Annotated in this window: 40 protein-coding genes, 2 tRNA genes and 1 pseudogene; 25 read left to right on the forward strand and 18 right to left on the reverse strand. The window is 62.9% G+C overall.

The annotated features are described in order from the left end of the window. Positions 1-179: 179 nt before the first annotated feature. Positions 180-1202 carry a tRNA (adenosine(37)-N6)-threonylcarbamoyltransferase complex transferase subunit TsaD gene (gene tsaD, locus ACLIIZ_RS18945; RefSeq protein WP_416694784.1) on the reverse strand — a complete coding sequence of 341 codons (1023 nt, stop codon included), beginning with the start codon at positions 1200-1202 and terminating at the stop codon, positions 180-182. 138 nt (positions 1203-1340) lie between these two features. Here tsaD and rpsU point away from each other — a divergent pair, with 138 nt between their 5' ends. The 10 genes from rpsU to ACLIIZ_RS18995 all read left to right on the forward strand — a co-directional run bounded on the left by rpsU (position 1341) and on the right by ACLIIZ_RS18995 (position 11113). Further along, on the forward strand, positions 1341-1553 hold the full coding sequence (gene rpsU / locus ACLIIZ_RS18950; protein ID WP_374324075.1) for a 30S ribosomal protein S21: 213 nt from the start codon (positions 1341-1343) through the stop codon (positions 1551-1553). Between the two features lie 83 nt (positions 1554-1636). Next, complete coding sequence (locus ACLIIZ_RS18955) at positions 1637-2083, forward strand: GatB/YqeY domain-containing protein (protein WP_416694786.1); 447 nt, start codon at positions 1637-1639, stop codon at positions 2081-2083. 10 nt (positions 2084-2093) lie between these two features. Next, complete coding sequence (gene dnaG, locus ACLIIZ_RS18960) at positions 2094-3827, forward strand: DNA primase (RefSeq protein WP_416694788.1); 1734 nt, start codon at positions 2094-2096, stop codon at positions 3825-3827. A 46-nt stretch (positions 3828-3873) separates the two neighbouring features. After that, positions 3874-5850, forward strand: a complete 1977-nt coding sequence (gene rpoD / locus ACLIIZ_RS18965) for an RNA polymerase sigma factor RpoD (RefSeq protein ID WP_416694790.1) — start codon at positions 3874-3876, stop codon at positions 5848-5850. A gap of 7 nt (positions 5851-5857) precedes the next feature. Beyond that, positions 5858-5934: transfer RNA gene (locus ACLIIZ_RS18970), tRNA-Ile, on the forward strand. A 58-nt stretch (positions 5935-5992) separates the two neighbouring features. Beyond that, positions 5993-6880, forward strand: coding sequence for a lysophospholipid acyltransferase family protein (locus ACLIIZ_RS18975; RefSeq protein ID WP_416694792.1), 888 nt, complete (start codon positions 5993-5995; stop codon positions 6878-6880). Positions 6881-6897: 17 nt separating this feature from the next. Then, positions 6898-7560: a lipopolysaccharide kinase InaA family protein gene (locus ACLIIZ_RS18980; RefSeq protein ID WP_416694794.1), complete on the forward strand. Its 663-nt coding sequence runs from the start codon at positions 6898-6900 to the stop codon at positions 7558-7560. A gap of 81 nt (positions 7561-7641) precedes the next feature. After that, on the forward strand, positions 7642-9402 hold the full coding sequence (locus ACLIIZ_RS18985; RefSeq protein ID WP_416694796.1) for a carbamoyltransferase family protein: 1761 nt from the start codon (positions 7642-7644) through the stop codon (positions 9400-9402). Beyond that, positions 9399-10316, forward strand: a complete 918-nt coding sequence (locus ACLIIZ_RS18990) for a glycosyltransferase family 2 protein (RefSeq protein ID WP_416694798.1) — start codon at positions 9399-9401, stop codon at positions 10314-10316. Before ACLIIZ_RS18985 ends, ACLIIZ_RS18990 begins: the two co-directional genes overlap by 4 nt. Beyond that, entirely contained in the window at positions 10313-11113 is an 801-nt protein-coding gene (locus ACLIIZ_RS18995) for a polysaccharide pyruvyl transferase family protein (RefSeq protein ID WP_416694801.1), read from the forward strand. Before ACLIIZ_RS18990 ends, ACLIIZ_RS18995 begins: the two co-directional genes overlap by 4 nt. Here ACLIIZ_RS18995 and ACLIIZ_RS19000 read toward each other — a convergent pair. The 3 genes from ACLIIZ_RS19000 to ACLIIZ_RS19010 are packed head-to-tail and all read right to left on the reverse strand — an operon-like array spanning position 11091 to position 15874. Beyond that, the gene (locus ACLIIZ_RS19000) at positions 11091-13088 is read right to left on the reverse strand and encodes an acyltransferase family protein (protein WP_416694803.1); all 1998 of its coding nucleotides are present in this window, start codon (positions 13086-13088) and stop codon (positions 11091-11093) included. The two genes, ACLIIZ_RS18995 and ACLIIZ_RS19000, sit on opposite strands and share 23 nt — an antisense overlap. Before the next feature lie 3 nt (positions 13089-13091). Beyond that, positions 13092-15272: a lipopolysaccharide kinase InaA family protein gene (locus tag ACLIIZ_RS19005; protein ID WP_416694806.1), complete on the reverse strand. Its 2181-nt coding sequence runs from the start codon at positions 15270-15272 to the stop codon at positions 13092-13094. Between the two features lie 8 nt (positions 15273-15280). Then, entirely contained in the window at positions 15281-15874 is a 594-nt protein-coding gene (locus tag ACLIIZ_RS19010; RefSeq protein ID WP_416694808.1) for a BUD32 family EKC/KEOPS complex subunit, read from the reverse strand. A gap of 122 nt (positions 15875-15996) precedes the next feature. On the opposite strand from ACLIIZ_RS19010, the gene msbA reads away from it, so the two are divergent. Next, entirely contained in the window at positions 15997-17784 is a 1788-nt protein-coding gene (msbA, locus tag ACLIIZ_RS19015; protein WP_416694810.1) for a lipid A export permease/ATP-binding protein MsbA, read from the forward strand. On the opposite strand, the gene ACLIIZ_RS19020 is transcribed toward msbA, so the two are convergent. From ACLIIZ_RS19020 to ACLIIZ_RS19030, 3 genes are read right to left on the reverse strand one after another with little or no spacing between them, the layout of a single operon-like run. Continuing rightward, positions 17781-19193 carry a lipopolysaccharide kinase InaA family protein gene (locus ACLIIZ_RS19020; RefSeq protein ID WP_416694812.1) on the reverse strand — a complete coding sequence of 471 codons (1413 nt, stop codon included), beginning with the start codon at positions 19191-19193 and terminating at the stop codon, positions 17781-17783. The two genes, msbA and ACLIIZ_RS19020, sit on opposite strands and share 4 nt — an antisense overlap. Then, positions 19193-20017 carry a glycosyltransferase family 2 protein gene (locus tag ACLIIZ_RS19025; RefSeq protein ID WP_416694814.1) on the reverse strand — a complete coding sequence of 275 codons (825 nt, stop codon included), beginning with the start codon at positions 20015-20017 and terminating at the stop codon, positions 19193-19195. Before ACLIIZ_RS19025 ends, ACLIIZ_RS19020 begins: the two co-directional genes overlap by 1 nt. Beyond that, positions 20014-21123 (reverse strand): SGNH/GDSL hydrolase family protein, encoded by a 1110-nt coding sequence (locus ACLIIZ_RS19030; RefSeq protein ID WP_416694817.1) that lies wholly within the window; start codon positions 21121-21123, stop codon positions 20014-20016. Before ACLIIZ_RS19030 ends, ACLIIZ_RS19025 begins: the two co-directional genes overlap by 4 nt. Before the next feature lie 104 nt (positions 21124-21227). On the opposite strand from ACLIIZ_RS19030, the gene ACLIIZ_RS19035 reads away from it, so the two are divergent. Genes ACLIIZ_RS19035 through ACLIIZ_RS19045 form a run of 3 tightly spaced genes read left to right on the forward strand, consistent with a single transcriptional unit; the run spans position 21228 to position 23657 of the window. Further along, complete coding sequence (locus tag ACLIIZ_RS19035) at positions 21228-23066, forward strand: carbamoyltransferase family protein (protein WP_416694820.1); 1839 nt, start codon at positions 21228-21230, stop codon at positions 23064-23066. Positions 23067-23088: 22 nt separating this feature from the next. Further along, on the forward strand, positions 23089-23496 hold the full coding sequence (locus ACLIIZ_RS19040; RefSeq protein ID WP_416694823.1) for an SxtJ family membrane protein: 408 nt from the start codon (positions 23089-23091) through the stop codon (positions 23494-23496). An 8-nt stretch (positions 23497-23504) separates the two neighbouring features. Continuing rightward, complete coding sequence (locus tag ACLIIZ_RS19045) at positions 23505-23657, forward strand: DUF5989 family protein (protein ID WP_416694825.1); 153 nt, start codon at positions 23505-23507, stop codon at positions 23655-23657. Position 23658: 1 nt separating this feature from the next. Here ACLIIZ_RS19045 and ACLIIZ_RS19050 read toward each other — a convergent pair whose 3' ends face one another. The 8 genes from ACLIIZ_RS19050 to ACLIIZ_RS19085 all read right to left on the reverse strand — a co-directional run bounded on the left by ACLIIZ_RS19050 (position 23659) and on the right by ACLIIZ_RS19085 (position 31536). After that, positions 23659-24426, reverse strand: a complete 768-nt coding sequence (locus tag ACLIIZ_RS19050; RefSeq protein ID WP_416694828.1) for a lipopolysaccharide kinase InaA family protein — start codon at positions 24424-24426, stop codon at positions 23659-23661. Continuing rightward, entirely contained in the window at positions 24423-25247 is an 825-nt protein-coding gene (rfaP, locus tag ACLIIZ_RS19055; RefSeq protein ID WP_416694830.1) for a lipopolysaccharide core heptose(I) kinase RfaP, read from the reverse strand. The genes ACLIIZ_RS19050 and rfaP overlap by 4 nt, the downstream gene beginning before the upstream one ends. After that, positions 25232-26365 (reverse strand): glycosyltransferase family 4 protein, encoded by a 1134-nt coding sequence (locus tag ACLIIZ_RS19060; protein WP_416694833.1) that lies wholly within the window; start codon positions 26363-26365, stop codon positions 25232-25234. Before ACLIIZ_RS19060 ends, rfaP begins: the two co-directional genes overlap by 16 nt. A gap of 69 nt (positions 26366-26434) precedes the next feature. Next, a complete protein-coding gene (locus tag ACLIIZ_RS19065) occupies positions 26435-27631 on the reverse strand; it encodes a cyclic nucleotide-binding domain-containing protein (protein WP_416694835.1) in 1197 nt (398 codons plus the stop codon). Positions 27632-27733: 102 nt separating this feature from the next. Then, the gene (locus tag ACLIIZ_RS19070; protein ID WP_416694837.1) at positions 27734-28981 is read right to left on the reverse strand and encodes a nucleotidyltransferase domain-containing protein; all 1248 of its coding nucleotides are present in this window, start codon (positions 28979-28981) and stop codon (positions 27734-27736) included. A 161-nt stretch (positions 28982-29142) separates the two neighbouring features. Further along, positions 29143-30891 carry an ABC transporter ATP-binding protein gene (locus ACLIIZ_RS19075; protein WP_416694840.1) on the reverse strand — a complete coding sequence of 583 codons (1749 nt, stop codon included), beginning with the start codon at positions 30889-30891 and terminating at the stop codon, positions 29143-29145. Position 30892: 1 nt separating this feature from the next. Continuing rightward, a complete protein-coding gene (locus tag ACLIIZ_RS19080; RefSeq protein WP_416694871.1) occupies positions 30893-31381 on the reverse strand; it encodes a lasso peptide biosynthesis B2 protein in 489 nt (162 codons plus the stop codon). Beyond that, positions 31378-31536 carry a hypothetical protein gene (locus ACLIIZ_RS19085; RefSeq protein ID WP_416694842.1) on the reverse strand — a complete coding sequence of 53 codons (159 nt, stop codon included), beginning with the start codon at positions 31534-31536 and terminating at the stop codon, positions 31378-31380. Before ACLIIZ_RS19085 ends, ACLIIZ_RS19080 begins: the two co-directional genes overlap by 4 nt. Before the next feature lie 294 nt (positions 31537-31830). Between ACLIIZ_RS19085 and ACLIIZ_RS19090 the strand changes: the two genes are divergently transcribed. Next, entirely contained in the window at positions 31831-32109 is a 279-nt protein-coding gene (locus ACLIIZ_RS19090; RefSeq protein WP_416694844.1) for a hypothetical protein, read from the forward strand. On the opposite strand, the gene ACLIIZ_RS19095 is transcribed toward ACLIIZ_RS19090, so the two are convergent. Continuing rightward, positions 32093-32168 (reverse strand) — tRNA-Thr (locus ACLIIZ_RS19095). The genes ACLIIZ_RS19090 and ACLIIZ_RS19095 overlap by 17 nt on opposite strands. 77 nt (positions 32169-32245) lie before the next feature. Between ACLIIZ_RS19095 and murJ the strand changes: the two genes are divergently transcribed. Genes murJ through ACLIIZ_RS19140 form a run of 9 tightly spaced genes read left to right on the forward strand, consistent with a single transcriptional unit; the run spans position 32246 to position 42471 of the window. After that, positions 32246-33796 (forward strand): murein biosynthesis integral membrane protein MurJ, encoded by a 1551-nt coding sequence (gene murJ / locus ACLIIZ_RS19100; RefSeq protein WP_416694846.1) that lies wholly within the window; start codon positions 32246-32248, stop codon positions 33794-33796. A 15-nt stretch (positions 33797-33811) separates the two neighbouring features. Beyond that, positions 33812-34441: a YbhB/YbcL family Raf kinase inhibitor-like protein gene (locus ACLIIZ_RS19105; protein WP_416694848.1), complete on the forward strand. Its 630-nt coding sequence runs from the start codon at positions 33812-33814 to the stop codon at positions 34439-34441. 12 nt (positions 34442-34453) lie between these two features. Next, entirely contained in the window at positions 34454-35116 is a 663-nt protein-coding gene (locus ACLIIZ_RS19110) for a transglutaminase-like cysteine peptidase (RefSeq protein ID WP_416694850.1), read from the forward strand. Positions 35117-35124: 8 nt separating this feature from the next. Then, on the forward strand, positions 35125-37047 hold the full coding sequence (locus tag ACLIIZ_RS19115; protein WP_416694852.1) for a bifunctional diguanylate cyclase/phosphodiesterase: 1923 nt from the start codon (positions 35125-35127) through the stop codon (positions 37045-37047). Positions 37048-37058: 11 nt separating this feature from the next. After that, a complete protein-coding gene (locus ACLIIZ_RS19120; RefSeq protein ID WP_416694854.1) occupies positions 37059-37733 on the forward strand; it encodes an ABC transporter ATP-binding protein in 675 nt (224 codons plus the stop codon). Then, positions 37730-38947 carry an ABC transporter permease gene (locus tag ACLIIZ_RS19125; RefSeq protein WP_416694857.1) on the forward strand — a complete coding sequence of 406 codons (1218 nt, stop codon included), beginning with the start codon at positions 37730-37732 and terminating at the stop codon, positions 38945-38947. The genes ACLIIZ_RS19120 and ACLIIZ_RS19125 overlap by 4 nt, the downstream gene beginning before the upstream one ends. Next, positions 38940-39740: an outer membrane lipoprotein-sorting protein gene (locus tag ACLIIZ_RS19130; RefSeq protein ID WP_416694859.1), complete on the forward strand. Its 801-nt coding sequence runs from the start codon at positions 38940-38942 to the stop codon at positions 39738-39740. Before ACLIIZ_RS19125 ends, ACLIIZ_RS19130 begins: the two co-directional genes overlap by 8 nt. After that, positions 39734-40963 carry a hypothetical protein gene (locus tag ACLIIZ_RS19135; protein ID WP_416694861.1) on the forward strand — a complete coding sequence of 410 codons (1230 nt, stop codon included), beginning with the start codon at positions 39734-39736 and terminating at the stop codon, positions 40961-40963. Before ACLIIZ_RS19130 ends, ACLIIZ_RS19135 begins: the two co-directional genes overlap by 7 nt. Positions 40964-40992: 29 nt before the next feature. Then, positions 40993-42471 (forward strand): CYTH and CHAD domain-containing protein, encoded by a 1479-nt coding sequence (locus tag ACLIIZ_RS19140; protein ID WP_416694864.1) that lies wholly within the window; start codon positions 40993-40995, stop codon positions 42469-42471. A 112-nt stretch (positions 42472-42583) separates the two neighbouring features. On the opposite strand, the gene ACLIIZ_RS19145 is transcribed toward ACLIIZ_RS19140, so the two are convergent. Next, on the reverse strand, positions 42584-42919 hold the full coding sequence (locus ACLIIZ_RS19145) for a prepilin-type N-terminal cleavage/methylation domain-containing protein (RefSeq protein WP_416694867.1): 336 nt from the start codon (positions 42917-42919) through the stop codon (positions 42584-42586). A gap of 101 nt (positions 42920-43020) precedes the next feature. Continuing rightward, entirely contained in the window at positions 43021-43365 is a 345-nt protein-coding gene (locus tag ACLIIZ_RS19150; protein ID WP_416694869.1) for a pilin, read from the reverse strand. Between the two features lie 290 nt (positions 43366-43655). On the opposite strand from ACLIIZ_RS19150, the pseudogene ACLIIZ_RS19155 reads away from it, so the two are divergent. Then, positions 43656-44105, forward strand: a pseudogene (locus tag ACLIIZ_RS19155) (transposase); the annotation flags it as partial. Positions 44106-44232 lie beyond the last annotated feature (127 nt).

Consider the following 44232-nt stretch of genomic DNA (forward strand, 5'->3'; position numbering starts at 1 on the left):
AACGGAAAATGAACAAAATGCCACGAGAATCCCCGTACCGGACCACAAAAATCAGCCCACTTCCCGGTCAAATCACCTTCACCTGCTTCATTCTCCAGGGCTCGGTGAATTGTTCAGCGTTTCCCTAAGGCAGCGGCGCCCGCCGGAAGATCGGCGCGCTGCTGGCGCAGCGCTGAAACTCAGCGCTGCAAGTCGCTCAACGGCCAGCGCGGCTGCACCGCGAAGCTGCCGGCCGGCTTGGCAACGGCGCCGGCCTGCAGGCGCAGGCAGCCGGCGAGGGCGATCATGGCGCCGTTGTCGGTACAGAATTCGAGCTCCGGGTAATGGACCCGGAAACGCTTGCGCTTCGCCGCCGCGTCCAGACTCGCCCGCAACTGCCGGTTGGCGCCGACACCGCCGGCGACGACCAGGCGCTGCAGGCCGGTCTGCTTGAGGGCGAGCAGCGATTTCTTGAGCAGCACCTCAACGATCGCTTCCTGGAAGGCACAGGCGGCATCGGCACGGAAATTCTCATCGGCGCTGTCGCCGTGCTCGCGGACCAGCGTCAGGACCGCCGTCTTCAATCCGGAAAAGCTGAAATTGAGATCGCCCGAATGCAGCATCGGTCGCGGCAGCGAAAAGCGGCCAGGGGTGCCCGCTTCGGCCAGCTTCGAGAGCAGCGCGCCGCCCGGATAGGGCAGGCCGAGCAGCTTGGCGCTCTTGTCGAAGGCTTCGCCGGCGGCATCGTCGAGGGTTTCGCCCAGGAGTTCGTAGTCGCCGACGGCGCTCACCCGCATCAACTGGGTGTGGCCGCCGGAAACGAGCAGGGCGACGAAGGGAAAGGTCGGCGGATCGGCGGACAGCAGCGGCGACAGCAGATGGCCTTCGAGGTGATGCACCGGCAGCGTCGGCTTGTCGAGCGCCAGCGCCAGCGCTTCGGCGAAGGCGCAGCCGACGAGCAGCGCGCCGGAGAGGCCGGGGCCGCGGGTGTAGGCGACGGCATCGACATCGGCCAGCGCCTTGCCCGACTGCGCCAGCACCGAGCGCAACAACGGCACGACGCGCCGGATGTGGTCGCGCGAAGCCAGCTCGGGAACGACGCCACCGTATTCGGCATGCATCGCCACCTGCGAGTGGAGGGCGTGGGCGACGAGGCCGGCCGCGCTGTCGTAGAGCGCGATGCCGGTTTCGTCGCAGGAGGATTCAACACCGAGGATCAGCATGGGAGGCGCATTTTAACACTTGATCAGGCTGGGATATCTGGCATAGAATCTCGAGCTTTCCGCAATCCGCGGATACAAATTTGCGCGCACCGCCGATTACTTGACCTGGCGGGCGCCTGACGGAAGGGGGTGATTTTTATGCCGAGCATTCGTGTCAAGGAAAACGAGCCGTTCGAGGTGGCGATTCGCCGCTTCAAGCGCACGGTCGAAAAGACGGGTCTCCTGACCGAGCTGCGCGCCCGTGAGTTCTACGAGAAGCCCACGGCCGAACGCAAGCGCAAGGCCGCCGCCGCTGTCAAGCGTCAGAACAAGCGTCTCCGCAGCCTGACCCTGCCGCCGAAGATGTACTGATCGAGTACGCCTTCGCTGCAAACACCAAGCCGCCCGCCCTCAAAAGCCGGCGGCTTTGTCCTTTTTCCGCCACAGCAACGACGATGACCCTCAAAGCACGCATCACCGAAGACATGAAGACGGCCATGAAGGCCAAGGAAACCGCTCGCCTCGCCGCAATCCGCCTGCTGCTGGCGGCGATCAAGCAGAAGGAAGTCGACGAGCGCTGTGAACTCGACGACAACGCCACCGTCGCCGCCATCGAGAAACTGGTCAAGCAGCGCAAGGACAGCGTCGCCCAGTACCAGGCCGCCGGCCGCCAGGATCTGGCCGATGCCGAACAGGCGGAGATCGCCATCCTCGGCGCCTACCTGCCGGAAAAGATGGGCAGCGCCGAAGTTGCCGCGGCGGTTGCCGCCGCCGTCGCCGAAACCGGCGCCGCCGGCCCGGCCGACATGGGCAAGCTGATGGCCGTACTGAAGCCGCGCCTGGCCGGCAAGGCCGACATGGCGGAAGTCTCCCGACTGGTCAAGGCCGCCCTCGCCGACTGATGCGCAGACCATGATCCCGGAAGACTTCATCCAGGATCTGCTGGCCCGGGTCGACATCGTCGACCTGGTCGACAGCTACGTACCGCTGAAGAAGGCGGGCGCCAATTACGCCGCCTGCTGCCCCTTCCACAACGAAAAGACACCGTCGTTCACGGTCAGTCCGAGCAAGCAGTTCTACCACTGCTTCGGCTGCGGCGCCCACGGCACCGCCATCGGTTTCGTCATGGAATACCAGGGCATGGGCTTCGTCGACGCTGTGCGCGAACTGGCCACACGCGCCGGCATGACCGTCCCCGACGACGGCAGCCACACCCCGCACAGCGGCGGCAACACCCGCAACCTGATCGAGGTCATGGGCCGCGCCGCCGCCTGGTACAAGGAACAACTGCGCCAGTCGCCGCGCGCCATCGACTACTGCAAGCGGCGCGGCCTGACCGGCGAGACAGCCGCCCGCTTCGGCATCGGATACGCCCCGGACGGCTGGCAGAACCTGCAGGCAGTATTCGCCGATTACGACAGCGACGCGCTGAAGCAGGCCGGCCTGGTCATCGACAACGACTCCGGCCGCCGCTACGACCGCTTCCGCGACCGCCTGATGATCCCCATCATCAACCCCAAGGGCGACATCATCGCCTTCGGCGGCCGCGTCATCGACCAGGGTGAGCCAAAATACCTGAACTCGCCGGAGACGCCGCTGTTCGAAAAAGGCCGCGAACTGTTCGGCCTACCGCAGGCGCGCCAGGCCATGCGCGCCACCGATACAGCGATCGTCACCGAAGGCTACATGGACGTCATCGCGCTGTCCCAGCACGGCATCGGCAACGCGGTGGCGACGCTGGGCACGGCGACGACGCCGACCCACGTGCAGAAACTGCTGCGCCAGGTCGACCGCATCGTCTTCGCCTTCGACGGCGACGCCGCCGGCCGCAAGGCCGCCTGGCGGGCGCTGGAAAACGCACTGGAGGCGCTGGCCGACAACAAGCGGATCGGCTTCGTCTTCCTGCCGCCCGAGCACGACCCCGATAGCTTCGTCCGCGAACGCGGCCAGGCCGAATTCGAGCGCCTGGTCGCCCAGGCGATGCCGCTTTCCGATTTCCTGCTGCGCGAACTGGCGCAGCGCTGCGACCTGACCAACGCCGAGGGCAAGGCGCGGCTGATCTACGAAGCCAAGCCGCTGCTGCTCAAGCTGCCGACGCCGCTGCTCCGCCTGCAACTGGTCAAACGCCTGGCCGAGGCCAGCGGCTTCGCCCAGCAGGAGGTCGAGCGCCTGTGCGAACTCAAGTCCTACGCGCCGCCGGCACCGGCCCGCGCCAAGCGCAGCGCGCCGTCGCTGAGTCGCGCGCTGCTGCGCATCGTCCTGCACCAGCCGCAACTTGCCGCCCAATTGCCGATCGAACTGCTGCCCGACACCCCGGAAAAGCCGGCGCTGCTGAAATTGCACGAACTTTCCAGCGGCGGCGACGGACAAAGCTACGCCGCCCTGCGCGAGCGCCTGCGCGGCCAGCCCGAAGAACAGATGATCGAGACGGCGGCATCGGAAGCCCTCGAACTGCCGTTCGACGGCGACGACGGCGAGGCCGAGGCGGAATTTCGCGCCGCCCTGGAAAAGCTGCGCGATGCCGCGGAAATGCGCGACTTCGCGCAGTTGCAGTCGAAAGCGCAGCAATGCGGCGTCGCCGGCCTGTCGGCGACGGAAAAGCAGGCGTACATCCAGTTTCTCACCACCCGGGGAAAACGTATCTAAGTTGTGGTAAAATTTACGGTTTTCTCCAATCTAACGGATCGTTTTCATGGCTAAGGCAAAAGACACCGCTAAGGATGCTCCCAAGGCTCGCAGCAGCAAGGCCAAGGACAAGGCTGCCGAAAAGGCGCTGCTCGAAGGCGCGCTGACGGAAACCCCGCAACCGCTCGACGCCGAAGCCCGCAAGATGCGGCTGAAGGCGCTGATCAAGCTGGGCAAGGAACGCGGCTACCTGACTTACGCCGAAATCAACGATCACCTGCCGGACGACGTGGTCGACGCCGAGTCGATCGAAGCGATCATCTCCACCTTCAGCGAAATGAGCATCCAGGTCTTCGACGAAGCCCCGGCTGCCGAAGACCTGCTGATGTCGGACACTGCCGCCTCGGCCACCGACGACGAGGAAGTCGAGGCGCAGGCCGAACAGGCGCTGTCCACCGTCGATTCCGAATTCGGCCGCACCACCGACCCGGTACGCATGTACATGCGCGAGATGGGTTCGGTCGAACTCCTCACCCGCGAAGGCGAAATCGAGATCGCCAAGCGCATCGAGGAAGGCCTCAAGCACATGATCCAGGCGATCTCCGCCTGCCCGACGACGATCGCCGACATCCTCGACATGGCGACCAAGGTCGAAGCCGATGAAATGCGCATCGACGAACTGATCGACGGCCTGATCGACCCCAACGCGGTCGAGGAAGCCCCGGCCGCCGAAGCTGCTGCGATCGACAGCGACGACGACACTGACGCCGAAGAAGACGAAGACGGCGACGAGGGCGGTGGCGCCGCCTCGGCCTCGCTGCTGCAGTTGAAAACGGAGGCCTGCGAGCGCTTCAAGGAAATCCGCGCGATCCACGCCAAGATGCAGAAGACGCTGGCCAGCAAGGGTTCTCAGGACAAGGCCTACGTCAAGCTGCTGCAGCAACTCTCCGACGAGCTGATGAACATCCGCTTCACCTCGCGCAGCATCGAACGCCTGTGCGACAGCGTGCGCGGCATGGTCGACGAAGTACGCGGCTGCGAGCGCAAGATTCAGCAAATCTGCGTCGACCGCGTGCGCATGCCGCGTCCGCATTTCATCCAGTCCTTCCCGGGCAACGAAACCAACCTCGACTGGGTCGAGGCGGAAATCGCCGCCGCACCGAAGACCTACGTCGCCATCCTGACCCGCAGCGCGCCGGACATCCAGGAAGAGCAGAAGAAGCTGCTCGCCCTGCAGGAACGCATCGGCATCTCGCTCAAGGAACTGAAGGACATCAACAAGCAGATGTCCACCGGTGAAGCCAAGGCCCGCCGCGCCAAGCGCGAAATGACCGAAGCCAACCTGCGCCTGGTGATCTCGATCGCCAAGAAGTACACCAACCGCGGCCTGCAGTTCCTCGACCTGATCCAGGAAGGCAACATCGGCCTGATGAAGGCGGTGGACAAGTTCGAATACCGCCGCGGCTACAAGTTCTCGACCTACGCCACCTGGTGGATCCGCCAGGCGATCACCCGCTCGATCGCCGACCAGGCGCGCACCATCCGCATCCCGGTGCACATGATCGAAACGATCAACAAGATGAACCGCATCTCCCGCCAGATTCTGCAGGAAACCGGCGCCGAGCCCGATCCGGCGACGCTGGCCAAGAAGATGGACATGCCGGAAGACAAGATCCGCAAGATCATGAAGATTTCCAAGGAGCCGATCTCCATGGAAACCCCGATCGGCGACGACGACGACTCGCACCTCGGCGATTTCATCGAGGATCAGACGACGCTGGCCCCGGCCGACGCGGCGATGTTCTCCAGCCTGCGTGGCGTCACCAAGGACATCCTGGACAGCCTGACGACGCGTGAAGCCAAGGTCCTGCGCATGCGCTTCGGTATCGAGATGAACACCGACCACACGCTGGAAGAAGTCGGCAAGCAGTTCGACGTCACCCGCGAGCGCATCCGTCAGATCGAAGCCAAGGCGCTGCGCAAGCTGCGCCACCCGAGCCGTTCCGACAAGCTGCGCAGCTTCCTCGACCCGACCGGCAACTAAGTTTCACGGGACTGTAGCTCAGTCGGTTAGAGCAGAGGACTCATAATCCTTTGGTCCAGGGTTCGAGCCCCTGCGGTCCCACCAAACTCCCCTCCCGGCAGCCGCCGGGAGGCTTTCCCGAACTTCGGCCACCGCTTCCGCCATGCTGACCCGACTGCCCAGCCTGCTCGCCGTCGCACTGCTCTGGCTGCTGCACCTGCTGCCCCTGCCCCTGCTCGCCCCGCTCGGGCGCGCGCTGGGCGGTGTGCTCTACCGCTTCGGCCGCCGCCGGCGGCGGGTCGCCGATATCAACATCGACCTCTGTTTCCCAGAGCTGGCGGCCGCCGAGCGACGCCAACTCGTGCGCGAACACTTTGCCCTGCTCGGTCGCAGCATGCTCGAGCGCGGCATCCTGTGGTGGGGTAGCCGCGTCCGTATCGAGCGCCTGGTCCGCGTCCGCGGCGAGGAAAAAATCCACGCCGAACTCGCCGCCGGCCGCCCGGTGATCCTGCTCGCCCCGCATTTCCTCGGCCTCGACGCCGGCGGTGTGGCGATCACCATGCGTTTCGACATCGTCAGCATCTACTCGACGCAGACCAACCCGGTGTTCAACCAGGTCCTGCTCGCCGGCCGCAGCCGTTTCGGCAACCAGCTGCTGCTCTCACGCGAAGACGGCGTGCGGGCGACGGTCAAGGCGATGAAGGCCGGCCGGCCGTTCTACTACCTGCCCGACCTCAACCCACGCCGGCGCGACGCGGTTTTTGTTCCCTTCTTCGGCATCTCGACCGCCACCATCACCGGCCTGCCACGCCTGGCGAAAGCGGCCGGCGCCGTCGTCCTGCCCTGCGTCACCCGCATCCTGCCGGGCAGCGCCGGCTACGAAACGACCATCGGCGATGCCTGGCCCGACTTTCCCGGCCCCGATCCGGTGGCCGACGCCGCGCGCATGAACGCCTGGATCGAAAGCGCCGTACGTACCATGCCCAGCCAGTACTATTGGGTGCACCGTCGCTTCAAGACTCGCCCGGAAGGCGAAGCCCGCCCTTATTGACCCGCACTGGACAGCCCATGCCCGATACCCGCCCCCCTGCCGCTAACACGCCTCCCGACGACTTCGACGGCTGGTGGAACGCCCCCGGCGACTGGTTCGAGGAACCCAACGTCCGCCGCGCCGGCTGGAGCGGCATGGTCACCTGTCGTTACGGCGACACGCTGTACTTCATCAAGAAGCAGAGCAACCACCTCTGCCGCAGCCTGCGCCACCCCTTCGGCATCCCGACCACAAACCGCGAATTCGCCAACATCAAGCGCCTGCAGCAGCTCGGCATCACCGTTCCGGAACCCGTTTTCCACGGTAGCCGGAAAACCGGCGAAGGCCATCTCGGCCTGCTGGTCACCCGCGAGCTGGCGGGCTTTCGCGCCATCGCCGACGTCGGCGAACTTAGCGCCGCCGAGAAGCGCCAACTGGCGACCGCCGTCGGCCACACCATCGGCCGCATGCACCGCGCCCACCTGCAGCACAGCTGCCTCTACGACAAACACGTGATGGTCCGCTGGCGGGACGGCAAACCGGAGATTGCCCTGATCGACCTCGAAAAGTTGCGCCGCCCCTACCTCGCCTGGCGCGCCGCCCGGCACGATCTCGATCAGTTGCGCCGCCATCAGAAACTCTGGGACGCCGACGACTGGGCCGCGCTGCTCGCCGCGCACGGCGCGGCGCTCGGCACCTAAGCCGCGGCGACCGGGTATACTGCGAGCTTTCCGCCGGCAGCCCCTTGTTCCGGCAGGTTTTTTCAAGAAGAGACACCCACTTTGGCACTGACCATCCTCGGCCTTTCCGGCGCCCTCACCCACGATCCTTCCGCCGCCCTCTACATCGACGGCAAGCTCGTCGCAGCCGCCGAAGAAGAACGCTTTGTCCGCGACAAGCATGCCAAGAACCGCATGCCCTACGAAGCCGCCCGCTTCTGCCTGGATTTCGCCGGCATCAAGCCGAAGGACGTCACCGCCGTGGCCATTCCCTTCGCGCCGATCAGCCTGGCCGACAAGGCGCGCTGGCACTACGCCAAACGCTACTGGTACGCCCCCGACCGCTCGCTCGACGCGCTGCTCACCGGCAACCGCCGCTTCAAGCGCTACAAGAAGCGGATCGAATGGTGCCTGGCGCAGCTCGGTTTCGACCTCGCGAAGACCGAGATCATCCCGGTCGAGCACCACCTGACGCACGCCTCCTCCGCCTATCACTGCTCCGGCTTCCAGGAGAAAACAGCGATCCTCGGCATCGACGGCAAGGGCGAATACGCGACCACCTTCTTCGGCGTCGGCGAGAACGGCAAGATTCGCAAGATCAAGGAGTTCTACGACCCCGACTCACTCGGCGGCCTGTACGGCGCGATCACCGAATACCTCGGCTTCGAGATGCTCGACGGCGAATACAAGGTGATGGGCATGGCGCCCTACGGCGACCCGACGAAATACGATTTCTCGCGCCTGGCCAAGTTCGAGAACGGCGAGCTGATCATCAACACCGACTACGCCAACGTGATCGGCTTCCGCCGCTACAAGGAAAAGGGCAAGGGCTACTACTTCTCGCCCAAGCTGATTGAGTGGCTCGGCCCGATGCGCCACGGCGACATCGCCGACGACCCGTACATCCACTACGCGGCGAGCATGCAGAAGCTGTTCGAGGATTTGTCGCTGCAGATGATGGACTACTACCTCGGCGACATCCTCAAGGAAACCGGCCGCCTCGCCTTTGCCGGCGGCGGCGCGCTCAACGTCAAGCTCAACCAGAAGATCATCGCCCGCCCGGAACTGAAGGAACTCTTCGTCCAGCCGGCTTCCGGCGATGCCGGTACCGCCATCGGTGCCGCCGCCTACGTCTCGGTCGAGCGCGGCGTACCGGTCGAGAAGATGGAGCACGTCTACCTCGGCCCGCAATTCAGCAACGAAGACGTCATCGCCGCCTGCGCCCGCCACCCGGCCAAGCCGCAATTCGAAGTCATCGCCGACGGCGACACCGCCGTGCCCGAGCGCATCGCGCAGATTCTCGCCGACGGCAACCCGGTCGCCTGGTTCCAGGGGCGCATGGAATTCGGCCCGCGCGCATTGGGCGGGCGCTCCATCCTCGGCTGCCCGAGCGCGCCCGGCGTCGCCGACCGGATCAACGAGCAGATCAAGTTCCGCGAACGCTGGCGCCCCTTCTGCCCGAGCATGCTCGACACGGTCGGCCCGCAGATGCTGGGCAGCGACCACCCGGCACCGTTCATGACCTTCACCTTCGAAGTCGCCGAGGAATGGAAGACGCGCGTGCCGGAAGTCGTCCACGAAGACGGCAGCTCGCGCGCCCAGGTCCTCAAGCGCGACTACAACCCGCGCTACTACGACCTGATGAAGGCGATGGAAAAGCTGACCGGCAACGGCGTCGTGCTCAACACCTCGCTCAACCGGCGCGGCGAACCGATGATCTGCTCGCCGACCGATGCGCTGAACATGTTCTTCGGGTCGGACCTGCAGTACCTGATCATGCAGGACGTGCTGGTGGTCAAACCCTGTCGCTCCGCCGGACAATGACCCCCCAGCCGAGAATCACTGTTGTCATTCCGACCTACAACTACGCCGGGCCGGTCCAGCAAGCGATCCAGTCGGTAGTCAGCCAACTCGACCACAGGAGCGAGCTTATCGTCGTCGATGACGGTTCCACCGACGAAACAGCCACCGTCCTCGCCAGGCTCCACTTTCCCGAAGGGCTGGCTGTGCACTGCGCCCGCCAGAGCAACGCGGGGCCCGCTGCCGCACGCAACCACGGCATGCGTCTGGCACGTGGCGAATTCCTGCTCTTTCTCGACGCCGACGACCAGCTTTTGCCCGGCACCCTGTCCGCCTTACAGGATGCGCTCGACAGCCACCCGGAAACGGACATGGTTCTGGGCGCTCACCTGACAATTGATGACAAAGGGCGGGAAAAGAATTCTCCCCCGACGCCCGTCAGCGGTACACCAGAGCAACGCATCCGGAATTACTTGCTGAAAAAATCGATTTCGGTTGTCCATGGCGCCAGCCTGTTCCGACGCAGCTTCGTCGAACAACGCCCCTATCCGGAAGACTTGCGGCAATCGGAAGATTTGCCGGTTTTCGCCTACATGGTCGCCCATTCCCGCACAACGCTCCTGCCCCAAGCCCTGGTCCGCATTGTCAAACATTCGGACAGCTTGCGCCATGACGCGACCCTGTCTCGCCGGACAGCTCCGGAACACATCGCCCGCCTGGTTTTTGAAAGGCTCCCCGAACCCTGCCAGCCGCTTCGCACCTCCTACGAAGCGCAGCGCCTGCTTTCGACCTTCCGTACCCTTTATCTGGGCGGACATCACCAGCAGGCCGCCGAACGTTACCGCGAAGCATTCCGCCGCGACTGGCGCCAGGCACTGCGCTGGTCCTATCTAAGCAAGTTCGTACGCCTACTGCTGCGCCCCGCCGATTCCCGATGAAACCGATCAAACTCTACTGGTGGCGCGGAGACGGCGCCGAAAACCCGGCACTGCAGAACTTCGGCGACTATCTCTCACCGCTCATGGTCGAGTTGGTGGCACGCCGGCCAGTCGTATTTGCGCCGGTCGAGCAAGCCGACCTTTTCGCCATTGGCACCATCCTCAAACGGGAACGCAAGGCCCGCCGTTTCTTCCTGCCACGCCGCCTGCACATTTGGGGCAGCGGCGCCGGCGATGCCGAGGAACGCTTTTCCGGGCGCCATTTCTATCACGCAGTACGCGGCAGCTTCACCCGCGAGCGCATCCAGCCCGCCCCGTCAACGCCACCGGTTCTGGGCGATCCCGGGCTGCTGGTCCGCGATTACTGGTCGGCCCGCCCGCGGCCGGAAAAACGCTATTCGTTGGGAATCATCCCGCATTTCGTCGACCACGACAGCGCAGCCGTGGCGCAGTTGCTGTCTATCCCCGGCAGCCGCCTGATCAACGTTTTTTCTCCGATCGACGACATCCTGGCGGACGTCATGCGCTGCCACTTCATCGTATCGTCGAGCATGCACGGCCTGATTGTCAGCGACGCATTGGGCATCCCCAACCGCCGTATCGTCATTTCCGGAAGAATCAAATCTTCTGAGAAATTCGCTGACTATTATTCGGCCTTCGGGATGAAAGAACCCGCTTGGCTCAATGCCGAATCTATCCAGGGAATAACAGATCCAGCCGAACTCGTGGCCGATTACGAAACGCGCGATGTGGACCGGGTGTGCAGCGATCTGATCAGGGCTTTTCCCGATCTGTAAGCGCCTTGCCCCCGGTAAACAGCCGGTAAAAGTCGTATTTTTTCCCGAGCAAGACGGAGCCATCGCGCGACAGGTGACCTTCATCGAGATAGAGGAAAGTATTGCCGTCATGACTGGCACAGTGCCCACCCTGACACATGAGTTCGTGTAGCCAGACAACACGAGTTCCAGACGGCAAGGCCGCAAGCAACCGGTAAACCGCGAGGCGCTCGAGACTCATTTCGCTTTGCGCAAAATCGCAGTGCGCAAGGCTGCGCTCAAGCAATACCGACCGGGCAAGGCATTTCCCGAGATCACCCCCGTTCGCTGGCGGCGGACTAACCACGACCGTCGAAACCTGCATCTCCTCTAGCCGCCGCAGCGTTTCCTGCAACGCTTTCAATACCAGGCCGGAATCTACTGGCAGCAAGCGCCCATCCTCGACCAGAAGCGAATTTTCGGACTTGAGATACTGCGCAAAAGGCGATGCCAGGACCACATAACGGATGCTGGGCATGCGCTTCAGTTCGGCCAGGACATCCTCGTTGAAACGCAAACATGCCTCGGCAGCACTGAGGTTGCCACCTCGCACCGGAGCGATCCCCAACAACGGTGCGCAACCACTTTCCGTACGCTGCACCAGACCGACATCCGGCTGCGACGCAATAATCCCGTCGGCCAGATGCATGGCATAGGAATCCCCCCACAGGAGGACTTCCGGATTGTCGGCCGTCTGACATTGCGGGTTCCCCCTCAGCTCATCACATGCCTTATCCAGCCCGTAGTTGCGGCTCAACTGTCGTTCAACGCCAATCTGCACCTCATAGGCGGGCGCAAACCGTTTGAAGATATCGGCGCGGTGTTTTCCTGTCATGCCAAAAACGATAAAAGCCGCCATGCCGACAAGCGCGAAAGCGGCAAGGCGCCGGCCCTGCCAGCACGGCCGGCGAAACGGCCCTTCGACATAACGCCAGCTCAGATACCCCAACATCAGCGTCAGCGCAATCAACGCCGCCATCAATGGCATACCCGGCTCGTCCAGACGATACCGGGCAAAGGCGAACACGGGCTGATGCCATAAATAGATGCTGTAGCTACACAAACCGACCCATTGCACCGGGCGCCAGGCGAGCAGCTTTCCCGCCAGAGTTTCTGGCGTAGCGGCAGCAATCACCAGCAGTGCGCCGAGCGTCGGCATCAGGGCACTCAGCCCCGGAAATGGCGTGGCCGGCGAATACAGGAAAACCGCGCACAGAATCATTCCCAGCCCGGCCAAACTCAGAGGGTTGCGCCAAGGTTGCGGCACCTGAGCCACGGGGTGACGTTGCGCGACCAGAAGCGCGTAAACAGCGCCGAGTATCAGTTCCCAGGCTCTGGCCGGCAGCAGGTAGAAGCTCGCTTCGGGCAAACGTGCCAACCCTAACTGCGCCCCCAGCAGACTGAGCATCAGCAGGACGACCACCCCTCCCGCCAGCCAATGGCGACGCACTCGCCAGACAAACATGAGGATGAGCGGAAAAAGGATGTAGTACTGCTCTTCGACACCTAGGCTCCAGGTATGAAGCAAGGGCCGCAACTCGACGTCCGGCGCGAAATAACCGATTTCCTTGAAAAAATGGATGTTCGATGCAAACAGCACGACATAAACCAGGCTCTTCGCAAAATCCCGGAAATCAGCCGGCCACAGCCACCACCAAGCCAGCGGCAGGCATACCGCAAGCATCAGGAAAAGTGCCGGCAGAATACGGCGCGCCCGACGCTCGTAGAAACGCCGCAAGGAGAACGTACCGGCGTCGAGTTCGCGCAGGATGATGGAAGTGATGAGGTAGCCGCTGATGACGAAAAAGACATCAACGCCGACAAAACCGCCGGCAAAAACCGCAAACCCGGCGTGGCAGAAAACCACGGAAAGTACCGCGATTGCCCTCAGGCCATCGATTTCCTTCCGATGCTCGCTATTTGCTGCGAGCCCCTGCGCCACATTTTGATCGCTCATCAATCACTTACCGAAAAGCCGCCCGAAGGCTTTTCGTCCAATCCGCCTTTTGGCAACAACCTTCAGGTCATACTTCATGAAAGCCAGGCGGTGTCGCCAGGAAAACTTCTCGCCGATTGCTGAAAAATAGCCGCCCAGCAGTTGTTCCCGGCCAGCCCAGTGCAACTTGTTGCAGACCCTGACGAGGTCGGCCAGGCGCAACCTCAGTGGCAAAGCTTGCGAGAAAACACGGATGCGCCCGGTATCGATCAAGGCGAAAACCAGATCGCCATCGGCCTGCTTCTTGACCAGAATGTTGCCGCCCGAAAGGTCGCGGAAAAACATCCCACTCCCGTGCAAACGCAACAGGAAAGCACACAACTGGCGATAACAGCTGGCGGCCGGCAGACCGGCGTAAGTCGTCTCTCCCGCCGCCAGCGCGGAAAGCATCTGGCGCACGGAGAACTCGGCCTCGACATATTCGCAAACGTAGAAATTCTGCTTCAGCGTCGTGTCGCCGATCTTCTCGAACCAGGCGACCGGCTGCGCAACGCCGATACCACGGCGCTGCAGTTCGCAGGTGCCGCTCCAGCTGCGCAACGCCTTCGACGGCTTGAAACGATCGAGCCATTGTTTGTGCAGATGCATCTTCACCGGCTGCTTGACGACCAGGCGAACCGCCGGATCGCGCGGGTCGGGAAGCGACCAGATCGCGTTGCGGGCGTGACGCAGCACTGCCGCCCGCTGCACCTGCAGTGAGGCGGGCGGCAACGCGGCAAGCAGTGCTCGGGCCGCCGCTGGCGTCTCGGCTGCGACGATGCCCTGCCAGCCGTCGGCCCGGAAGAAATGTAGCGCCTTGCCGCCATGAACGTCGATCGCCACATCCGGCAGTAACCCCGCCCCCGGCTTGAGAGTAACCGGCATCGCTGTCGGCCAGTCGATATAGACCGGCATCTCGGTCAGCAGCGTCGGCGCTTCCGCGAGCGCCGCGCCGTCGCGGTCGAGAAAACAGGCGGCGGCCAGCGTCGCCACATCGTAAACGTCGACCAGCGCCGCCGCCCGGCCATTGATGGTCCACGCGACATGGGTCAGGCCGCCGTCGGCAGTGGCAAAGGCATGAACCTCGAGGCCATCGCCGCCGGCCAGGCAGCCGAGATAGCGCTGCCCCGGAATGCGGGCGTTGAACGCGGCCAGGGCGGCCAGCGCCGGACGCGGGCGGAAGTCGGCCAGCGCCCCGTCGACCGCAGCGTAGTGGGTGATCCGCTCGAGCGCCGGATACTGCGCCGCGCCGTCGTCCACCAGTCCCTCGCGGTGGCAGATCAGCGGCCCCCACCATGCCCCCTCGAGCGCCCCCGAGGCGGCGGCGAGGACCAGGTAGCGGGTCAGGTAATCGGCCTGTTTCTGCTCGGTTGCCGGCAGCTGGCGGCCGATCCTTGGCAGGGTCCAGAAGGCGGCCGGTGAGAACAGCCGGAGTACGCCGAAGTCGGCGCCGATGCGCTGCAGCAGGCGTGCCTTCTTGACCAGGTTCATGCGCAGCAGGCCGGCCAGCCGGGGACCGAGGACCTTCGGGTCGTCGCGCTCCGGCTCGGTCGCCCGCTCGGCGAACAGGTTGTCGGTATGGATGTCGGGCAGGCGGCCGCGGGCCTGCAAGCCGGCCAGGATGCCGACACTCCACGGTGGTTCGAAGTCGGTGATGCTCGGCCCGGCGAGCAGCAGGCCGCGCTGCCGGATTTCCTGCCAGGCGATGTCCCAGGCGGCGAAAAAACCGTCCGGCGTATAGCCGGCCCAGCGTCGGCGGTTGATCGTCGAACAGGCTTCGATCATCGCCACCCGCTCACCGAAAGCATCCAGCGTGGCACCGACGAACTCTCGCCAGGCTGCGCCGGCGGCGGCATCGGGCATCGCCCGCGCGGCATCGGTCGGCTGCAGCAGGTGGAGGACGACATGGAAACCGGCGTCGAGCAGGCGACCGAGCAGGCGCCCGGCCGGTCCGTCGGCATCGCCGTAGGTGAAGTCGAGTCGGACGTTGACGATGCCGGCCCCGCGCAGGGTGGCGATGATCCAGTCGTCAACCGCCGGGTCGGGCGAAGCGGCAACGCCGATGCCGGCGAATCGTGCCGGGACGGTGTGCCCGGCCGGCGGCCGGTGCCCGCCCGGGAAAGCGAGACGGCCGCGCAGCAGATAGGCCAGGAAAGGCCGCAACATGGCCGCACTCATCGCCGTCCCTTGCCGAGAATGAACGGCAGGTCGATCCATTCGATCTCCGTCGCCACCTTGTACAGGCGCTGGATGTTGCGCCGACGCAGGTAGCTGCCGAGCGCCCACGGATAGATGCGCATGTCGGAGAAATCGATCAGTCCGAGCCGGTCGTCCGGCGTAACGATGACGTTGCCGATGTGCAGCGAACGGAAATAGACCCCGTTGTCGTGCAGCAGCACCACCAGTTGGTTGAATGCTTCGCGCAGGCGACGCTTGCGCTCTTCCGGCAAGGCCTCACCGGCAAGCTGGCGCAGGGTGACACCGGGCAGCGGACGATAGTGCACGGCGTCGCGGCCAAGTTCGGGAATACGCAGGACGTCGATCACCTCCGGCACTGGCACGCCGAGCGCGGCCAGCTTGCGGGCATTGCTGGCAAAGCGCGTTGCATAGGGGAAGATCATTGCCGAGGTGACCAGGCGCTTGCGCCGGAACAGCTTGAGGATCGTCCCGTCGGCCAGGAGCAGCACCTTGGCGCCGTGCGGATCGGCCTCAAGTACGCGTGCGCCTTCGCTCATCGCCTGATATTCCTGCTGCGTCAGCGTTTTCAATGCCAATTACCCGGAAAAATCGGGCGATTTTAGCATCGATGGCGCAACAGGTTCGTCATCTGCCGCGTGGTACACTCGCGCCCAACTGCGACCGAACGTGTCGCCCTCCCCAAAGCCAAGTCATGTCGCACGACAGCGCCCAGTCCGCATCCTCGCTGAAAATCTATCTCCGGCTCCTGTCCTACGTCCGCCCCTACGTCGGCTATTTCGCGATCAGCCTGCTCGGCTTCGGCATCTTCGCCTCGTCCGAACCGATGCTCGCCTCGGTGCTCAAGTACTTCGTCGACGGTCTGAGCGCCCCGCCGGAAACCACGCACCACGACCTGCCGCTGATCGGCAGCGTGCAACTGATGTTCGGCGTCCCGCTGCTGATGCTGCTGATCGTCGCCTGGCGCAGCGTCGGTTCCTTCCTCGGCAACTACTTCCTGGCCAAGGTTTCGCTCGGCCTGATCAACGACCTTCGCCAGGCCCTGTTCAACAGCCTTCTGCATCTGCCGAACCGCTATTTCGACGACAACAATTCCGGCCACCTGATCTCACGCATCACCTACAACGTCACCATGGTCACCGGCGCCGCCACCGACGCCATCAAGGTCGTCGTCCGCGAAGGCCTGACTGTGATCTTCCTGTTCGGCTACCTGCTGTGGATGAACTGGAAACTGACCGCCGTAATGATCGTCATCCTGCCCGTCATCGGTGCCATGGTCAGCCGCGCCAGTCGCAAGTTCCGCAAGCAGAGCAAGCAGATCCAGGCGACGATGGGCGAACTGACGCATGTTGCCTCGGAAACCATCCAGGGTTACCGCGCCGTCCGCAGTTTTGGTGGCGAGCCCTACGAAGCCAGACGCTTCAAGGCGGCCAGCGAAGACAACATGCGCAAGCAGCTGCGCATGGTCAAGACCGGCGCCACCTTCACGCCGGCGCTGCAACTGGTTTCCTTCTCGGCGATGGCGGTCCTGCTGACACTGGTCCTCTACCTGCGCGGCGACGCCACCGCCGGCGACCTGGTCGCCTACATCACCGCTGCCGGCATGCTGCCGAAGCCGATCCGCCAGCTATCGGAAGTCAGCTCGACGATCCAGAAAGGCCTGGCCGGCGCCGAGAGCATCTTCGCCCAGCTCGACGAACTGCCCGAGGAAAACCGCGGCACCGTCGAACGCGAGAAGATCGCCGGCCGGCTCGAAGTGCGCGAACTGAGCTTCAGCTACCCCGGCAGCGAACAGCCGGTCCTGCGCAACATCAGCTTCACCGCCGAGCCGGGACAGATGATCGCCCTGGTCGGCCGTTCCGGCAGCGGCAAGTCGACGCTGGCCAACCTGATCCCGCGTTTCTACCAGCACGGCACCGGCGCCATCCTGCTCGACGGCGTCGATGTCGAGGACTACACGTTGCGCAACCTGCGCCGCCACCTCGCCCTCGTCAGCCAGCAGGTGACGCTGTTCAACGACACCGTCGCCAACAACATCGCCTACGGCGACCTCGCCGGCTGCCCGCGCGAAGACATCGTCGCCGCCGCCCGCGCCGCCTACGCCGACGAATTCATCGACCGCCTGCCCAACGGCTACGACACGCTGGTCGGCGAGAACGGCGTGCTGCTCTCGGGCGGCCAACGGCAACGCCTGGCCATTGCCCGCGCCATCCTCAAGGACGCGCCCTTGCTGATCCTCGACGAAGCGACCTCGGCCCTCGATACCGAATCCGAACGGCACATCCAGGCCGCGCTGGAAACCGCCACCGCCAACCGGACGACGCTGGTGATCGCCCATCGCCTGTCGACCATCGAACGCGCCGACCAGATCCTGGTCATGGAGCGCGGCGAGATCGTCGAACGCGGCAGCCACGCCGAACTTCTCGCATTGAACGGCCATTACGCCCGCCTGCATGCGATGCAATTCAGCGAAATGAGTTAGGCGGCAGGCAAGCGCTCATCGAGCCAGCGATAAAGCACCGACTCGACCGGCCAATTGCGCAGGAAACGCGCCCGGTCGCGCCGCCAGGCACGGGCAAAGGCCGCCTCCGAGCGGTGCTGGCACATCGCGTCGAGATCCAGCAGCACCATCTTCCCGTCGTGCCACAGCAGATTGCTGACCTTGAGATCGCCGTGCGAGATGCGCAGACCGGCCAATTGTTCGAACAACGCCAGGATTGCCTCGCCGATCTCCGGCGCCGGTGGCGCATCTGCGTTCAGACAGACACGTAGTCGCTCACCCGGACAATACTCGGTCACGAGAAAAGCCCGCCCGCGCAGCAACCCGACCCGCTCTTCCAGCATCGCCAGGGGAAGCGGCGTGGCAATGCCGAAGAACAGCAGTCGATGCGCCTCGCGCCAGGAATGCCAGGCCCGGCTCGGCCGCCATGCGCGGGACAACGCGTGGCGCCAATGCTTCAGGTTGTAGCGCTTGACCACCAGATGGAGCCCCGAGTCGATGACATCGACGACGGTCGAGCTTTCGCCGCTCTTGAGCGGTTTCCCTGCCGCTACCACCTGATCGGGCAAGGCAAGAAAATGGCGCAATGCATCGCCATAGCTGCGCTCGATGACCGAGAATCGGCGCATTCCACGCTCGACAGAAAACTGTGTACAGTCGCGCCCCACTTTGCCGAGGAAAGCCCGCAGACGCCTGGCTCGCACCGATTCGACCGCCTGTTGCAAAGCGGCGGCAGCCGGCACAACGGCGCCGGCCTGCGCGGCATAGGCATCAACGAAAGCTTGGCGCCGGTCATCCCAGACGGGTGGCAGCTGGGCGAAAAGAATGGCCAGATTGGCGACAACCTCCGCCTCGGTCAGCGCTCGAGATGGCTGCGTGACGCTGACCGCATCGCCGTCGATAACGTAGCCATTGCCCGCGGCAAAGAGAAAATTCCCCAGATGCAGATCGGCCTGAGCCAGCCCGGCACCATGCATGCGCGCCAGCAAGGGCATCGCAGCGCGCAGCAACTGCCGCCCCCGACCTTCCGCATCGTTGCGCCAGACGGCGGCCAGATCCTCAGCCGCAGCGACAAAAGCCGTCAGCAAGGCATGCCCACCACTGGCCAGGGCCTGCGCCTCGACCAGGGCCGGCGTTGATACGCCGGCGGCAAGCAAGGCCCGGATGCCGTCCAGCTCTCGCTGCCAGTGTCGCTCGCTGGCCGCGGCGACAAATAGTTTTACCAGGGCCGGTTGACCATCCAGGCGGCCTGCCCCGACCAGACGCTTACCGGGCAGAACGCGCAACAGGCGTTCTACGCGAACCGTCCGGCCGTCGGCCAGGGCGACGTCGAACGGCATTGGCGGGGTACGCCCGGCGGCGCGCAACTCGGCAGCGCATAGCAGCGCCATCAGCGATCCAGACTGGCGTCGGCGAGGATCGCCTCGGCGTCGATGCCGCGCAGCTTGTCCTTGAGCCGGGCGCCACCGCGCCGGATGTTGCTGGCGCTGGTCCCCAGTTCGGGGTTGAGGATCATCGTCGCGTGGTTGAGGTGGTCGACGTACTGGCCAAGTTCGACCGAGTCGAGAAATTTCATCCGGTAGCCGGCCTCGGCCATCTTGCGGAACATCGCGCTGCCGGCCGGCTGGCGCTCGTCGGAGAAACCGGTGTTCAGTTCGCGGATGACGTCGGTGCGGTACATCGCACAATGGCTGCGCAGGTAGTGCAGGCTTTCGTCGAAGCGCTCGGCGCGGAAGCTGCGCTTGCCGGTCAAGCGGAACAGGGCAAGTTTCCAGGCCTGCTCGAACAGCCGCCCCCAGCGCTGCAGCGGCGTCTTGCTCTCCAGCTTCCAGGAACCGACACCGGCCAGCCGATCGTCTTCGGCAAACGGTGCGAGCAGCACGTCGATCCACTCCGGGCGCCGAACGAAGGTATCGGTATGGATCGACAGTACGTAGGGCGTCGTCACCCGGGCCAGCGCCAGATCGAGCGCGCGGGAGTGCGACAGCGGCGCCGTGTCGTCGGCTTCCGGCGCCCGCTCGATCAGCTCGATCCAGTCGAGCGAACGCAGGTAATCAAGCGAGGCGTCCCCCGAACCGTTGTCGATCGCGATGACATGTACCTTGCTGAAATCGGTATGGCGGCGCAGCAGGCGCAGGCAGATTTTCGTGATTTCCGGCGTCTTGTAATTGGGCACCAGGATGGTGACCAGTTTGCCCTGCCCGGTCGCGCTCATTTCAGCAGCCCTTCGCGCTGCAGCAGATCGCGCAGGGCGACTGCCGTCAGCCGGTTGCCTTCGGCGTTCATGTGGCCACCAATTTCCGACGGACGCCAGAAGGTCTTGACCTCGGGATGCTTGGCCAACTGTTCAACAAAAACCGGCCCCATGTCGATCACCGGCATGCCCAGGCGCTTTGCTTCGGCCACCGCGAAATCGGTGATCACGGCGTACTTCGACTCTTCCTCGTCGAGCACGTCGCGGATCGGGAAATTGACCCAGACCGGCGTCCCACCCTCGGCCCGGACGCTGGCGACGAAGCGTTCCATGATGCCGGTCAGCGTGCGCCGGCCGAGAGAGCCCGGATCGCGATCGCGCTTGATGCGGTCGGCCAGTGCCCGCTTGAAGACGGCCAGCGCGTACGAGTAGTGCCAGCCGCCGATCTGCTGGCGACCGCTGCGGTAATCCTCGAGCAACGCTTCCGGCGTGGGCACCGGTACATGAGTGAGCATCAGGGAGCCGTCGTCGCCCATCGGCACGAACATCGGCTTGGCGTAGTCGCGGAAGCTGTAGGTATTGCGGTTGTAGTCGAGCGCGTAGAAGCCGAGCACGACGACGTCCGGCTTGTACGGTTTGCCGTAGTGCTCGTACATCAGGTAGTTCTGGTCGGTACCGGTAGCCGAGACCGCGTAGTTCATGACTTCCCAATCGGGCAGCAGCGCGGCCAGCTGGTAGGCATAGGTCTCGTCATTGCTGACGCCGTGACCGAAGGAATAGCTGTCGCCGACGATCATCAGGCGCCGCTTGCCGGCTGGCTTGTCGAGCGTGAATTCCTGGTGGTTGCGCATGCCCGCCGAATTGGTGCGGATTGCCCCCATGCGGTCCGGGGTGACGTCGATGTTCGGTGCATTGCGCCAGCCGACGTTGGCGTCGTAGGCGAAACGCTGGTCGAAATTGACCTTGCCGTCGGCCAGGCGTGCCTTGACCCAACGCCATTCGCGGGTCACCGACAGATCGGCGTGCGGCGGCACGTCGTCGCCCAGGGCATAGTAGAGCCGGGTGCCGCCTTCGAGCAGGAGCAGGGTGACAAGAACGTTGAGGAGAATGATCTTGAAGGTTTTCATGACGATCTGGCAGATGCGGGACCGGGCATTATAAGTCGCCTCGGCGCGCGACTGGCGGCGTTGGTATACTCCGCAGGTTTTGATCGGCCCGAAAAGCGACCCCAATGAATCTGATCGGCATCTCCGCCCACTACCACGACAGCGCCGCCGCCCTCATCCGCGACGGCCGGATCGTTGCGGCCGCCCAGGAGGAGCGCTTCACGCGCAAGAAGCACGACCCCGACTTTCCCGCGCACGCCGTCCGCTACTGCCTGCAGGAAGCCGGGCTGACGCTGGCCGACATCGACGGCGTCGTCTATTACGACAAGCCGCTGATCAAGTTCGAGCGCCTGCTCGAAACCTACCTCGCCTACGCGCCGAGCGGTTTCGTCTCCTTCGTCAAGGCGATGCCGGTCTGGCTGAAGGACAAGCTCTACCTCAAGCAAACGCTGAAAAAGGAACTGGCCAAACTCGGCGGCTGCAAGGAAGCCGAGCTGCCGCCGCTGCTGTTCACCGAGCACCACCAGGCGCACGCCGCTTCCGCCTTCTTTCCCAGTCCATTCGAGAAAGCCGCCGTGCTGTGCATGGACGGCGTCGGCGAATGGGCGACGACCTCGGTCTGGCTTGGCGAAGGCAACCAGCTGACGCCGCTCTGGGAAATGAACTTCCCGCACTCGCTAGGCATGCTCTATTCGGCCTTCACCTACTACACCGGGTTCAAGGTCAATTCCGGCGAATACAAGCTGATGGGGCTCGCCCCCTACGGCGAGCCGAAGTACGTCGATCTGATCCTCGACAAGCTGATCGACCTCAAGGAAGACGGCACCTTCCGCATGGACATGCAGTACTTCAATTACGCCACCGGGCTGACCATGACCAACGACCGCTTCGCCGAACTGTTCGGCGGGCCGGCGCGGCAGCCGGAATCGGCGATCAGCCAGAAGGAGATGGACCTCGCCCGCTCGATCCAGGCGGTGACCGAGGAAATCGTCCTGCGCCTGGGGCGGACCGTGCACCGCGAACTCGGCGTCGACCACCTGTGCCTGGCCGGCGGCGTTGCGCTGAACTGCGTGTCCAACGGCCGCCTGCTGCGCGAAGGGCCGTTCAAGGAAATCTGGATTCAGCCGGCGGCGGGCGACGCCGGCGGTGCCATCGGCTGCGCGCTGGCCGCCTACTATGCGAAGAGCGGCGCCGCGCGCGTGCCGGAAGCCGGCGACAGCATGCAGGGCAGCTACCTTGGCCCGCGCTACGCGGCCGACGAGATCCGCCGCCAGCTCGACGAGTACGGTGCCGTCTACCGGGAACTCGACGACAACAGCTTCTTCGACCAGGTTTCCGACGTTCTCGCCGACGAGAAGGTGGTCGGCTGGTTCCAGGGCCGCATGGAGTTCGGCCCGCGCGCCCTCGGCGGCCGTTCGATCATCGGCGACCCGCGCAGCCGCAACATGCAGTCGGTGATGAACCTGAAGATCAAGTACCGCGAATCCTTCCGCCCCTTCGCCCCGTCGGTGCGCGCCGAGAAGGTCGGCGAATGGTTCGAGCAGGAAAGCGCCAGCCCCTACATGCTGATCGTCGCGCCGGTGCGCGAGGACAAGCGGATCGCGATGACCGCGGAAGAAGAGAAGCTGTTCGGGATCGACAAGCTGAACGTGCCGCGCTCGCAGATTCCGGCGGTCACCCACGTCGATTACTCGGCGCGCATCCAGACCATCCACCAGCAGACCAATCCGCGCTACTACCGCCTGATCGAAGCCTTCGAGGCGAAGACCGGCTGTCCGGTACTGATCAACACCTCGTTCAACGTGCGCGGCGAACCGATCGTCTGTACGCCGCAGGACGCCTACCGCTGCTTCATGCGCACCGAAATGGACACCCTGGTGATCGAGAACTTCGTCCTCGCCAAGTCCGACCAGCCCGCCTGGGAAGGCGACGAAAGCTGGAAGGACGAGTTCCAGCTCGACTGACGCGCGCCCCGGAGAATCGACCATGTTCCATGAAATCCCCGTCCTCGACCGCAAGGGCCTGCGCGACTTCGGCCTGCTCACCGGCGCGCTGTTCGCCGGCATCTTCGGCCTTTTCCTGCCCTGGCACTTCGGCTGGGCCTGGCCGCTGTGGCCGTGGCTGATCCTGGCCGTGCTCGGTGGCCTGGCGCTCGTCGCACCGCTGGCGCTCAACCCCTTCTACAAGCTGTGGATGCGCTTCGGCATGGTGATGGGCGCGATCATGTCGCGCCTCATTCTCGGCATCGTCTTCTTCCTCGTTGTCACGCCGCTCGGCCTGCTCATGCGCGCCCTCGGCAAGGACCCGATGCACCGGCGCTTCGACCGCCAGGCCGCGAGCTACCGCGAGCTGATCGGCGCCAACAAATCCAATTCCCTCGACAAACCTTTCTAGGCGGCAACATGCTCGAACTCCTGAAAGACCTTTGGGCCTTCATGCAGGTCCGCAAGAAATACTGGCTGGCGCCGGTCATCATCGTCCTCCTGCTACTCGGCGGACTGCTCGTGCTGTCGCAGGGCTCGGCCATCGCCCCCTTCATCTACACGCTGTTCTGACCTACTCGCGGCCGGCGAAGAAAGCCAGGATGCGGCGCAGCCGCCGCTTGTCGGCGGCGGTCAGGCGCTGCCGCTGGACGTAGTCGAGGTAGAAGCGCAGCCGCTGCGTGCGGCTCAGCGCGTACTTGGCGACCTTGTCGAGACAGGCGAGGTCCTTGACGATGCGGTAGCCGAGAAAAGGCTGCATCCAGAAACCGCCGTTCGGGCAGTCGATCAGGTAAAGCTGCGGCATCTCGCCGCCAGTGACCAGCAGGTTGCGCCACTTCAGGTCGTTGTGCACGAAGCCGTGCGCGTGCATGGCGCGCGTGCAGGCGGCGACCTGCGTCGACACGACCGCCACCCAGGCTCGGTCGCGCAAGCGCGGGTCGTCACGTTTCGCCAGTTGCGCCAGGTCAACCGTGTCGCGCAGCTCCTCGGTGACCAGCGCGCCACGCACGAAGCGCCCGCCACGCCGTTCCTGCCCCCAGGCAACCAGCGTCGCGGTCGGCAGCCCCCAAGCGTGGAAGCGCTGCAGGTTGCGCCATTCCTTGACTGCCCGCTGCGGCCCGAAGAGGTCGCGCAGGCCGAACCAGCGCCGCGCCAGCTTGCGCCGGCCGATGGTGTAGCGCTTGACGTAGTAGAGGATGCCGTCAAGGCGCAGGCGGATGACTTCGGACTCGGGATCGACCGTCACCCGCTCGCCCTGCAGCGCGAACACCGCGTCGAGCGAGGCGAAAGCGGTGCCGGCCTCGCCCGTCGCATAGTCGGGATTGACCTGCCAGTCGATCACGCCCTGCCCCCGTCCGGCACGTATTTGCGCCGGTATTTCGCAAGCAAGCGCTCACCTTCTGCATGCAGGTGGGCGAGCAGCGCCTGTTCGTCGCGCAGTATCTCGCGCAAGGGCCGGGCGAAGTAGTCGCGCAGGAAGCGCAGCCGGTCGCGTTGCGTCAGGCCGATTTCCAGCGCCGAGAAGTAGAGCCCGGCGAGGTCCTTGTCGCGCCAGCGGCGCGGCGTCTGCGCGCGGATCTGGGCGCGGTGCAGGTCGATCAGCGAGAGCTTCAGCGCGGCGGCGCTCGGCGCCGGGTCGAGGTGGAGCAGGAAGTGGCAGAGGTAGCAGTCGCGGTGATTGACGCCGCCGCGATGCATGGCGCCAACCATCGCGGCGACGCGGCGGATCAACGCTCGCTTGAGCGCTGGGGCGGGCGGCGTGCCTGGCCAGCCACGGCAGAAATCTTCCAGGCTGACGGTCGGCGCCAGTTCCTCGGTAACGATGAACGAGTGCTCGCGCGCCGGGTTGGCGCCGCGCCGCCCGTAGGCGACGGCACGCATGGTGTCGACGCCGAGTTCCTCCAGGCGACGGATCGCCCGCCATTCGTTGCCGGCGCCGAGCACCGGCAGGCGCAGCGAGACGAGGTTCTTGAGAATCTCGCCCCAGCCAACGCCGCGATGAATCTTGACGAAATAGCCGCGCCCTTCGACTTCGGTGCGGAAGGTGCGGCGCCCGTCGAGCTCGCGGAACACCTCGCCTTCCAGCCGGTCGACCGCGGCAAACGCGTCCTGCCCGGCCCACAGGCGGTCGAAGGGCGGCGCCAGACTCAGTTCGTCGCGCACGGCCGCTCCTTGAGGATGATGTCGGCGGCGCGCTCGGCGTTGCTGTAGATGTCGGCGTGCTCGGCCCAGGCCAGCGCGTTGCGCTGCCAGACAGCGCGTTGCGCGCGGTCGACCAGCATTTCCCGGAGCAGAGCGTCCAGCGTCGCCTGCGCGAAAGGCTCCGGGATCACCCGGCCGCCCGCCGCTTCGTCGATGTAGTGAGCGTAGCCGCAGACCGCCGAGCAGAGCACCGGCAGCCCGGCGACCAGCGCTTCGAGCAGCACCGTGCCGGTGTTCTCGTTGTAAGCCGGATGGACCAGCAGGTCGGCACCGAGCAGAAAGCGCGGGATGTCGTCGCGGCCGGCCAGGATATCGACCTGCCCGGCCAGCCCGAGCGACGCGGCCATACGCTGAAACTGGCTGGGCTCGTCCTGGCCGATGGCGATCAGCCGGGTGCGCCCGCGCAGGTCTTCCGGCAGGTGCGCCAGCGCCTGCAGCGAGCGGTCCAGGCCCTTGGTCTTGAAGCCGGAGCCGATCTGCAACAACAACAGGTCATCGTCGCCGAGGCCGAATTCGGCGCGGAAGGCGGCGCGGATCGCCGGCGCCTCCGGCGGCGCCCGGCGGTCGCGGGCAATGCCGGGCGGCAGCAGGTGGAAACGCGACTTCGGTGTGGCGTAGTGCCTTTCGAAAAAGGGCTGCTGCACCTGCGAGATCATCAGGATTTCGGTCCGGCTCTCGGGCGCGAACACCGCCCGCTCATACGCCGCAAAATGCCGGTAACGGCCGGACAGGCGGTAGAGCGGGTTGCGCAGCGTCTGCGCCTTTTCTTCGTAGCAGGGGTCGGCGGCGAAATAGACGTCAAGCCCGGGCATCTTGTTGAAGCCGACGACGCGCTCTGCCGGCCGCTGCACCAGATCGCGGCCGACCCAGGCGGAGAACTTTTCGTAGCGGCGGGCGTTGGTCAGCGCCCGCACCGGCACCGTGACCACCTCGAAACCGGCCGGCACCTCGCCCTGCCAGGACAAGGTGTAAACCCGGATGGCGTGGCCGCGCGCCTGGCAAGCCAGGGCGATGCGCAGAAAATCGCGCTGCAGGCCACCGAAGGGGAAGTATTTGTAGAGGCAGAAAGCCAGTTGCATGGGCAGGGTCGCCGCATAAGTCAGGCGGCGGATTTTACTGGCAAACCCGCACCTGGGTCACGCCGGCGGTCAGCTGCGGCGGGCCAGCATCTTTTCCTGGATCGCCTTGATGATGCCCTCACCAATCAGCCGCACCTCGATTTCGTCGACGCGGTCGAACTTTTCGCTCTCGATCTCGGCGCGCTTGGTGCGCGGCAGGTTGCCGAGAATGCGGTCGCGCACCGCATCTTCCTCAACGAGGTGGAGCAGCTTGCCGAGGTCGTAGGAATCGATGCGTGAGAGGACGGCCTGGATTGAATTGGCATCGGCGAACTCGATGTCGCTGATGTCGCAGAATTCTTCCGGTGCCTTCATCCGGCGCTCCTGGAAGAATTTCTTGCCCTTCTCGTCGAGCAGGCGGATCACCTCCGACTTGCGGAAGGTGAACAGATCTTCGGTCAGTTCGTTGCGCGCCAGTTTCTGCAGGACGCGATTGCGGTCGAGATCGACCATCGCCGCGAAATCATCGACGCTGATGTACTCGTACTCCAGCTTGCCGTTGTCGGGATCGGCCTCGCCCGCCTTGCGCGCCTTGGCGACGATGTCGCCGGGCGAGAAGACGACACACTTGGCCCCGTCGCGATCCTCGTCGAGCTGGATCAGGTGCAACATCAGCAGCTTGCCCAGGATGTGCCGGATATGCACGTCGGAATGCCCGAACAACTGGCGCGCCTGGGCAAAAACCGCAGCCAGCGCCGGCCGCGCGATGACCGGCTGCGAGGTGCTCCGGGCATCCGCCTTGCGTGCTGGAGCCGGTAACTGCGCAGCGCCGACCAGACTGAGCAGTTGCGCGTAAGTGACGATCTCCGGCTGGAAATTGACCCGCGAGGCAATCACCTCGCTCGCCCGTGAAGCCCGCATCGCCAGGGTTTTCAGGATACCGCGCAGCAGCTTCGGCGTATTGTCGAGGACCGAATCCATGCCTTCCGCGTCGACCAGATAAAACTCGCAATAGGTCTTCGCCACCGCATTGTCGGTGCGCCGGCCATTGAGCAGTTGTGGTGTCGCACCAAAAACGTGACCACGTGACAGGGTGTCGATCACCACCCGCTTTTCCTCGCGCACCATGTACAGATCGACTTCCCCCTCCTTGATCACGTACAGGTGGCTGCTCGGCATCCCCTCGGTGTACAGGACGTCACCAGCGTAGGCCCGCAGTTGCGTGGCAGGCAGGTCGTCATCGATCGGCAAATCGGCAATCTGAAGGGCAGTGGCATGGGTACGCATGAGCAACTCCGGAATCGGCATTCTTCAACGCCGATATTTTCTTACATTTTTGTTGTTTTTGTAAATTGAATAGATGTATTCGCTTACCAAGATTGACCTCGGTCACACTGACTCAGCTGCTAACCAACGCTCGATTTCTCGAACCCCCTGCACTTCGCCCTGAACTCGGTCGTGCGTCAAGGATCTCAGGTAACGAGGAAGCCGAAATGCAAGCAGGCTCCACCATTTCACCGGGTACCAGAAATAGACTCTCAAGGAATGTTGCGAAACCGGATACTGCGCAGCAATTTGGACCTTCGGTGGGAAAGCCTTGCTCAGAAGAAGCTTGAGTTTCCTCAGCAGCGATGCTTGCGCCGCGACTTCGTTCCCAAGCGTGACGTCCGTGCGTGCATCGAAATCCCGCAGCATCATCAGTGCTGCGTCGTCGATTGGCATGACCATATCGGCGCGGACAAGATTTTCTGGGAAAGTGACAGGCAATTTCCCCCAGTAGCGCTCAAGCAATCCAAACGCCAGAAGACATCCCCGCACCTGGCCGCGATCATGTGCCAAGCGCCAGAAGAGAGGCCAGTCGATTGGCTGAGAGGTCAGCAAGTAGGCCAGATCACTGAGCAACAAAGGTCCGTTGGTGAACTGGTGATCATAGACCGCGTGCACAATCATGTGCAGCAAAAGATCAGTGCTTGACTCAAATGGGACCTCATTGCTGGCGACGGAAATGCTTCGGACCCGCGCCCAAAATGCCTGGTCTTCACTCAAGTCCTCCCTCGAATTCCTACTCTTGTCCTGGTGAAAGAGTCGGGCATGCAATTCGACATGGACGTTTGCCGATGGCGATAGCAAAGGAGGTAGATGATGCCCGATGACTAGCGTGGCCTCCGGATCGCCCGCATATGCCTTGATGCGCTGCAATCCCCCGTCAATCAAGGCTTGGTAGGCCTCCAGGACAGCCTTTTGGGGCACCAGAATGTCCACATCCCTTAACGGCCGCAAAGCCGGGTTGGGATAGGCATGGAAGGCCAGGAAGGCCCCCTTGAGGGCGACATGAGGGATACCCGCTGCCTGCAGGATGCGATGAACAAGCAGCAACTCCCGCTGTACTGTCAAAGCGCGCAAGGCCGCTTGCTTGAATTGATTAGCCAATCTCCCTCTCAAGGCTTCAGGTTGCTGACAATCGCGTTTCTCGTGCGCCAAGCGCCAGAAAAGCATGGGCTCAAGACGATGCTGGCGAGCAATGACAAGAAACTCGCTCAGTTCTGCCTCGCTCAATGAGGTCAAGGCATCAGTTGGAACCTCGCGAACCGGGGAAATCAGGTCGAGAATCAACAACTTCAGTTTGTCCAGGTCCATGAAAGAGGCAATCGATGAAAGTGAGAAGGCAAGGCACGTACTGGCCTCTTTTCAGAATACTCTATCACGCGGGTGCTTCGTAGACGCCCCAGTCCCCGGTCGATTCACCGATAGAACCGAAGCCTGCCAAGCAAGGCCGATGGGACGATCCTCGACGCCTTTTAGCGCCTATCGATCAGCCCGCTCACGTTCCTGACTGCAGACCATGGCCCCTGAGCGACGACACGACCGTGGTCGAGTATTACAACCTGGTCGGCATGTTCGAGAGTGGGCAGACGATGTCCGATGATGACCACGGTCAGATCGCCATGAAGTTGCTCGATCGCAGTCCGAATCCGTGCCTCATTGGCGACATCCAACGCGCTCGTGGCTTCGTCCAGGATGAGCAGACTTGGACGCCTCAATAAGGCACGAGCCAGGGCAAGGCGCTGCCGCTCCCCACCGGAGAGGCGAACCCCTCCATCACCAACCACCGTATCCAGCCCTTCCGGCAACTGAAAAACGAACTCGGCTGCCGCCTGCTCCAGACAGCGTCGCAACGCATCCTCACTCGCCATTGAATTGCCCCAGAGCAAGTTGTTTCGGATCGTGTCATGGAACAGGAACACCTCTTGCGGCACGTAGGCAACATGCCGACGCCATTCGATTCGTGCATCACCGGAAATCAGCCGGTCATCCACTCGCAACTCACCATGATCTGGGGAAAGCAAGCCCATCAACACATCCGCCAACGTACTTTTCCCAGCACCGGAGGCTCCCATGATGGCGGTGGTCGTCCTCACCGGGAAGCAAAGCGAGAGATTTGCCAATGCCGGCTCGGAACGCTCAGAGTAGGTCATGCTGACATCGTTCAGCGACACCCCATCCCGGATTGGCCACTCGTCTGGCGCCTTTGCCAAACCCGGCTCAGCGTTGCCCCGACAATCTGCAAGCAGGCGCCAGGTTTCCTCCAGGGCGGGCATCGCGTGCAGCCAATGATGTAGCTGCTGCTGCCCCGTCATGAACTGAGGGATCAGCCGACTGAAGATCAAAACCAGTGTCAGCAATATCGGCACGGGGGTATGCCATACACTCAATCCCGCATACAGATAGATTGCCAATAGACTTGCCCCAACACAGAGAAGCAGAGCCCGCGACAGGCTGTTGCTCGCAGAAAAAGCGAGCTGCTGCGTCCGAAGCCGCTCAGTCGTGTGGATGAAATGATCCAAGTGGCGCCACTCCGTGCCCAATATCTTGGCCAGCTTGATTCCAGCCAGGCTTTCCTGCACGTTTCCGTGCAGAGCGCGGTTGGCACGACCAAGGCTCTGCCCCAGATTCAGCGCATGACGCCGTTGGCCAGCAAGGAGGAAAAAGGCTACCCCCCCGGTAGCTAGCGCGATCAAGGTCATGCGCCAGGACAAGACGAAGGCGGTTGCAAGGTACGCCCCTATCGTCACCAGACTAGCCAGCAGACTCAGCCCAAAGTTAAGCCCCACGCCCACTCTGCTGATGTCGCCCAAAAGGAGATTGGCGTGGTCAGCCCGTCGCGTGTTGACGAGCCAACGCCACTCCACTGCGAGCAATGCGGCAAAGCACTGTTGGCGCAATTGATCCACCAAGCGATGCTGCAGAACTGCGCCCACCTGCTCGCGAGCGTATTGAACTGAACTGCGAAGACAAACCAGCACAACAAAGGCCAGCAGCAAGGCTTCGATATTGAATGACAAGCCCGTGCTGCGGAAGGCTTTCTGCATCAAACCAATCCAGGAATGATCGCTTGCGCCATTACCGAGCATTTCAAGCATCGGCACCAGCAGCAAGATTCCGACACCCTCGGTCAAGCTCGCCAGGATCATCAACGCCAACAGGCCAAGCACCCAAAACCGCGGGACGGTATTAAGCAAACGGAGAAAGGCTTGTGTCGACTTCACCCTATGCCTTCACAACATCTTCAAGCAGCGGAGAAACAAAGCATCCCACGGTGGTGAAATGCAAAAAGCTTTCGCCGCCAGTCACCCGAATACGCCCCGCGGCAACCCATGCATGGGCTTTCATTTGCCGGTCTTCAACATCCCGAGCCAAGCCAAAGGCAAGGAGATAGGGGACGCCATAAAGCCCCAGCAGCAACCTCGCCACGACGGCCTGCGGAAAACAATTGGAATCCCAAGGGGTATAGCGAGCAACCAACCGCACCACGCGACCAATTTGCAACGCGCGCGCCTCCTGGGAAGGTTCAATTAGCGGAACCCAAGGCAAAATACCAGCCATCACTCCCAGGCGAGGAGCCAAGCGCCGGAACGAGATCAAAACAATACAGATTTTCGCCGCTCCCAACAAAAGCCAGACCGGCAAAAACCAACACTTGCTCCAGCGTGACAGACGACGAAAGCTGGAGAGCTTGCACCACAGATTTTTGATCACTCCGCCCAAGCAATATCTACCGTTTCAAACAGACCGAAGACTTTCGATTCGCTGATGAAAAGCCCCATATCGGCTTGACATATTGAAGGAGCGATATCGAATTCGGTACAGATCATTTCAAGCAGGTCCACCACCATGGAAACGGCTTGCGCCAATGGCCCCCAGCCCCGGGCTCCGCCCCCCTCCGATGCCATAATATTCACCGCACTCAATACTCATCATGACCGTATCACCATCCATGTCGGCAGCAATCAAGTCAGGGTTGCGGACAAAAACGGTATTTATCGGCATGGGGCATCATGGTTGATGAATTTTGCGACGAAATCAGCATTCACCAAATCGTTGCGAATACGACAGGCGGCTCATGAAATTTCCAACAAGAGCAGCATGTTAACATCTGTCCACCTGATAGGGCGCGTTCACAGCAACCAGTCATAGGCACGAGCAAGATGCAGGAAAGCGTTGAAACGCCCGGAGAGTTTGTCGTAGCACGTAGCGATGCGACGAAACTGCTTGAGTCGATTGAAGAAACATTCAACCAGATGGCGCGCCTTGTGGCGATGCCAGTCGGCTGCCCCCCCCTCTCGCAGTTGCGCTTCACTTCGCTCGCTGCAATCAACCTACGGCGGGACTTGCACGCGCTGGAATGCGCCAACGCTGGGATCTCAACGAAAAAGGGGTTACGGCATGACCGTAACCCCTTGAATTCTTTGGTGCCGTTGAAGTGAATCGAACACTCGACCTACTGATTACGAATCAGTTGCTCTACCAACTGAGCTACAACGGCACGTCTCACCCTAGCGGGGAGCACAGCGTAGAATTATAGCTTTTTCTCCTGCCTGCAGGCAACAAGGCTGAACCAACATGAATCTGCTACGCACGCTGGCCACGGTCAGCGGCATGACCTTGCTATCTCGCATCCTCGGCTTCGTCCGCGATTTCGTCATTGCCCGAGCCTTTGGTGCCGGTCTGGCCAGCGACGCCTTCTTCATCGCATTCAAGCTACCCAACCTGCTGAGGCGCATGTTTGCCGAAGGTGCCTTCTCACAAGCTTTCGTGCCGATCCTCGGCGAGTACCGCAACCAGCGCAGCGCGGACGAAACCCGGCTCCTGGTCGACCATGTCGCCAGCGTCCTGCTGCTGATCCTGTTCGTGGTCACTGCCATCGGCGTTGCCGCCGCGCCCTGGCTAGTCTGGATATCTGCACCGGGTTTCGCCGCAACGCCAGACAAATTCGAGTTAACGGTGACGCTAACGCGGATCACCTTTCCCTACATCCTGTTCATGTCGCTGGTCGCGCTCGCCGGCGGCATCCTGAACTCGTGGAGCCGCTTTGCGCTGCCGGCATTCACCCCGGTACTGCTCAACCTGTCGTTCATCGCCATGGCCCTGTTCGCCGCCCCTTATTTCGACCCGCCGGTGCTGGCGCTGGGCTGGGCGGTTCTCATCGGCGGCCTCCTGCAACTGTTGATCCAGTTTCCGGCCCTGCGCAAAATCTCGATGCTGCCGCGACCGACCCTGCGCTGGCGCGCAGCTTGGAACGACCCCGGCGTCCGCCGTATCACCCGCCTGATGCTACCGGCGCTGCTCGGTGTTTCGGTGGCGCAGATCAGCCTGCTGCTGAACACGATCTTCGCCTCCTTCCTGCAGACTGGCAGTGTTTCCTGGCTGTACTACGCCGACCGCCTGATGGAGTTTCCTTCCGGGATGCTCGGCGCGGCGCTGGGAACCATACTCCTGCCCTCGCTGTCGCGCTCGCACGCCCGCCGGGACACCGACGAATACTCGCGGCTGCTTGACTGGGGACTGCGCCTGACTTTCCTGCTCGCCGCACCGGCCGCCCTGGCGCTGGCGATCCTTGCCGTGCCGCTGGTGGCAACCCTGTTTTACCACGGCGCCTTCACCCCTGATGATGTCGAGCAGACGCGACGAGCACTGATCGCCTACTCGGTCGGACTGACCGGCCTGATCCTGGTAAAAGTGCTCGCTCCCGGCTTCTATGCGCAACAGAACGTGCGCACACCGGTGAAGATTGCCCTGATCTCGCTCGTCGCGACACAGGCAATGAACCTCGCCTTCATCGGCTGGATTGCCCATGCCGGTCTGGCGCTGTCGATCGGGCTGGCCGCCTGCCTGAATGCCGGTTTATTGTTCCGCGGCCTGCGCCAGCGGGAAATCTACACGCCGCAAGCCGGCTGGACGGGCTTCTTCCTCCGGCTGTCGGCTGCCTTGACACTCATGGGAGCAGCCCTGTGGCTTTCCATGGGGCCAGCCGAAAGCTGGCTGCACATGAATCTGGGCGCACGCGTCCTGTATCTCGCCGTGCTGGTAGTTGTTGGCGCAACGACATATTTCGCTACACTATGGACTCTCGGTTTCCGCCTGGGCGACTTCAAGCGCCGGGCCGCCGAATAGACTGGAGACAAGCTCATGAAACTGACCAGCACAAGTTTTGCGGATGGCCAGCGCATCCCCGGCGACCATGCCTTTTGCATGCCCGACCCCGCTCACCATGTTTGTCTCGGCCGCAACCGCAACCCGCAACTGAGTTGGCAGGATGCCCCGGCCGACACCCGTTCCTTTGTCCTCCTCTGCCATGATCCCGACGTTCCCAGCCAGGGCGACGATGTGAACCAGGAAGGACGGACGATTCCCGCCACCCTGGCGCGCGTCGATTTCTTCCACTGGGTGCTGATCGATCTGCCGGCGACGCTGACGAGCCTCGACGAGGGCGAGTTCAGCCACGCCGTGACACCACGTGGCAAGCCCGGTCCGCAGGCCGCGCACACCACCCGTCAGGGGGTCAACAACTACACCGACTGGTTTGCCGGCGACCACGACATGAACGGTGACTATTACGGTTATGACGGCCCCTGCCCCCCATGGAACGACGAAATCGTCCATCGCTACATTTTCACGGTGTTCGCGCTGGACATCGAAAAGCTGCCGCTGCAGGGCCGCTTCGGCGGTCCGGAAGTGCGCACCGCGATGCAGGGGCACATCCTTGCCGAAGCCTCGCTCACCGGCACCTACACTCTCAACCCGAGTCTGTCGGGATAAGCCGTAAGCGCCATGAACCGCCCGCGGCTGCGCCTGCCGATACTGGTTCTGCTGGCCTGGATCGGGGCGGGTTCGGCGTTTGGCCTCAATCTGGAGCGCATCCAGCAATCCTTCTCGGCGCGCTTCGGACAGATTTCCGAGATCATCTTCGGTGAATGGCGGCAGATGCTCTCCGGCGCCAGCCACGGCGGCGAGCGCGACAAGGTGGAGCAGGTCAACGACTTTTTCAACCGGCGCATCGCGTTCGACGACGACTTTTCCCTGTGGGGCCAGCGCGACTATTGGGCGACGCCGCTCGAGACGATGGCGCAGGGACGCGGCGACTGCGAGGATTTCTCGATCGCCAAGTATTTCTCCCTGCTCGAACTCGGCGTCCCCGTGAACAAGCTGCGCCTGGTCTATGTCCGCGCCACACAGGAAATCGCCGGCGGTGGCGGCTCGATCCAGCAGGCGCACATGGTGCTCGCCTACTACCCGAAGCCGAATGCCGACCCGCTCGTTCTCGACAACCTGAACAAGCGCATCCTGCCGGCGTCGCAGCGCTACGATCTTTCTCCGGTTTTCAGTTTCAACAGTGCAGGCCTCTGGCAAGGCACCGGCAACCAGGCCAGCAGGAGCAACCTCTCCCGCTGGCAGGATCTGCTGGCGCGCGCCCGGGCCGAAGGTTTCCAGTGAGGTAACGCATGTCCCTGTTCCGACAACTCTGGCTGGCGGTCATCGCCATCACCACCCTGGCCTTTGCCGGCAGCTTCGTCGTCAGCATGGTGACGGCCCGCGACTATCTCGAACAGCAACTGGCGATCAAGAACAACGACAACGCGGCGACGCTCGCCCTGTCGATGTCGCAGATGGAAAAGGACCCGGTCACCGTCGAACTGCAGGTCGCCGCCGTCTTCGACAGCGGTCAGTACGCGCTGGTCCGGGTGCGCGACCCGGAAGGCAAGACGATGATCGAAAAAACCAGCCCGCCCAGCGCCGGCGAAGTTCCCACTTGGTTCGTCAGCCTCTTCCCGATCCATTCGCCACCTGGCCAGGCCCAGGTATCGTCGGGCTGGAGCCAGTTCGGCACCATCGAACTGGTCAGCCACAGCCGCTTTGCTTACCGCGAATTATGGCAAGGCGCCTTCCGCCTGCTGCTCTGGTTCGGCTTCGGCGGCGTCGCCGCCGGTCTCCTCGGCACCCAGATCCTGAGCCGGATCAAACGCCCGCTCGACGCCGTGGTCGGCCAGGCGCAGGCGATCGGCGAGCGCCGCTTCATCCGCATCGCCGAGCCGGCAACGCCGGAACTGAAGAGCCTGGCGCGGGCGATGAACTCGATGGTGATGCGGGTCAAGGCAATGTTCGAGGAAGAAGCCGCCCGCCTCGAACAGGTCCGCCGCGAAGCGACGCAGGACCCGCTCACCGGCCTCGCCAACCGTGGCTACTTCATGAACCAGCTCGCCGCCGCCTTGAGCGACGACGACGCACCGCCCCAAGGCAGCCTGATCATGTTGCGCCTGGCCGACCTCGCCGGCCTCAACCGACGCGCCGGCCGGCAGACCGCCGACGAGGTGCTACGCCAGATCGGCAGCACCCTGAGTAAATTGTGCGAAGGTCATCCACGGGCCGCCGCGGCGCGTCTCAACGGCTCCGACTTCGCCCTCCTCCTGCCCGGCGAAAGCGACCCGACCGGCGCAAGCAACAGCTTGCTCGAACTGCTGCGCAAGCTGGTGGCCTGCGGTCAGATTGACGGCCAACAGGTCGGCCATCTGGGCAATGGCGTATACCACCACGGCGAGAACCTGCCCGGGCTGCTCTCCCGCATCGACGCTGCGATCGCCGCCGCCGAGGGCGAAGGCGGCATTGCCTGCCGCAGCGCCCAAGGCGAAGCGGTGCAGTGTGCCCACAACAGCGCCGACTGGCGCAAGCTGCTGGAAAGCGCGATCGAATCCCACCGCCTGCGCCTGGTCGATTTCCCGGTGAATCAGAGCACCGGCGACCTGCTGCATCTCGAATGCCCGCTACGCCTGCAGACCACCGAAAACGGCGAATGGCTGGCCGCCGGCAGCTTCATGCCGGTCGCTTCGCGGCTGGCGATGACCTGCGAGCTCGACCTCGTCGCCGTCAGCCTCGCCCTCGACCGTCTGGCGGACGGCACCACCGCAGTCGCAGTCAACCTGTCGGGCGAATCGGTACTCGATGCCAACTTCCGGCTGCGCCTGGAAAAGCTCATCGCCGGCCGCCGCGAACTGGCGCCGCGGCTCTGGCTGGAGGTCGCCGAAAACGGCGCCTTCCAGCACTTCGACGCCTTCGTCGCCTTCACCCGCGAACTCCATCCACTTGGCTGCCGACTCGGCATCGAGCATTTTGGTCGGCAGTTCAGCCAGGTCGGCCGCCTGCACGACATCGGCCTTGACTACCTCAAGGTCGACGGCAGCTTCATCCGTGGCATCGACACCCACACCGGCAATCAATCCTTCCTCAAGGGCGTCTGCAATATCGCGCACAATATCGGCCTCACCGTCATCGCCGAAGGTGTGTCGACCGCGGAAGAGCTCGCCGCCCTGCCGGCGCTCGGCTTCGACGGCGCCACCGGCCCGGCGATCCCGCGCCACAGCCAGTCTTGAAGCGGAGCAGCATGAAACACCCCGTCATTGAACTGAATCAGGTCGTCAAACACTATCGCATCGGCGACAACCAGATTTCCGCCTTGCGCGGCGTCGATCTGCAGCTCCAGGCCCGCGATTTCGCCGCCATCCGCGGCCCTTCGGGTAGTGGCAAGAGCACGTTGCTCAACATCTGCGGCCTGATCGACCGCATCGACGGCGGCAGCTACCGACTGGCCGGCGAGGACATCAGCGAACTGGACGAGGCGGCGTGCACCGAAATCCGGCGCAAACGCATGGGCTTCATCTTTCAGAACTACAATCTGGTGCCAGTGATGAGCGTTTTCGACAATGTCGAATACCCCTTGCTGCTCAATAACGTCCCGAAGGCCGAAAGACGGGCGCTGGTTTCTGATATCCTCGACAAGGTTGGCCTCACCGGTTTCGCCGAGCGCAAACCCGACCAGCTTTCCGGCGGCCAGCGGCAACGCGTCGCCATCGCCCGGGCGCTGGTCAAGGCGCCGCTCCTGGTGATCGCCGACGAACCCACCGCCAACCTCGACACCGACACCGCCGAACACATCGTCGAACTGATGAAAAGCCTTGGCCACCGACTCGGCACCTCCTTCCTGATCGCCACCCACGACGACCGCATGACCCGACACTGCGACACGGTATTCAGCATGCAGGACGGCGTGATCGAATGAATCACATCCTGCTGGCCTGGAAGAACGTCCTGCGCAACCGGCGTCGCTCGTTCGTCACCATCTTCATTGCGGCGGTCGGTTGTGCTTCGATCCTGATCGCTGGCGGCTTTGCGTTGTGGACCTACGACATCCTGATCGAAGGCGCCTCCCGCGAATTCGGTCACATCACGGTCGCCGACAAGTCCTTCTTCGCCAAGGAAGAAGAAACGCCAATGCAGTTCGGCATGCAGCAGAACAATCGCGTCGCGGAATACCTTGAAAAGAACCCCGAAGTCGCCACGCTGTTGCCGCGGATCCACTATTCCGGACTGATCTCGAACGGCGACAAATCGCTGATCTTTCTCGGCACCGGCGCCGAACTCGCTCGCGAAGCAGCCGTCCGCAAGTATTTCCTGGTTGTCCGCGACGGCGCCATTCCGCAGGGCAAGCCCAGCCAACTGCCACAAATCCTGCTCGGCGTTGCGCTCGCCCGCAATCTCGGTGCCAAGGTCGGCTCGCAACTGACGCTGATCGGCACCACCGCCGCCACCGGCGGCATCAACGCGGTGGACGTCGAGGTTGCGGCGCTGGTTTCCACCGGTTGGAGCGAGGTCGATAAACGCCTCGTCTTCTCCGACATCCAGACCGCCCAGAATCTCCTGATGACCGACAAGATCAGCACCCTGTCGGTGTTCATGCACCGTCTCGACAAGGTCCCCGCCATGCTCGAGACGCTCGCCGCCTACGACGGCGAGCATGCCTACATGCCCTGGTGGGAACAGGCCCAGTACTATCACTCGGTGCGGGCCCTGTACAACCGGATTTTCGGCCTGCTCGGCATGATCATCATCGCCCTCGTCCTCTTCTCGGTGATCAACACCCTGGCCATGGCGGTGGTCGAACGGACCCGGGAAATCGGCACCCTGCGCGCGCTGGGCGCCCATCCGCGCGAAATCATCGCCCAGTTCGTCCGCGAGGGCGGCATCATCGGCCTGGCAGGCGTGATGATCGGCAACCTGGTAGCCGCCGCCGTGATCTGGACCTTGCCCTATCTCCGCCTGCAGATGCCGCCGCCGCCCGGCCGCTCCGAAGGCTACCCGCTGCTGGTCGCCGGTTCGCCGACCCTGACGCTGGTCACCAACGCAGTGATCGTCCTACTGTGCATGGGGGCGGCTTGGGCGGTGAGCCGACGTGCCGCCAGCAAACCCATCGTGGATGCCCTCGGCCATGTTTAACCATCGCCTACTTTCTTTCCTGTGCCATCTCGGCGTCGCACACTGCCTTTACGGAGCCGCCGTCGCCTCCGCCGCCGGCGAAATCGACGCCCTGCTGCGCAAGGCCGACGCCTACCGCCTGCCGGCTGCTTCGGCGCAGGTCGAAACCCGCGTTGAGCAATATAGGCGCGGCGAACTCGATAAGGAACGCGACTACACCGTCTACATCAAGCCCGGGCGACGTTCGCTTATCCTGATGAAAACAGCCGCCGAACTCGGTCAAAAGGTACTGATGCTGGGTGACAATTTCTGGCTTTTCGTCCCCGACAGCCAGCGCCCGCTGCGCATCACTGCCAACCAGAAGCTGCTCGGCGAAGCCTCGACCGGCGACATCGCCGAAATGTCCTGGCACGAGGATTACGACGGCAGCGTCAACGAAGAAACCGACTGCCCGAAGCCCCCGGAAATTGCCGGCATCCCCGGCCGCGTTGCTGCCGGTAGCTGCCTGCGCCTCCAACTGCAGGCGCTACGCAGCGGCGTCACCTATGCCAAAATCGAGCTTTTCCTGGAAAAGAACAGCAAGTTTCCGGTCAAGGCCGACCTGATCATGGGCTCCGGCAAGAAGGCCAAGGAAGCCTGGTACTTCGAGCAGGCGGTGCAGGGACGGCGTCAGGTTGGCGCGATGCTGCTCTTCGATCATATCCAGACCACCCGACACACCGTCGTCCATTACCGCAAGCTCGCTGCCCGCGAAGCCCCGGACGAACTTTTCAATCCCGCCGCCCTAGTTCGCAACTCACTCGCCGAATGGTAACCAAGCTCCTTCCCTTGCTCGCCGTGCTCGCGCTCGGCTCGACACCCGCCCTGGGCGACGAATTCAACGCCACGCTGCGCGTCACCCCCGAATATCACGAGGCCGAGCGCGGCAGCCCCTATTTCGCAGCCGGCCGCCCGGAAATGCCCGGCGGCTGGAACTCAAACCAGGAAGTCGCCCTGCGTTACCGCGGCCACGGCTTTTCCGGCGATGCAACGCTGCGTTGGGAAACTCGCCAAGGACAGGCAGACCGCTTGCGCACCGACCTCAACCAGTTTTACTTTGACAGCGCGCTCGGCGACGGACTGGCCTGGACCATCGGCAAGAAGGTTCTCACCTGGGGGATCGGTTTTGCCTTCCGCCCACTCGACGTGGTTCAGCGCGAGAACCGGCGCAGCGTCACCGACCCGATGCTGGTCGGTATTCCACTGCTATCGGTCGAAAAGTTCTCCATCAACCAGGCCTGGACTGCAGTCTGGACTCAGCCCGGCCAGGGGGGTGACAAACGCGACCGCGACGACGAAGCACTCGCCTTCCGCTGGTACAAAGTCGATGACAAGGACGACCTGCACGCCGTTGCCCGCTTCTCGCGCACGCGCAAGTTTGAAGCCGGCTTCGGCGCCAATCGCGTCATCGGCAACGAATGGTCTGTTTACGGCGGCACGCTGTACAGCCACCGCTATCCGAAAACAATCAACACACTCGGCGAAACTGGCGGCACCTTCGTCCTGACCTCGCCGCTCGTCCGGCAATCCGGCGACCATGCCAACAAAAGCGTGGTCGGTGCACAATGGACCGGCGTTTCCGGCTGGAGCGCGCTGCTCGAACTCTTCCACGACGGCGAAGCCTACCGCAAGTCGGACTGGCGTCGGCTCGACGCCCTGGTTGCCCGTCAACACCTGAATGCGGCGCTAGCTCCGGCAGCGGTCTTCAACGCCAATCTCGCCTGGTCGGCGAACGCCTACACTCAGGTCAACGTCCATCGCGACAACGCTCTGTTCCGTGTTTCCTACGACAACGGCGACGGCTTCAAGCCCTATGTCGAACTCCTGAACACGCCGACCGACGGTGGCCTAGTGACCACACTCGGCGCCAGCTATGAAGGGAACCGCTTCAAGATCAGCGGCGGCGTCCGCCACCTGGGCGGAGACAGCGATTCCGTCTATGCCCGGGCACCGGAGCGTTACATGGCGTGGGTCCAGCTGTCCTGTCCGATCTGGTAAGACACTGACAACATTCCCGGGGAAAAACCATGGCGACTGAAATCGAACTCAAGCTGCGACTGGAAGCCAGACATGTCCGCAAACTTCTCGCGCATCCTCTCCTGAAGGGCATCGCCAGCCAGAAGCAGCACCTGCTCAACACCTACTACGACACACCGGACCTGACGCTGCGCCAGCGCCGCATCGCCCTTCGCCTGCGCAAGAAAGGCTGGGAATGGTTGCAGACGGTGAAATCAGCCGAGCCAGCCAGCGGCGGTCTGGCCATCCGTAGCGAATGGGAAGTTCCGGCAACACCGGGCCAATTCGACTTCTCCCACGTCGACAACGCGGAATTGCGCAACCTGCTCGACGCCGCCCACGACCAACTGGAGCCGATCTTCACCACCGACTTCCGGCGCCAAGCCTGGCAAATTGCCTGCGGCGACTCGCTGATTGAAATGGCGCTGGACCGTGGAAAAATTTCCGCAAAAGAAAGCAGCACCGGGATCTGCGAAGTCGAACTCGAACTGATCTCCGGGCGCGTTGAAGACATCTTCGAACTGACCCGGCAACTGCAGCAGCATGTCACGCTTCACCCCGATGTCGCGAGCAAGGCTGAACGGGGATACCGGCTGTTCCGCAACGAACCCGAACAGCCCTTTCGCGCCAAACCGTTACCCATCCATGCCGAGCAGAGCCCGGTCGAAGCCTTCCGCACCATCGCCCTCGGCTGCCTGGAACATTTCCAGCGCAACGAAGCCGGCCTGCTCGCCGGCGGCGAACCGGAATTCATCCACCAGGCCCGCGTCGCCCTGCGCCGCCTACGTTCGGCAATCAAGCTCTTCGCCCCGGTCCTACCGGAAAACTTCGTCGCCGCCTACGGCCAGAGCTGGCAGACCCTGGCAGGAGCCCTTGGTGAAGCGCGCAACTGGGACGTTTTCCTGGAAGAAACCCTCCCTCCGATCGCCCGCGCCTTTCCGCACAGTCACGATATCCATCGCCTGCAGAACGAAGCGAAACGCCGCGTCAAGGCAGCACGGCGCGCCATCACCAGCCTGCTCCGCCTCAAGGAGTACCCGCGCCTGATGATCGAATTCACCGCAGCCGTGCATGCCCTCAGCGACACCATGGGCACCCCGCTCAAGCGCTTCGCCAACGAACGCATCGCCGCCCATACCCGCAGCGTCCGCAAGTTGGCCGAACGTTACGACGAACTCGACGACGAACAACGCCACATCATGCGTCTGCGCTTCAAGAAACTGCGCTACGCCCTAGAATTTATGACGCCCTTACTGCCGAGCCGACAGATGAAGCGCTACCTTGAAACATTGAGCCGACTCCAGGAAGCACTGGGGCTGATCAATGACCAAGTCACCGCTAGGCTTTTGATCGATGAAGCGATTGCCGAAAGGCAGGACTCCGTAGCTCATGGTTGGGTCGCTGGACGACAAGAAATCCTCGTTACTCATGTTCCAGAAATGCTCGAAGCCTGGCTCAAGGCCGGCAGAGAGCAGAGCGGTATCGAGTGACGCAAGAGCGAACAATAGCGATTTGGCATTTACGACCAGATTGCAATAGTGCCGTCTGCCCAACATAGATTGAAAAGGGGAAAATCCCGCTCCCAAATAACTCCACCCGCGATCACATGTAACAGTGAGCTTTTTTCATTTCGCAGGTAATGATTGCTGACCCTGGCGCACGAGACTTCCCTTTCAAATCAGTAGAAAAGTCAACCGCCTGCGTAAGCGAACTGCAAGCCTTCAAGGCAGGAGAAGGAATCGTCCCTGGGCTGTCGATCTGGTGCATGACCACCAGCGCGCTCTCGGCATAAGACTTTGCCTCCTGGAGGCAAGCATAATCTGCAGATCTTGCTGCGTAATTCGCATAAGCAGAAATAGCAACAGCTGCAAGTATGGCGATAATCGCCATAACGATCATTAGCTCAATCAAGGTAAAAGCACGCTGAAACCTAAGCACGACATTCCTTGTTCTATCAAGTTAGAAAAACGCCGTTTTGTGACGGCGTTTTTCTTTCAGTTCCGAACGCGAGCCCTAAGCCCACAGAAACAAAACCGAGCTTACTTCAACTCACAAGTTGCGCCCTTCGAAAAATCGCACTCAACCCCCTTCGTACCGGGGCTCTTCGAACTTGCCGTCACCTTACCAGCCAAATCAGCCGCCTCCGTGATTGTGGCGCAAGCCTTTGCGTTCGCGACGGGCTTGTCAGCAGCAACACGCAACGGATCGGCCAAGTAAGCGTACTGGACATTAGCGAAGGCCTTGGTTTCTGCAAGACAGGCATTTTCCGAAGATTTCTTCGTGTAGTCCTGATACTGCGGCAAAGCGATAGCTGCCAAGATACCAATGATCGCCACAACGATCATGAGTTCGATCAGGGTGAAACCTTGTTGAACCTTTTTCATTTGAATCTCCTTTATTGGGAAAGGCGGGAAAACCGCTGATCTTTACCAATCACTTTCTGTGCCAAGCGCGCGCAGAAAAAATATTCCTTAAAAATCATAGGGAAATAAAATCCGGCAAAAAAAAATAACAAAACCAAAATGACATAGTGACAATTTGCGTCAGGCGATTGCGGCAAAAACCGTCATTACCTTGTCTAGCAGGATGGTGAGAAAGTCCCCGCCCTTGGCCTGATGCGATAAAGCAGGCAGACTCGGGCCTGAAAGACGGGAGCTAATTTTCGGGAGAGACGATGCGCGGTGCCGATGTCATGCAGGGAGCGATGTTCAGCTATGTGAGCCTGGAGGATCGGATTCCCGCGGAGCACCCGCTGCGCCGGCTTCGGGTTCTGGCAGATGCCATCCTGGCCAGCATGTCGGCGCTTTTTGATGCCCGCTATTCCCATACCGGTCGGCCCTCGGTGGCGCCGGAGAAACTCCTGCGGGCGCTGCTGTTGCAGGTCCTCTACACGGTGCGTAGCGAACGCCAGCTCATGGAGCAGTTGGACTACAACCTCCTCTTCCGCTGGTTCGTTGGCCTGGGGATAGACGATCTCACCTGGAACCGCACGGTGTTCTGCATCAACCGGGATCGGCTGCTCTCGGAAGATATTGCCCGGGAATTCTTCCGCCGAGTCCTGATGCTGGCCGAGTGGCATGGCTTCATCTCCGACGAGCACTTCAGTGTGGATGGCAGCTTGATCGTAAGCCCCCGGCAACCCCACCTATAAATTGGTCCGATAGACCGCGAAGATAGTGTCCCCTTAAAAGCGATGGTGGACACTATCAATGGAAATACAGAAGCCAATTCGCCGGCGGCGGCATCACCCG

This window comes from Azonexus caeni, assembly GCF_048146105.1.
Lineage (GTDB): Bacteria > Pseudomonadota > Gammaproteobacteria > Burkholderiales > Rhodocyclaceae > Azonexus > Azonexus aromaticus_B.

Bases quoted from the DNA above. Each gene is read 5' to 3' on its own strand.
- tsaD (WP_416694784.1), bottom strand. From the start codon at position 1,202: ATGCTGATCCTCGGTGTTGAATCCTCCTGCGACGAAACCGGCATCGCG.
- rpsU (WP_374324075.1), top strand. From the start codon at position 1,341: ATGCCGAGCATTCGTGTCAAGGAAAACGAGCCGTTCGAGGTGGCGATT.
- ACLIIZ_RS18955 (WP_416694786.1), top strand. From the start codon at position 1,637: ATGACCCTCAAAGCACGCATCACCGAAGACATGAAGACGGCCATGAAG.
- dnaG (WP_416694788.1), top strand. From the start codon at position 2,094: ATGATCCCGGAAGACTTCATCCAGGATCTGCTGGCCCGGGTCGACATC.
- rpoD (WP_416694790.1), top strand. From the start codon at position 3,874: ATGGCTAAGGCAAAAGACACCGCTAAGGATGCTCCCAAGGCTCGCAGC.
- ACLIIZ_RS18975 (WP_416694792.1), top strand. From the start codon at position 5,993: ATGCTGACCCGACTGCCCAGCCTGCTCGCCGTCGCACTGCTCTGGCTG.
- ACLIIZ_RS18980 (WP_416694794.1), top strand. From the start codon at position 6,898: ATGCCCGATACCCGCCCCCCTGCCGCTAACACGCCTCCCGACGACTTC.
- ACLIIZ_RS18990 (WP_416694798.1), top strand. From the start codon at position 9,399: ATGACCCCCCAGCCGAGAATCACTGTTGTCATTCCGACCTACAACTAC.
- ACLIIZ_RS18995 (WP_416694801.1), top strand. From the start codon at position 10,313: ATGAAACCGATCAAACTCTACTGGTGGCGCGGAGACGGCGCCGAAAAC.
- ACLIIZ_RS19000 (WP_416694803.1), bottom strand. From the start codon at position 13,088: ATGAGCGATCAAAATGTGGCGCAGGGGCTCGCAGCAAATAGCGAGCAT.
- ACLIIZ_RS19005 (WP_416694806.1), bottom strand. From the start codon at position 15,272: ATGTTGCGGCCTTTCCTGGCCTATCTGCTGCGCGGCCGTCTCGCTTTC.
- msbA (WP_416694810.1), top strand. From the start codon at position 15,997: ATGTCGCACGACAGCGCCCAGTCCGCATCCTCGCTGAAAATCTATCTC.
- ACLIIZ_RS19020 (WP_416694812.1), bottom strand. From the start codon at position 19,193: ATGGCGCTGCTATGCGCTGCCGAGTTGCGCGCCGCCGGGCGTACCCCG.
- ACLIIZ_RS19025 (WP_416694814.1), bottom strand. From the start codon at position 20,017: ATGAGCGCGACCGGGCAGGGCAAACTGGTCACCATCCTGGTGCCCAAT.
- ACLIIZ_RS19030 (WP_416694817.1), bottom strand. From the start codon at position 21,123: ATGAAAACCTTCAAGATCATTCTCCTCAACGTTCTTGTCACCCTGCTC.
- ACLIIZ_RS19035 (WP_416694820.1), top strand. From the start codon at position 21,228: ATGAATCTGATCGGCATCTCCGCCCACTACCACGACAGCGCCGCCGCC.
- ACLIIZ_RS19040 (WP_416694823.1), top strand. From the start codon at position 23,089: ATGTTCCATGAAATCCCCGTCCTCGACCGCAAGGGCCTGCGCGACTTC.
- ACLIIZ_RS19045 (WP_416694825.1), top strand. From the start codon at position 23,505: ATGCTCGAACTCCTGAAAGACCTTTGGGCCTTCATGCAGGTCCGCAAG.
- ACLIIZ_RS19060 (WP_416694833.1), bottom strand. From the start codon at position 26,365: ATGCAACTGGCTTTCTGCCTCTACAAATACTTCCCCTTCGGTGGCCTG.
- ACLIIZ_RS19065 (WP_416694835.1), bottom strand. From the start codon at position 27,631: ATGCGTACCCATGCCACTGCCCTTCAGATTGCCGATTTGCCGATCGAT.
- ACLIIZ_RS19070 (WP_416694837.1), bottom strand. From the start codon at position 28,981: ATGGACCTGGACAAACTGAAGTTGTTGATTCTCGACCTGATTTCCCCG.
- ACLIIZ_RS19090 (WP_416694844.1), top strand. From the start codon at position 31,831: ATGCAGGAAAGCGTTGAAACGCCCGGAGAGTTTGTCGTAGCACGTAGC.
- murJ (WP_416694846.1), top strand. From the start codon at position 32,246: ATGAATCTGCTACGCACGCTGGCCACGGTCAGCGGCATGACCTTGCTA.
- ACLIIZ_RS19105 (WP_416694848.1), top strand. From the start codon at position 33,812: ATGAAACTGACCAGCACAAGTTTTGCGGATGGCCAGCGCATCCCCGGC.
- ACLIIZ_RS19110 (WP_416694850.1), top strand. From the start codon at position 34,454: ATGAACCGCCCGCGGCTGCGCCTGCCGATACTGGTTCTGCTGGCCTGG.
- ACLIIZ_RS19115 (WP_416694852.1), top strand. From the start codon at position 35,125: ATGTCCCTGTTCCGACAACTCTGGCTGGCGGTCATCGCCATCACCACC.
- ACLIIZ_RS19120 (WP_416694854.1), top strand. From the start codon at position 37,059: ATGAAACACCCCGTCATTGAACTGAATCAGGTCGTCAAACACTATCGC.
- ACLIIZ_RS19125 (WP_416694857.1), top strand. From the start codon at position 37,730: ATGAATCACATCCTGCTGGCCTGGAAGAACGTCCTGCGCAACCGGCGT.
- ACLIIZ_RS19130 (WP_416694859.1), top strand. From the start codon at position 38,940: ATGTTTAACCATCGCCTACTTTCTTTCCTGTGCCATCTCGGCGTCGCA.
- ACLIIZ_RS19135 (WP_416694861.1), top strand. From the start codon at position 39,734: ATGGTAACCAAGCTCCTTCCCTTGCTCGCCGTGCTCGCGCTCGGCTCG.
- ACLIIZ_RS19140 (WP_416694864.1), top strand. From the start codon at position 40,993: ATGGCGACTGAAATCGAACTCAAGCTGCGACTGGAAGCCAGACATGTC.
- ACLIIZ_RS19150 (WP_416694869.1), bottom strand. From the start codon at position 43,365: ATGAAAAAGGTTCAACAAGGTTTCACCCTGATCGAACTCATGATCGTT.